This is a genomic window from Streptomyces sp. NPDC046197, from assembly GCF_040646295.1.
Lineage (GTDB): Bacteria > Actinomycetota > Actinomycetes > Streptomycetales > Streptomycetaceae > Streptomyces.
The window spans coordinates 166,746-223,317 of sequence record NZ_JBEYZY010000010.1 but is presented as its reverse complement, the minus strand read 5'-3'; the positions used below and the strand labels follow the sequence as shown (position 1 = coordinate 223,317).

The 56,572-nt window shown below is 72.1% G+C and carries 49 protein-coding genes (1 of these 49 running past the window's edge); 18 read left to right on the top strand and 31 right to left on the bottom strand.

The features are described 5' to 3' along the window. Positions 1–891: the 5' portion of an oxidoreductase gene (locus AB0A61_RS16985; RefSeq protein WP_361292360.1), read on the bottom strand. It extends 255 nt beyond the left edge of the window; 891 of the gene's 1,146 nt are visible here — the first part of the coding sequence; it begins with the start codon at positions 889–891; its stop codon lies beyond the left edge, outside the window. Between the two features lie 304 nt (positions 892–1,195). On the opposite strand from AB0A61_RS16985, the gene AB0A61_RS16980 reads away from it, so the two are divergent. After that, positions 1,196–1,612 (top strand): SsgA family sporulation/cell division regulator, encoded by a 417-nt coding sequence (locus tag AB0A61_RS16980; protein WP_361292358.1) that lies wholly within the window; start codon positions 1,196–1,198, stop codon positions 1,610–1,612. Between the two features lie 524 nt (positions 1,613–2,136). Here the strand turns inward: AB0A61_RS16980 and AB0A61_RS16975 are convergent. Beyond that, a complete protein-coding gene (locus AB0A61_RS16975; RefSeq protein ID WP_361292356.1) occupies positions 2,137–2,805 on the bottom strand; it encodes a GPP34 family phosphoprotein in 669 nt (222 codons plus the stop codon). A gap of 314 nt (positions 2,806–3,119) precedes the next feature. Here AB0A61_RS16975 and AB0A61_RS16970 point away from each other — a divergent pair, with 314 nt between their 5' ends. The 3 genes from AB0A61_RS16970 (at position 3,120) to AB0A61_RS16960 (ending at position 6,921) form a co-directional block, all read left to right on the top strand. Next, positions 3,120–4,757, top strand: a complete 1,638-nt coding sequence (locus AB0A61_RS16970; RefSeq protein ID WP_361292354.1) for an ABC-F family ATP-binding cassette domain-containing protein — start codon at positions 3,120–3,122, stop codon at positions 4,755–4,757. A gap of 181 nt (positions 4,758–4,938) precedes the next feature. Continuing rightward, positions 4,939–5,715: a dimethylargininase gene (gene ddaH / locus AB0A61_RS16965; RefSeq protein WP_361292352.1), complete on the top strand. Its 777-nt coding sequence runs from the start codon at positions 4,939–4,941 to the stop codon at positions 5,713–5,715. A 231-nt stretch (positions 5,716–5,946) separates the two neighbouring features. Beyond that, positions 5,947–6,921 (top strand): acyl-ACP desaturase, encoded by a 975-nt coding sequence (locus AB0A61_RS16960; RefSeq protein ID WP_361292350.1) that lies wholly within the window; start codon positions 5,947–5,949, stop codon positions 6,919–6,921. Positions 6,922–7,040: 119 nt separating this feature from the next. On the opposite strand, the gene AB0A61_RS16955 is transcribed toward AB0A61_RS16960, so the two are convergent. After that, complete coding sequence (locus AB0A61_RS16955; RefSeq protein ID WP_361292348.1) at positions 7,041–7,286, bottom strand: WhiB family transcriptional regulator; 246 nt, start codon at positions 7,284–7,286, stop codon at positions 7,041–7,043. A 267-nt stretch (positions 7,287–7,553) separates the two neighbouring features. Between AB0A61_RS16955 and AB0A61_RS16950 the strand changes: the two genes are divergently transcribed. Continuing rightward, positions 7,554–8,345 carry a VOC family protein gene (locus AB0A61_RS16950; protein ID WP_361292346.1) on the top strand — a complete coding sequence of 264 codons (792 nt, stop codon included), beginning with the start codon at positions 7,554–7,556 and terminating at the stop codon, positions 8,343–8,345. Positions 8,346–8,427: 82 nt separating this feature from the next. Here AB0A61_RS16950 and AB0A61_RS16945 read toward each other — a convergent pair whose 3' ends face one another. Next, the gene (locus AB0A61_RS16945; protein ID WP_361292344.1) at positions 8,428–9,465 is read right to left on the bottom strand and encodes a LacI family DNA-binding transcriptional regulator; all 1,038 of its coding nucleotides are present in this window, start codon (positions 9,463–9,465) and stop codon (positions 8,428–8,430) included. Positions 9,466–9,566: 101 nt separating this feature from the next. Then, the gene (gene ligD / locus AB0A61_RS16940; protein WP_361292342.1) at positions 9,567–10,592 is read right to left on the bottom strand and encodes a non-homologous end-joining DNA ligase; all 1,026 of its coding nucleotides are present in this window, start codon (positions 10,590–10,592) and stop codon (positions 9,567–9,569) included. A gap of 75 nt (positions 10,593–10,667) precedes the next feature. On the opposite strand from ligD, the gene AB0A61_RS16935 reads away from it, so the two are divergent. Continuing rightward, positions 10,668–11,738 (top strand): ATP-dependent DNA ligase, encoded by a 1,071-nt coding sequence (locus AB0A61_RS16935; protein WP_361292340.1) that lies wholly within the window; start codon positions 10,668–10,670, stop codon positions 11,736–11,738. A gap of 103 nt (positions 11,739–11,841) precedes the next feature. Here AB0A61_RS16935 and AB0A61_RS16930 read toward each other — a convergent pair whose 3' ends face one another. Continuing rightward, entirely contained in the window at positions 11,842–13,032 is a 1,191-nt protein-coding gene (locus AB0A61_RS16930) for a zinc-dependent alcohol dehydrogenase (protein ID WP_361292338.1), read from the bottom strand. Between the two features lie 209 nt (positions 13,033–13,241). Beyond that, positions 13,242–15,920 carry an AAA family ATPase gene (locus tag AB0A61_RS16925; RefSeq protein WP_361292336.1) on the bottom strand — a complete coding sequence of 893 codons (2,679 nt, stop codon included), beginning with the start codon at positions 15,918–15,920 and terminating at the stop codon, positions 13,242–13,244. A 241-nt stretch (positions 15,921–16,161) separates the two neighbouring features. Between AB0A61_RS16925 and AB0A61_RS16920 the strand changes: the two genes are divergently transcribed. The 3 genes from AB0A61_RS16920 to AB0A61_RS16910 all read left to right on the top strand — a co-directional run bounded on the left by AB0A61_RS16920 (position 16,162) and on the right by AB0A61_RS16910 (position 19,757). Then, positions 16,162–17,406, top strand: a complete 1,245-nt coding sequence (locus tag AB0A61_RS16920) for an MFS transporter (RefSeq protein WP_361292440.1) — start codon at positions 16,162–16,164, stop codon at positions 17,404–17,406. Next, complete coding sequence (locus AB0A61_RS16915; RefSeq protein ID WP_361292334.1) at positions 17,397–18,551, top strand: anhydro-N-acetylmuramic acid kinase; 1,155 nt, start codon at positions 17,397–17,399, stop codon at positions 18,549–18,551. Before AB0A61_RS16920 ends, AB0A61_RS16915 begins: the two co-directional genes overlap by 10 nt. Positions 18,552–18,713: 162 nt before the next feature. Then, a complete protein-coding gene (locus AB0A61_RS16910) occupies positions 18,714–19,757 on the top strand; it encodes a DUF2510 domain-containing protein (protein WP_361292332.1) in 1,044 nt (347 codons plus the stop codon). Between the two features lie 216 nt (positions 19,758–19,973). Here the strand turns inward: AB0A61_RS16910 and AB0A61_RS16905 are convergent, their stop codons facing one another. Beyond that, entirely contained in the window at positions 19,974–20,588 is a 615-nt protein-coding gene (locus AB0A61_RS16905) for a TetR/AcrR family transcriptional regulator C-terminal ligand-binding domain-containing protein (RefSeq protein WP_361292330.1), read from the bottom strand. A gap of 232 nt (positions 20,589–20,820) precedes the next feature. Here AB0A61_RS16905 and AB0A61_RS16900 point away from each other — a divergent pair, with 232 nt between their 5' ends. Together AB0A61_RS16900 and AB0A61_RS16895 are read left to right on the top strand one after the other, a co-directional pair. After that, positions 20,821–21,618 carry a phosphatase PAP2 family protein gene (locus AB0A61_RS16900; protein ID WP_361292328.1) on the top strand — a complete coding sequence of 266 codons (798 nt, stop codon included), beginning with the start codon at positions 20,821–20,823 and terminating at the stop codon, positions 21,616–21,618. Then, positions 21,615–22,589 (top strand): hypothetical protein, encoded by a 975-nt coding sequence (locus AB0A61_RS16895; protein WP_361292326.1) that lies wholly within the window; start codon positions 21,615–21,617, stop codon positions 22,587–22,589. Before AB0A61_RS16900 ends, AB0A61_RS16895 begins: the two co-directional genes overlap by 4 nt. 7 nt (positions 22,590–22,596) lie before the next feature. Here AB0A61_RS16895 and AB0A61_RS16890 read toward each other — a convergent pair whose 3' ends face one another. From AB0A61_RS16890 to AB0A61_RS16805, 18 genes are all read right to left on the bottom strand, one after another. Beyond that, on the bottom strand, positions 22,597–23,418 hold the full coding sequence (locus AB0A61_RS16890; RefSeq protein WP_361292324.1) for a phospholipid scramblase-related protein: 822 nt from the start codon (positions 23,416–23,418) through the stop codon (positions 22,597–22,599). Positions 23,419–23,470: 52 nt separating this feature from the next. Further along, entirely contained in the window at positions 23,471–25,522 is a 2,052-nt protein-coding gene (locus AB0A61_RS16885) for a phosphocholine-specific phospholipase C (RefSeq protein WP_361292322.1), read from the bottom strand. Between the two features lie 296 nt (positions 25,523–25,818). After that, positions 25,819–27,966, bottom strand: coding sequence for a discoidin domain-containing protein (locus AB0A61_RS16880; RefSeq protein ID WP_361292321.1), 2,148 nt, complete (start codon positions 27,964–27,966; stop codon positions 25,819–25,821). Between the two features lie 104 nt (positions 27,967–28,070). Beyond that, positions 28,071–29,645, bottom strand: coding sequence for an alpha-amylase family glycosyl hydrolase (locus AB0A61_RS16875; RefSeq protein ID WP_361292320.1), 1,575 nt, complete (start codon positions 29,643–29,645; stop codon positions 28,071–28,073). 29 nt (positions 29,646–29,674) lie between these two features. Next, entirely contained in the window at positions 29,675–30,553 is an 879-nt protein-coding gene (locus AB0A61_RS16870) for a carbohydrate ABC transporter permease (RefSeq protein WP_361292318.1), read from the bottom strand. Further along, the gene (locus AB0A61_RS16865) at positions 30,550–31,506 is read right to left on the bottom strand and encodes a sugar ABC transporter permease (protein ID WP_361292316.1); all 957 of its coding nucleotides are present in this window, start codon (positions 31,504–31,506) and stop codon (positions 30,550–30,552) included. The genes AB0A61_RS16870 and AB0A61_RS16865 overlap by 4 nt, the downstream gene beginning before the upstream one ends. Then, on the bottom strand, positions 31,506–32,858 hold the full coding sequence (locus AB0A61_RS16860) for an extracellular solute-binding protein (RefSeq protein WP_361292314.1): 1,353 nt from the start codon (positions 32,856–32,858) through the stop codon (positions 31,506–31,508). The genes AB0A61_RS16865 and AB0A61_RS16860 overlap by 1 nt, the downstream gene beginning before the upstream one ends. A 110-nt stretch (positions 32,859–32,968) precedes the next feature. After that, positions 32,969–33,967, bottom strand: coding sequence for a LacI family DNA-binding transcriptional regulator (locus AB0A61_RS16855; RefSeq protein WP_361292312.1), 999 nt, complete (start codon positions 33,965–33,967; stop codon positions 32,969–32,971). A 99-nt stretch (positions 33,968–34,066) separates the two neighbouring features. After that, positions 34,067–34,738 carry a GntR family transcriptional regulator gene (locus tag AB0A61_RS16850; protein WP_361292310.1) on the bottom strand — a complete coding sequence of 224 codons (672 nt, stop codon included), beginning with the start codon at positions 34,736–34,738 and terminating at the stop codon, positions 34,067–34,069. 56 nt (positions 34,739–34,794) lie between these two features. Next, the gene (locus AB0A61_RS16845; protein ID WP_361292308.1) at positions 34,795–35,796 is read right to left on the bottom strand and encodes a proline racemase family protein; all 1,002 of its coding nucleotides are present in this window, start codon (positions 35,794–35,796) and stop codon (positions 34,795–34,797) included. Positions 35,797–35,858: 62 nt separating this feature from the next. Beyond that, positions 35,859–36,770 carry a dihydrodipicolinate synthase family protein gene (locus tag AB0A61_RS16840; protein WP_361292306.1) on the bottom strand — a complete coding sequence of 304 codons (912 nt, stop codon included), beginning with the start codon at positions 36,768–36,770 and terminating at the stop codon, positions 35,859–35,861. After that, entirely contained in the window at positions 36,767–38,140 is a 1,374-nt protein-coding gene (locus AB0A61_RS16835) for an NAD(P)/FAD-dependent oxidoreductase (RefSeq protein ID WP_361292304.1), read from the bottom strand. The genes AB0A61_RS16840 and AB0A61_RS16835 overlap by 4 nt, the downstream gene beginning before the upstream one ends. Continuing rightward, entirely contained in the window at positions 38,130–38,429 is a 300-nt protein-coding gene (locus tag AB0A61_RS16830; protein WP_361292302.1) for a (2Fe-2S)-binding protein, read from the bottom strand. The genes AB0A61_RS16835 and AB0A61_RS16830 overlap by 11 nt, the downstream gene beginning before the upstream one ends. Then, on the bottom strand, positions 38,426–39,613 hold the full coding sequence (locus AB0A61_RS16825) for an FAD-binding oxidoreductase (RefSeq protein ID WP_361292300.1): 1,188 nt from the start codon (positions 39,611–39,613) through the stop codon (positions 38,426–38,428). The genes AB0A61_RS16830 and AB0A61_RS16825 overlap by 4 nt, the downstream gene beginning before the upstream one ends. 175 nt (positions 39,614–39,788) lie before the next feature. Then, positions 39,789–40,604 (bottom strand): ABC transporter permease, encoded by an 816-nt coding sequence (locus AB0A61_RS16820; RefSeq protein WP_361292298.1) that lies wholly within the window; start codon positions 40,602–40,604, stop codon positions 39,789–39,791. A 92-nt stretch (positions 40,605–40,696) separates the two neighbouring features. Next, positions 40,697–41,605, bottom strand: coding sequence for an ABC transporter permease (locus tag AB0A61_RS16815; RefSeq protein ID WP_361292296.1), 909 nt, complete (start codon positions 41,603–41,605; stop codon positions 40,697–40,699). 3 nt (positions 41,606–41,608) lie between these two features. Further along, positions 41,609–42,808, bottom strand: coding sequence for an ABC transporter substrate-binding protein (locus tag AB0A61_RS16810; RefSeq protein WP_361292294.1), 1,200 nt, complete (start codon positions 42,806–42,808; stop codon positions 41,609–41,611). Positions 42,809–42,835: 27 nt separating this feature from the next. Next, complete coding sequence (locus tag AB0A61_RS16805) at positions 42,836–43,873, bottom strand: ABC transporter ATP-binding protein (protein ID WP_361292292.1); 1,038 nt, start codon at positions 43,871–43,873, stop codon at positions 42,836–42,838. Positions 43,874–44,037: 164 nt separating this feature from the next. On the opposite strand from AB0A61_RS16805, the gene AB0A61_RS16800 reads away from it, so the two are divergent. Further along, on the top strand, positions 44,038–44,784 hold the full coding sequence (locus AB0A61_RS16800; RefSeq protein WP_361292438.1) for a GntR family transcriptional regulator: 747 nt from the start codon (positions 44,038–44,040) through the stop codon (positions 44,782–44,784). Positions 44,785–44,825: 41 nt separating this feature from the next. Further along, a complete protein-coding gene (locus AB0A61_RS16795) occupies positions 44,826–45,608 on the top strand; it encodes a hypothetical protein (protein WP_361292290.1) in 783 nt (260 codons plus the stop codon). Positions 45,609–45,814: 206 nt separating this feature from the next. Here the strand turns inward: AB0A61_RS16795 and AB0A61_RS16790 are convergent, their stop codons facing one another. Then, the gene (locus AB0A61_RS16790; protein WP_361292288.1) at positions 45,815–46,486 is read right to left on the bottom strand and encodes a hypothetical protein; all 672 of its coding nucleotides are present in this window, start codon (positions 46,484–46,486) and stop codon (positions 45,815–45,817) included. A 236-nt stretch (positions 46,487–46,722) separates the two neighbouring features. Between AB0A61_RS16790 and AB0A61_RS16785 the strand changes: the two genes are divergently transcribed. From AB0A61_RS16785 to AB0A61_RS16775, 3 genes are all read left to right on the top strand, one after another. Next, positions 46,723–47,379 carry a helix-turn-helix transcriptional regulator gene (locus AB0A61_RS16785; protein ID WP_361292286.1) on the top strand — a complete coding sequence of 219 codons (657 nt, stop codon included), beginning with the start codon at positions 46,723–46,725 and terminating at the stop codon, positions 47,377–47,379. A gap of 33 nt (positions 47,380–47,412) precedes the next feature. Then, positions 47,413–47,979, top strand: a complete 567-nt coding sequence (locus AB0A61_RS16780; RefSeq protein ID WP_361292436.1) for a toxin-antitoxin system, toxin component — start codon at positions 47,413–47,415, stop codon at positions 47,977–47,979. Between the two features lie 304 nt (positions 47,980–48,283). Further along, positions 48,284–48,511 carry a hypothetical protein gene (locus tag AB0A61_RS16775; protein WP_361292284.1) on the top strand — a complete coding sequence of 76 codons (228 nt, stop codon included), beginning with the start codon at positions 48,284–48,286 and terminating at the stop codon, positions 48,509–48,511. A 371-nt stretch (positions 48,512–48,882) separates the two neighbouring features. Here the strand turns inward: AB0A61_RS16775 and AB0A61_RS16770 are convergent, their stop codons facing one another. Both AB0A61_RS16770 and AB0A61_RS16765 read right to left on the bottom strand, forming a co-directional pair. Beyond that, positions 48,883–49,563 (bottom strand): 4'-phosphopantetheinyl transferase superfamily protein, encoded by a 681-nt coding sequence (locus AB0A61_RS16770; RefSeq protein WP_361292282.1) that lies wholly within the window; start codon positions 49,561–49,563, stop codon positions 48,883–48,885. Beyond that, positions 49,560–50,420 (bottom strand): metallophosphoesterase, encoded by an 861-nt coding sequence (locus AB0A61_RS16765; RefSeq protein WP_361292280.1) that lies wholly within the window; start codon positions 50,418–50,420, stop codon positions 49,560–49,562. Before AB0A61_RS16765 ends, AB0A61_RS16770 begins: the two co-directional genes overlap by 4 nt. A gap of 358 nt (positions 50,421–50,778) precedes the next feature. On the opposite strand from AB0A61_RS16765, the gene AB0A61_RS16760 reads away from it, so the two are divergent. Then, on the top strand, positions 50,779–51,903 hold the full coding sequence (locus tag AB0A61_RS16760) for an ATP-grasp domain-containing protein (RefSeq protein WP_361292278.1): 1,125 nt from the start codon (positions 50,779–50,781) through the stop codon (positions 51,901–51,903). On the opposite strand, the gene AB0A61_RS16755 is transcribed toward AB0A61_RS16760, so the two are convergent. Further along, positions 51,900–52,697: a hypothetical protein gene (locus AB0A61_RS16755; RefSeq protein WP_361292276.1), complete on the bottom strand. Its 798-nt coding sequence runs from the start codon at positions 52,695–52,697 to the stop codon at positions 51,900–51,902. The genes AB0A61_RS16760 and AB0A61_RS16755 overlap by 4 nt on opposite strands. Positions 52,698–52,966: 269 nt before the next feature. On the opposite strand from AB0A61_RS16755, the gene AB0A61_RS16750 reads away from it, so the two are divergent. Beyond that, positions 52,967–54,646 (top strand): carbohydrate binding domain-containing protein, encoded by a 1,680-nt coding sequence (locus AB0A61_RS16750; RefSeq protein ID WP_361292274.1) that lies wholly within the window; start codon positions 52,967–52,969, stop codon positions 54,644–54,646. A 280-nt stretch (positions 54,647–54,926) separates the two neighbouring features. On the opposite strand, the gene AB0A61_RS16745 is transcribed toward AB0A61_RS16750, so the two are convergent. After that, entirely contained in the window at positions 54,927–56,264 is a 1,338-nt protein-coding gene (locus AB0A61_RS16745; protein ID WP_361292272.1) for a 6-phospho-beta-glucosidase, read from the bottom strand. Positions 56,265–56,572: the final 308 nt, after the last annotated feature.

Sequence of the window (56,572 nt, the reverse complement as noted above, 5' to 3'; positions counted from 1 at the left end):
GACGGCCGCCTCGGGGGAGGCCTGCCCGGCGCGGTAGTCGCCGCCGACCGCGAGCCCGTGCGTGCGGTCCCGGAAGGCGAGCGCGAACACGCCCTTGGCCGGGTCTCCGGCGGGGATCGGCGTGCCGGTGGCCGTCCAGGTCAGTCCGCGGTCCGCGGAGTGCAGCACGCGCGTGTGTGCGCCTCCGCCGGTGGCGAGCCAGACGTCGCGCGGTCCGGAGGCGACCAGGCACTGCCCGCCGGCGGCGAAGCCCGCCTCGCCGTCCAGTGCGGGCGGCATGCCGGCGCTCGGCAGCACCGTCCAGGAGCGGCCGCCGTCGCTGGTGCTCAGGATGCGGAACCTGCCGTCCACGGGGTCGCTCACCGCCAGGCCGTGGCGATGGTCGAAGAAGGCCAGGCAGTCGTAGAAGGCCCGGGCGTCGGTGTTGCGGAAGGATTCCGTCCAGGTCGCTCCGCCGTCCTCGGTGCGGTAGACCCGGGACGCCTCGCCCTCGCCGACCGCCAGCGCCACGGCCCGCCGTGCGTCGGAGGCCTCGACGTCCCGGAACTGCAACTCCCCGGCGCCGGGCGGCGAGACGTTCCGCCAGGTCGCGCCGCCGTCGGTGGTGCGCAGTACGGTGCCCCCGGTGCCGGCCGCCCAGGCCGTGCGGCGGCTCACGGCGGACAGTCCGCGGAAGCGGACGTCGGGCGTGCCGGTGGCCGTGAGCTGCCAGTGCGGCTGCCGGCGCTCCTGCGCCCGTGACTGGTCCTGAGCCTGGGCCCGTGACTGGTCCTGAGGCTGTGCCCATGGCTGGTCCTGAGCCTGTGTCCGTGCCTGAGCCTGTGTCCGTGCCTGTGCAGGGAGGGCAGCCGCGGCGGCCAGCACCGCGGCGCCCACCGCCGCGACCACCATCCGGCTCGTTCGCGTCGTCGCCCTCGTCCGTCGCGTGTTCCCCAAGCGCCTCATGGCGGGGGAAGCTAACCCACTCCCCCGGCGCCGTCCAGACGGCCGACCGGCGTTCAACTGCCTTGTTTCCCACGGCGGAAGGGCACACTGCCCTTCGACGGCCAGGTGAACCGAGGCGCTCGTATGCATGAACGCGGTGACAGAGGTCACTCGCAGTTCGTGTGCACGGATTGGCTGATTCCGTCGTCTCTTCCAGTGCCCGGCCTCATCCGCCCGGACGTCCGTCCAGCCGTCACAAGGGAGCAAGGCGTTGTCCACCGTCATCGAGCAGCCCGTGGAGGCCCGCCTCGTCGCCGCCGCGCCGCGGATGCTCAGCATTCCCGCCACGCTGCACTACGACCGGCGCGACCCGTTCGCCGTCCGCATGACCTTCCCGGCCCCGGCCACCCTGGAGGGCGTGGAGGTCTGCTGGACCTTCGCCCGCGAACTGCTGACGGCCGGTCTGGAGGAACCCGAGGGCCACGGGGACGTCCGGGTGCGGCCGTACGGCTACGACCGCACGGTGCTGGAGTTCCATGCGCCGGAGGGCACGGCCGTGGTCCACGTGCGCACCGGTGAGATCCAGCGCTTCCTGCGGGCCTCGAGCGACCTGGTGCCCGTCGGCCTGGAACATCTGCAGCTCGACCTGGACCACGACCTGGCGGAGCTGATGCGGGACGCCTGCTGACGGCTCCCCGCCGAAAGCGTCTCGAGCTCACCGTGGTCGAGCCCGCCCGCCGCCGCCCCGTACGTCCCCGCGCCCCGCAGCTCCCGCGCCGCGCGGCGGACCGGAGCGTGCGGCCTGGGCGACACCGGTCCCGTACCGACACACGCCACGCCGAGTTCGGCCGGCTCGGCGACCGGCTGGGCACCCCGACGGCCATGAGGCCGAGCGGCACGGCGACACCGCCGGCGAACTCCTTGCACAGCCTCCGGGAGGCGCGGCGACACCGCCGACGAACTCCTTCACGGTCCCCTGGAGGCGGGGCAACTCCGCCCGCGAGCGCCTTCACAGCCCCCGGGTCGACGGCCCCGGGGGACGAAAACGCGTCGGCACCCGCCGTACGGAAATATCGGCGCTGACCGGCCGGCGACGACGGCTCCGATCCGCGCGACGGCGGCGAGGGTCACCGGCACGCATTGGGTGCACGACCGCCTCGGTGACGAACCGTCTGCGCCTCGACGGGCCGTCACGTCGGTGCCGGATTCGGCTCAGCCGCCCGCCGGGGCGGAGGCGGCCGCCGCCGCGATCACCGCCGTGCGCACCTCGCGTACCACCCTGCGCAGGGCCGGGGCCGCGGCCCCGCTGCGTTCTGTCAGCTCCTCGATGCGGTCCTTGCGGCGTCTGCGGTCCCGGCCGGACAGCAGGGTGCGCAGCTCCGCCGCGGCCGCCAGGGCGACGACGGCCGCGTCCCGGTCGGAGACCTCCGCGGCCGGGACACTTCCGTCGAGGACCTGGCGGGCCTCCTCGCGCAGGGCGTCCGCGACGGCGACGCGCCGCAGGGTGTAGTCCACGGACGGGAAGATGCCGAGCGCGCGCCGCTTCTCCGCGCGCAGATACCCTTCGGCCGCCAGCTGCTCCCGCACGGCCACGAGAGTGAAGCGGGCCCGCAGCGTCACCCAGGTCTTCCAGCGGCGGGGCCGGGACTCCCGTACCAGGTCCAGGAGGCCGTCGAGCACGGGGTCCCCGGTGCGGGCGTCGAGGTCGACGGGCGTGGCGATGCCCTCGTCGTCGACGAGCAACCCGCGCTGGGCCAGCTCCGTGAGCGCGCCGGCCCGGACCAGGTGGTGCAGGTGCGCGGTGCCGGTGATCTTCCGCCGTGTCGTGTCCCAGGCCAGCAGGTAGAGCCGGGCCGGCAGCGAGAGCGAACCGTCGGGCACGAGGCCTCCTTCGCACGGTGGGCCCGGGGCCCACGTTAATTCGTTGACAGCCGTCCCGGCTCCTCATACGGTGTACAGTGGTCCTGTTGCCGTCGATTGGAGAAGGACGTTGCTCGTCTGAGGTCCTGAGACACCGCGTCACACCGATCAGGTGTGCACGTCGCGTGCGACCTCGGCGTCCGAGCCGTCCTGAAGGACATCCGGCCCAGGGCTCTTCTCCTGCCCGTGGCCCTGCTTCCCCACGCCGGCCCATCGCCTCGCGGTGTCTCGACACGCGTTTGCCCCTGACCGCACCCAGCATTCGCGAGGCGCCCATGTCTTCATCCATCACCTGCACCGCCCTGTCCTTCACCTGGTCCGACGGCACGCCCGTGTTCGACGGCCTCGACGTCGCCTTCGGCCCCGGCCGGACCGGCCTCGTCGGCGTCAACGGCTCGGGAAAGTCGACGCTGCTGAGGCTGATCGCGGGCGAGCTCACCCCGTCCGGCGGCACCGTCCGCAGCACGGGCGAGGTGGGCCATCTCCCGCAGAACGTCACGCTCGACACCGCACTGAGGGTCGACGAGGCGCTCGGCATCGCCGCCCGGCGGGCCGCGCTGCACGCCATCGAGGCGGGCGACGTCGCCGAGAAGCACTTCGAGACCGTCGGTGACGACTGGGACGTAGAGGAGCGGGCCCTGGCCACACTCGGCGAACTCGGCCTCGGGCACGTCGGGTTGGACCGCACGGTCGGCGAGATCTCCGGTGGCGAGTCCGTGTTGCTGCGCCTGGCCGCGCTGCTGCTGCGCCGCCCGGACGTGCTGCTCCTCGACGAGCCCACCAACAACCTCGACCTGTACGCACGCCGGCGGCTGTACGCGGCCGTCGCGTCCTGGCCGGGCGTGCTGGTCGTGGTCAGCCACGACCGCGACCTGCTGGAACTGGCCGACCAGATCGCCGATCTGCACTCGGGGGAGGTCACCTGGTACGGCGGGAACTACTCCGCCTACGAGCAGGCTCGGGCCACCGAGCAGGAGGCGGCCGAGCGCATGGTGCGGGTCGCCGGGGCAGACCTGCGCAGGCAGAAGCGCGAACTGGCCGACGCCCAGGTCAAGCTGGCCCGCCGCAAGAGGTACGGCCAGAAGATGTGGGACAGCAAGCGCGAGCCGAAGATCGTCATGAGCGCCCGCAAGCGCGCCGCGCAGGAGTCCGCGGGCAAGCACCGCATCATGCACGAGGAGAAGCTCGCCGAGGCCAGGGAGCGGCTGGACGAGGCGGTGGAGGCGGTACGGGACGACGACGAGATCCGCGTCGACCTGCCGTACACGGCCGTACCGCCGGGCCGTACCGTCCTGACGCTGACGGACCTGAAGCCGGTGTACGGAGCACGTGTCGAGGGCCGACTCGAGCTTCGCGGCCCGGAGCGGGTGGCGCTGATCGGACGCAACGGGGCGGGCAAGACGACCCTGCTGCGGACCATCGCCGGGGAACTCGCACCGGTGGCCGGCGAGGCCACGGCGCACGTCCCGCTGCGGTTCCTGCCACAGCGGCTCGACGTCCTCGACGGCGAGCGGACCGTCGCCGAGAACGTGGCCCGTTTCGCACCGGGCGCCACCAACAACCGGATCCGGGCCCGCCTCGCGCGGTTCCTGTTCCGGGGCGCCCGGGCCGACCAGAAGGCGGCGACACTGTCCGGCGGCGAACGCTTCCGGGCGGCGCTGGCCGCGCTGATGCTGGCCGAGCCCGCCCCGCAGCTGCTGATGCTCGACGAGCCGACGAACAACCTCGACATGGCGAGCGTCCGGCAGCTGACCACGGCCCTGGAGTCCTACGAGGGGGCGCTGCTGGTGGCCAGCCACGACCTGCCGTTCCTGGACTCGCTCGGCATCACGCGCTGGCTGCTGCTGGAGGAGGGAGAACTGAGGGAAGTGGACCCGGAAGCGGTCGGGCATCGCGCCCGGCAGGCCGGGTGAATCCCCGAACGCGCCGCCACCGGTGCCCGGACACACCCGGCTCGTACCCGGCGGCGCGTCTCAGGAGGGCCACAGGCTGACAACGAGGGGTTTTGTCCGCGCCGACCGGTGACGCATGATGGCGAACCGGTGCCGTGCCCTGACGGCACCGGGAAGCAGCCCGCCGATACGGAGACCCCTCGTGCCCAGCAAGAAGGCCCTCGTCCGCCGCCCCAGCCCGCGCCTCGCCGAAGGCCTGGTCACTCATATCGAGCGGGAGAAGGTCGACGTCGAGCTCGCGGTGCGGCAGTGGGAGGCCTACGTCGAGGCGCTGCGCACCCACGGCTGGGAGACGATCGAGGTCGAACCGGCCGACGACTGCCCCGACTCCGTGTTCGTCGAGGACACGGTCGTGATGTACCGGAACGTCGCGCTGATCACCCGGCCCGGCGCCGAGTCCCGGCGCGCGGAGACCGGTGGGGTCGAGGAGGCCGTGGCCCGTCTGGGCTGCTCGGTGAACTGGGTCTGGGAGCCGGGCACCCTGGACGGCGGTGACGTCCTGAAGGTGCGTGACACGATCTACGTGGGCCGCGGCGGGCGCACCAACGCGGCGGGCGTGCAGCAGATGCGGGCCGCCTTCGAGCCGCTCGGGGCGCGGGTCGTCGCCGTCCCGGTGAGCAAGGTGCTGCATCTGAAGTCGGCCGTGACGGCGCTGCCCGACGGCACCGTCATCGGCCACATCCCGAAGGTGGACACGCCGTCGCTGTACCCGAGCTTCCTGCCGGTGCCGGAGGAGTCCGGCGGGCATGTGGTGCTGCTCGGTGGCGGCAAGCTGCTGATGGCGGCGAGCGCGCCGAAGACGGCCGAGCTGCTGACCGGCCTCGGCCACGAGGTGGTCGTGGTGGACATCAGCGAGTTCGAGAAGCTGGAGGGGTGTGTGACCTGCCTCTCGGTGCGGATGCGCGAGCTGTACTCCTGACCGGACGCGACGCACCACTGCGGCAGCCCCGGGACCTGCGGGTCTCGGGGCCGGTTCGGGCCGCCCGCCAACTGCTCGGAGCGGGTGGCCTGATCAGCGATTTTTTACGACGTGCTTAACCTACGGCTTCGTAACCTACGGCTTCGTAGCCTACGATCCCGTAGGTTCCCGGCTCCGCTCGCCGGCCGGATCCCCGTCATTCCGCTTTTCCGCACGTCCCCTGGAGTTCCCGTGACGATCACTTCCCCTCATCTCGGCAGCCCGTCCGTCTGGTCCGACGCGCGGCTTCTGTACGCGCTGGAGGAAGTGGTCGAGAACGAGCTGAACCGGCATCTGAAGGTCGCCAAGGACTGGATGCCGCACGAGTACGTGCCCTGGGGCGAGGGCCGCAACTTCCCCCGCTTCTTCGAGGACGGCGAGGCCTGGGACAAGGAACAGTCCAAGGTCACCGAGGTCGGCCGGATCGCCCTCGTGGTCAATCTGCTGACCGAGGACAACCTCCCCAGCTACCACCACGAGATCGCCACGCTCTTCGGCCGTGACGGCGCCTGGGGCACCTGGGTGCACCGCTGGACGGCCGAGGAGGGCCGGCACGGCATCGTGATGCGCGACTACCTGCTCGCCTCGCGCGCGGTCGACCCGGACCGGCTCGAACAGTTCCGCATGGCGCACATGAGTGAGGGTTTCGAGTCCGACAACCGCCACTCGATGCTGCACTCGGTGGCCTACGTCGCCTTCCAGGAGCTCGCCACCCGCATCTCGCACCGCAACACCGGCCATCAGTCCGGCGATCCGGTCTGCGACCGCATGCTGACGCGCATCGCGACCGACGAGAACCTGCACATGATCTTTTACCGCAACCTGCTCAAGGCGGCGTTCGACATCGCCCCCGACCTCACCATGCAGGCGGTGCGGGACGTGGTGGTGAACTTCCGCATGCCGGGTCACAGCATCCCGGGCTTCGAGCGGGCCGCTGCCCAGATGGCCATCGGTGAGGTGTACAACCTGCGCATCCACCACGACGACGTGCTCCAGCCGGTGCTCCGCTTCCTGAAGGTCATGGAGATCGACGGGCTCGGCCCGCAGGGGTGCCAGGCACAGGAGGAACTCGGCCTGTTCATGGGCGGCCTGGACGCGGAGGCGGCGAAGTTCGACGAGAAGCTGGCGGCCCGCAAGGCGCGGATGGCGACCCGGTCCGGCGCCTGACGGCGGCGGCCGGTGCGGGCCGGTCGGGTGCGTCAGCGGTTCGCGGCGGGGCGGAGCCTCGGGGCGTCGTGCCTCGGGGCATCGTGGCCCCGGGACGTCGTGCCTCGGGCGTCGTGCCCTCAGGGCGCCGCCCGCCGCAGGGCCAGCCGTTCCTTCTCGGACAGACCGCCCCACACGCCGAACCGCTCGTCGTTCTGCAGCGCGTACTCCAGGCAGGCCGAGCGCATCTCGCACATGCCGCAGATACGCTTCGCCTCGCGCACCGAACTGCCCGGCTCGGGAAAGAAGAAGTCCGCCCCCGTCTGCGCGCACAGGGCCCGGGCCTGCCAGGCGGTGTCGTCCGGAGTGATCGTCTCGAAGTGCATGAGCCAGATCGTGCCGGGGTGCGAAAAACGTTCGATCAACGCCGCATCAACGCGGCGCGCCGGAGCTCCGCCACCCCGATGATCGCCCCGGACACACCGCCCGCGCACGGCGGCGCGCGGAGAGGAGAACGGCAAGTCGACCGGGGCGGTCGGCAGGGTTGACGGGCGCCGGAGCGCCACGCCGCGGGCTCGCTCCGGCAGCGATTGTCAGTGGGCGGTGCCAGACTCGGCAGTGCAGACAACGGGCCCCTTCGAAGGAGGGCAAGTATGCTCACCACCCGTTTCGTCAACGGCGCTCCGAACTGGATCGATGTCGGCACCTCCGACATCGACGGCGCCCGCTCCTTCTACGGCGGTCTGTTCGGCTGGCAGTTCCAGTCGGCGGGCCCGCAGGCCGGCGGTTACGGCTTCTTCCAGCTGGACGGCAGGACCGTGGCCGGCGGTATGCAGACGTCCGCGGAACAGGGACCGCCGTCCTGGAACGTGTACTTCCAGAGCGCCGACGCGGAGGCCACCGCCAAGGCCGCCGAGCAGGCGCACGGCCGGGTGCTCGCCCCGCCCATGGACGTGATGGGCGAGGGTCACATGGCGGTCCTCGCCGACCCGGCCGGCGTGCCGTTCGGCATCTGGCAGCCGGGACGGACCAAGGGCGTGGACATGGCCGGCGACCCCGGCTCGCTGTGCTGGGTGGAGCTGTACACGCCGGACATCGCGGCGGCGGCCGCGTTCTACCACAAGGTGCTGAGCCTGGAGACCTCGGCGGTGCCCTTCCCGGGCGGCACGTACACCTGCATCAACCCCGCCGAGGGCGGCGAGGACGCGATGTTCGGCGGTGTGGTCCCGCTCGCCGACGACCCGGTCGAGGCGGAGGCCGGCCCTTACTGGCTGCCGTACTTCGAGGTCACGGACGCGGACACGACCGTAGCCAGGGCCCAGGAGCTCGGCGGCACGGTCCGGATGCCCGCGACCGACATCGAGGGCGTCGGCCGCATCGCCAAACTCGCCGACCCCTACGGGGCCCGCTTCGCGATCATCAAGAGCGCGCCGCAGCAGACCTGAGGGAAGAACGACGGGGCGGGCGGCCAACGCACGGCCGGTACGGGACGGCGTGGCGCGGCGTCGGGCTGACCCCGGACACGCCTTAGGCGGAGGCGCGCCGGACCAGTGTCGTCGGCAGGACGACGCTGGACGGCACGCTTGCGACCCTCTCCTGGGCACCGCGCCGGTCTATGCCGCGCAGCAGGAGGCAGGCCATCAGCCGCCCCATCTCCTCGATGTCCTGACGGACCGTCGTCAGCGGCGGGTCGGTCTGCTCGGCGACGGGCAGCATGTCGTCGAAGCCGACCACGGCCACGTCGTCGGGCACCCGCAGCCCGCGCTCGCGCAGCACGCGCAGGGCACCCGAGGCGGTGAGATCGTTGGCGGCGAACACGGCGTCGAGGTCGGGGCACCGGTCGAGGAGTTCCCGCATGGCGCGTTCCCCGCCGCCGGGAGTGAAGTCGCCCTCCATGATCAGCCGGGGATCGGCGTCCTCCATGACGTCCCGGAATCCGTCGAGCCGGTCCACCGCCGACGTCTGGTCCAGGGCGCCGGTGATGTGCGCGATCCGGGTCCGGCCGAGGCCGACGAGGTGCCGTACGGCCGCGCGGGCGCCACCCCGGTTGTCGCTGTCGACGTACACGGTACGGCTGCTGCCGTCGCTCCAGCCGGGCCGCCCGCCGAACACGGTCGGAATCCCGGCCCGCTGGATCAGGCCGGGCAGCGGGTCGTCGAGGTGCAGCGAGAAGACGAGGGCGCCGTCGACGTGACCGCCGGCGAGGTAGCGCCCGACCCGCGCGTGGTCGTCACGCCCTTCGTTCAGCAGCAGCACGAGCTGTGAGTCGTGCGCCGTCAACTCCTTGCTGATGCCGCGCAGTTGCAGCGCGAAGAAGGGGTCGGCGAAGACGCGGGTCTCCGGTTCGGCGATGACGACGGCCACGGCGTCGTGCCGCTTCGTCACCAGGCTGCGGGCCGCCTGATTGGGCACGTACCCGAGTTCCTCCACGGCCCGCCTGACCCGCTCGACGAGGGGCCCCGTGACCCCGTGCGCGCCGTTGACCACGCGGGACACCGTGGCCCGGGACACTCCCGCCAGCGCGGCCACGGCCTCCAGCGTGGGACGCGACGCTGTCTCGGTCAATTCGGCGCTCCTCACCGGCGGTTGGGGATCAGGATAGCCCCGGGCCGGACACGGCCGTGAGAGCGCTGCCGGGCATCGCGGGCGTCTGCGGGAGCCGGCGGTCAGGTGGCGGCCGGACCCCCCTTCCTGGCCCGGCTCGGCTGCACCCGCTTCGGCTCGCCCGGCATCTTCGGATACTCGGGCGGATAGGGCAGATCGCCGAGGCCGTGATCGCGTTCGTCCTTCGCGGCCAGCTCCAGCAGGGCTTCGAGGGAGAAGGCGTGCCGGTCCATGTCGGCGTGCACGTCGCCGAGTTCGGCAAATCGTTCCGGCATGGTCGCCAGGTCGAAGTCCCGCGGATGGGCGTCACCGACCTCGTCCCAGCGCAGAGGGGCCGAAACGGGCGCGTGCGGGCGGGCACGGAGGGAGTAGGCGGAGGCGATGGTCCGGTCCCGGGCGGTCTGGTTGTAGTCGATGAAGATGCGCGCGCCCCGCTCCTCCTTCCACCACTTGATGGTCACCTGCTCCGGCATCCGGCGCTCCATCTCCCGCCCCACCGCGATGGCCGCGCGCCGTACCTGGGTGAAGGTCCAGTGCGGCAGTACGGGCACGAAGACGTGCAGTCCGCGGCCGCCGGAGGTCTTGGGCCAGCCCCGCAGACCACCGAACTCCTCGAGCACGGCACGCAGTTCGTGGGCGGCACGGACGGCGTCCCGGTAGTCGGTGCCGGGCTGCGGGTCGAGGTCGATGCGGAGCTCGTCGGGGTGGTCGACGTCGTCGCGGCGCACCGGCCAGGGATGGAAGGTGAGCGTGCCGTACTGGGCGGCCCACACCGCGGCCGCCTCCTCGGAGGGGCACATCTCGTCGGCGCTGCGGCCGCTGGGGAACGTGATGTGCGCCGTGGGGATCCAGTCGGGCATGCCCTTGGGCGCCCGCTTCTGGTAGAACCACTCGCCGGTGATGCCGTCCGGGTAGCGCTCCAGGGTGGTGGGGCGGTTGTGCAGGGCGCGCAGGATGCCGGGGGCGACCGCCTGGTAGTAGCGGGCGACGTCCAGCTTGGTGAAGCCGCGTTCCGGGAAGAACACCTTGTCCGGGCTGGACAGCCGTACGGTCCGGCCGCCCACCTCCAGTTCCACCGCATCGCCCATGCGAGCCACGGTAGGCGCCCGGCGCATGCCTCGCACACCGGGCGAAAGGTGGCATGTGCGAGCAGAATCTTGTGCATGGATCTGCCGGTGATGCCGCCCGTGAAGCCGATGCTCGCCAAGTCCGTGGCGAAGATCCCGCCGGACATGCAGTACGAGGCGAAGTGGGACGGGTTCCGGGCGATCGTGTTCCGCGACGGGGCCGAGGTGGAACTCGGCAGCCGCACCGGCAAGCCGCTGACCAGGTATTTCCCGGAGCTGGTGGGGGCACTGAAGGAGCGGTTGCCCGAGCGCTGCGTACTGGACGGGGAGATCGTGATCGCGCGGGAGGGGCGGCTGGACTTCGACGCGCTGACCGAGCGCATCCACCCGGCGGACTCCCGGGTGCGCATGCTCGCGGAGAGGACACCGTCCTCCTTCGTGGCCTTCGACCTGCTTGCACTGGACGCTCAGTCGCTGCTGGACGTGCCGCTGGCCGACCGCAGGGCGCTCATGGTGCGGGCGCTGGAGGGGGTCACGGCCCCGGTTCACGTGGCCCCGGCGACAACCGACATCGACGTGGCACAGCAGTGGTTCGAGCACTACGAGGGGGCGGGTCTGGACGGGGTGATCGCCAAGCCGCTCGGTCTGCGCTACCTCCAGGACGAGCGCGCCATGTTCAAGATCAAGCACGAGCGCACGGCGGACGTGGTCGTCGCCGGCTACCGCCATCACAAGAGCGGCCCGGTGGTCGGCTCGCTGCTGCTCGGTCTGTACGACGACCGGGGCCGCCTGCAGCACGTGGGCGTGTCGGCCGCCTTCCCGATGAAGCGACGAACCGAGCTGGTGGCGGAGCTGGAACCGCTGCGCATGGATGATGTCGCAGGTCACCCGTGGGCGGCCTGGTCGGACGAGGCCGCCCACGAGACGGCCCGGCTGCCGGGCGCGCCCAGCCGCTGGTCGGGCAAGAAGGACCTGTCCTGGGTGCCGCTGCGGCCCGAGCGGGTGGCCGAGGTGGCATACGACCACATGGAGAACGGGGCCCGCTTCCGACACACGGCCCGCTTCCGCCGCTGGCGCCCGGACCGGACCCCGGAGAGCTGCACCTACGCCCAGCTGGAGGAGCCGGTGCGCTACGACCTTGCGGAGATCCTCGGCTCCAGCCCCTGACACCTTGCCCCGCCCGGGCGCCCGGCCCACACGCCGCAGGTCACCCGGTCCCGCTTCGGGTCCTCACGTCGTCATGTCGTTACGGCGCTACGGCGTCACGGCGTCACGGCGACATCAGGATCTTGATCGCCCCGTCCTGCTTGTGCTGGAACATGTCGTAGGCGTGCGGCGCCTCCGACAGCGGCAGCCGGTGCGTGGCGAAGTCGTCGACGCCGAGCGGGTCCTCGTCCGTCAGATACGGCAGGATCTCGTCGCTCCAGTGGCGGACGTTGGCCTGGCCCATGCGCATCTGGATCTGCTTGTCGAAGAGGGTGAGCATCGGCATCGGGTCCGCGGTGCCGCCGTAGACACCGACGAGGGAGAGCGTGCCGCCGCGGCGCACCAGCTCGATCGCGGTGTGGAGGGCGGCGAGCCGGTCGACGCTGAAGCGTTCCGCGAGCGGCCCGCTCAGGGCGCGCGGCAGCATCGCGGAGGCCTGCTGGGCGAGGCGGGCGACCACGCTGCCGTGCGCCTCGGTACCGACCGCGTCGATCACGGCGTCGGGGCCGCGCCCCTCCGTCTCGTCGTGGATCGTGGCGACCAGTTCCTTCTCGTTGTCGAAGCCACGCAGGTCGTAGGTCTCCACGCCGCGCCGGCGCGCCCGGGCCAGCCGCTCCGGGACCAGGTCCACACCGAACACGCGCTCGGCACCGCGCGCCAGGGCGATCCGGCAGGCCATGTCGCCGATGGGCCCGAGGCCCAGCACGGCCACGGTGCCGCCACGCGGAACGTCGGCGTAGGCCACCGCCTGCCAGGCGGTGGGCAGCACGTCGGAGAGGTAGACGAAGCGGTCGTCGGAAGGCCCCTCGGGCACCTTGATCGGGCCGTAGTGCGCCTGCGGAACACGCAGGTACTCGGCCTGGGCGCCGGGTACCGCGCCGTACAGGCGGGTGTAGCCGAACAGGGCGGCGCCCATGCCCTCACTGGTGACCTGGGTGGTCTCGCACTGGGTCTGCAGGCCGGCCGAGCACATGAAGCAGTGCCCGCAGGAGATCTGGAAGGGCACCACCACCCGGTCTCCCGGGCTCAGGTTCCGCACCTCCGGGCCGACCTCCTCGACGACGCCGATCGGCTCGTGGCCGAGGATGTCGCCGGGGGTCATGAACGGGGTGAGGACCTCGTACAGGTGCAGATCGGAACCGCACAGGCCGGTGGAGGTGATCCGGATGACGGCGTCCGTCGGCTCCTGGATCTTTGGATCGGGCACGTCGTCCACGCGCACGTCACGCTTGCCCTGCCACGTCACTGCCTTCATCGCCCTGCGCTCCCTCCGTCGTACGGCGTCGGACTCCGTCCCGTACTACGGCCGCCGGGTACCCGGGCCCCGGCCGCCGAACCGCATACCCGGCGCGAGGTCCTCGGGGCAGCACATGCGGAGCAGCACATGCGCTGGACCGCGTACGGTCCACCGCAACGCCGTCGGGCCCACCGCATACAGCGAGCCGTATGCCTATGCCCCAGGTCCTACCGCAGCCCGCTCCCCGTCTCCAGCACGTCCCGCGCCTGTGCCACCAGCCCGTCCGCACCGCACGAACGGGCCAGCGCCAGTCCCCGGTTGAGCTCGGCGACGGAGCGGGCGGCGATGCCGAACTCGACGCGGGCGGCCGCGTGTTCGTACTGGCAGGGTGAGGCCTCCAGGTAGGCGACGGCCCGCGCGGCCAGGCGGACCGCGCGCCGGCCGGTCTCCAGGGCGGCGGCGCAGCGCAGGGCCTCCCCGATGGCGGTGTCCGTGCCGAAGCGCCCGGCCCGGCGGCGGACCTCCGAGGCGAGTTGGGCCGCCCGCGCCGGGTCCTCGGTGGCGAGGGCGCGGGCGAGGTCGACCGCCCAGGGCACCATCACCGGGTTGTGATGGCCGCGGGCGGCCGCCGCCTTCTCGGCGGCCTCCAGTTCGTTGACGCCTTCCTTGGTGCGGCCGACGGCCAGCAGCAGCCTGCCGCGCACGGAGCGGGGATCGGGAATCACGATGGTGGACGGGTAGGGCGGGGCGAACCCGTACTGCTCGGCGACCGCCCAGGCCTCCTCGACGTGCCCGCGGGCGAGCAGGGTGTCGACGAGGTTGCAGGTGGCGGTCCAGTACAGGGGCAGTCCGCGGCCGACGCGCTCGGCGAGCCGGAGCGACTCGCGCAGGGCCGTCTCGGCCTCCCTGAGCCGGCCGCGCCTGCGGTGGCCGAGACCGACGTAGGCATGGGCGAGGGCGAGGTGGCCGCCGCTCCAGCCGGCGCTCTCGTAGGCGCGCAGGGCCTCGGTGTAGAGGGCCTCGGCGCGGTCGAGGCGGTCGCTGTAGGCGTAGGTGCCGGCCAGCATCAGCAGCAGTTCGATGCCCCACTCCGGGTCGGTCCAGCCGAGTCCGGGGGCGAGGCGGCCGTTGACGAGGGCCCGGTCGGACACTTCGACGACCGCCTCGGCGTTCTCCCCGCGGGCCATGGCGTCGAAGCCGCGCAGGATCAGCAGGGCGCGCTCGGAGTTGTCGCGTCCGGTGCAGTGCCGGGCGAGTTCGGCGAGCCGCTCGGAGCGGTCCGGCGAGCCGGTCTCGCCCGCGTGGATGCCCTCCCACATGTACTGCACGGCCTGCAGCCGCATTCGGGTGGGCCCGGGTTCGTGGCGGGCGGCCTCCGCCTCGACGGTGCGGACGGCCTCCTCCAGCTGGTCGTTGTGGAGCAGTGCCTGCGACAGGCGCCAGACGGCGTCCACGCGCGTGTCGCCGTCGAGACCGGGCATGCTCAGCGCTTTTCCGAGGTGCTCGATGGTGGTGGCGGGCGCTGTCAGGAGGGTGGCGCAGCCCAGTTCGTAGAGCACGCGCGCGTGGACCGCGGGGGTGGGCGGTTCCAGCAGGGCCCGTTCCAGGCAGCGGCGGGCGGCGTCGGGGGCGCCGACGGCGAGGTGTTCGCGGGCGGCCTGGCGCAGTTGTCCGACGAGTTCCTCGTCGTCGTCCGGATGCACCTGGAGCAGGTGCCGGGAGGCCGCGGCGGCGCCGAACCCGCAGTCGGTGACGACCTGGGCGGCGATGCCGTGCATGGCGGTGCGCAGGGCGTCCGGGATGGAGTTGTAGACGGCGGTGGCGATCAGCGGGTGCACGAACTCCAGCTCCCCGGGGCCGGACCGCGTGGTCGCCGGGTCGGCTTCGGTGAGGATGCGGGCGCCGCGCAGGAGTTCGGCGCAGCGCTCGGCCTCGTCGCGGCCCATGGTGGCCAGACGCGCGACCAGGTCCACGGAGATGCCGGTTCCGAGGATGGCGGCGGCCCAGGCGAACCGGGTGGCGTCGATGCCGAGGCCCTCCAGCCGGGTGACGAGGCCGCCGCCGCGGGCCGAGCGGTTCAGGGCGCGCAGTTCGCCGGCCCGGGCCTCGACGGGTTCGAGCTCGCTGTCCTGCACCTTGGCGATGAGCTCCACGGTCTCGTACGGGTTGCCACCGGTGACCGCCCACACCTCCCGGCAGAAGGGGGCGTCGGCGTGCGGGCCGAGCGTGGCGCGGGTGAGCCCGGCGGTGGCGGCCGGGGTGAGGGCGTCCAGCGTGCTCACGCCCGCGGCGGCGGCGACCGTGTCGAGGTGGCGGGCGTCTTCGCCGCCGGCCTCGCCGGGCCTGCGGGTCACCACGACCAGTACGGGCAGGTCGTCGAGGCGTTCGGCGAACGCGGCGAGCCAGCGCAGGGTCTCCTGGTCGGCCCAGTGGGCGTCGTCGACGAGCAGCACCAGCGGCCACTGGCGTCGGGCCAGTCGGCGCACCGCGGCCACCAGGCCGTCGCACACCCCCTGGGGGTCCGCCTGGCGGTTGCCGGGGTCCGCGATGCCGAGGGCGGGCCCGGCGATGTCGTACCAGTCGCCCAGGTACTCGCGGGCCTCCTCCGGCATCAGCGCCATCAGCGCGGGCTGCAGCAACTGCCGTACGACGTTGAAGGGGACGGACCTGAGGGTCTCGGCGCCGCGCGCCGACCACACCGTGGCGCCGTGCCGTTCGGCGATGCGGCGCGTCTGAGCCAGCAGCGCGGTCTTGCCGAGTCCCGCGTCGCCCTGGAAGAGGAGCAGGCTGCCCGAGGACGAGCGGTCGGTGCACAGGACGTCCACCGCCCGTACGACGGCGTCGAGTTCCTCGTCGCGCTCCCACAGGGAAGCCGACGCGGCCCCGTCCGGCCGTCCCTGCGTCATCCCGCTACCTCCCCAAGTCGCCCGAACGACGTACAGACCTTGAGCGTAGTCGTCGGGCTGCCGATGTGGAGGGCGGTCCCGGCACCTGTTGCCATGACGGGTGACGGTTGGTGCGGGCGGACGCCGCCGGGGGGCCGTGACAGGCGCTGTGACCTGCGTGGGCAAAGGATGTGACGTGTCAACAGATCTCGAAGGGGAGCCGGCTCTTCCGCGGCCGCGGACGGCACCGGAGGCGTCGTCCGTGCGGGCCCTGCTCGCGGGCTCGGTGGGCAACTTCGCCGAGTGGTACGAGTTCGGGGTGTACGGCTTCCTCGCGACCGTGATCGCGGCGCGGTTCTTCACCCCGCAGGGCGGTGGCGCGGCGGAGGGCCTGGCACGCACGTACGCGGCTTTCGCGCTGGCGTTCTTCTTCCGGCCGGTCGGCGCCGCACTGTTCGGCCGGCTCGGCGACCGGATCGGGCGGCGCCCGGTACTGGTCCTGGTGATCACGCTGATGACGGGCGCGACGACGCTGATCGGGGCGCTGCCCACGTACGACACGGCGGGCGCCGCGGCCCCGTGGCTGCTGACCGCGCTCAGGATCGTCCAAGGCCTGTCCGCGGGCGGCGAGTTCGGTGGTGCGGTGGCGCTGATGACCGAGTTCGCGCCCCCGGGCCGACGGGGGCTGTACGGCTCGTGGCAGTCGTTCACGGTGGCGCTGGGGCTGCTGGGTGGCGCGGGTGCGGCGGCCCTGCTCGCCTCGCTGCTGACCGAGGATCAGCTGTATGCGTGGGGCTGGCGGTTGCCGTTCCTGCCGGCGCTGCCGCTGGGGTTCGTGGCGCTGTGGCTGAGGCTGCGGCTGGACGAGACGCCGCCGTTCCGCCGGGCGCGGGCGCTGCCGAGGCCGCCCGCGCCGGCCCTGGTGCGGGCCGTCGTGCACGGTGCCGCGCGCGTCATGGGCTGGTCGGCGGCCGGGTACACCTTCCTGGTCGTGCTGCCGTCGTATCTGCAGAGCACCCTGCACACGGGTTTCCGGCAGGCGCTGATCGCCACGGTGCTCGCCAACCTTGGGTTCGCCGTCACCGTCGTCCCGGCGGGAGCGCTCAGCGACCGCGTCGGACGGCGACCGGTGATGCTGGCGGGAGCGGCGCTGGTGGTGGTGCTGGCGGTGCCGCTGCTCAACCTTCTGCGGGACACCGGCGTTTCCCCGGCTGTGAAGGGGAGCGCGCTGTGGGCCGCCGGTGCCGTCGTGGGCCTGATGGCCGGGCCCGGTCCGGCGATGCTCTCGGAAATGTTCCCCACAGGTGTGCGCCACACCGGGCTGGGACTTGCCTACGCCCTGTCCAATGCGGTGTTCTCGGGCTGCGCCGGGGTTGTCATCACGAAGACGGTCGAGCGGACCGGGAACGTGGACGTGCCCGGGTACTACGCGGCGGCCACGTGCGCGGTGAGCCTGCTCGCCCTGGCCCGGGCCCCGCGCGGAAGGAGTGGTGAGCGGTGCGCGTGATCGGCCTGATGTCCGGGACGTCGTACGACGCGGTCGACGCGGCGGCGGCCGACCTGAGCCTCGTCGACGACGGACTGGTGCTCAAGCCGCTCGGGATGGTCGGTGAGCGGTACGACGAGGAGTTGCGGCAGGCGCTGGCGGCGGCGCTGCCCCCGGCGGCGACCTCGCTGGCCGAGGTGTGCCGACTGGACACCCGGATCGGGCAGGCCTTCGCGCGCGTCGCCGGGCGGGCCAACCGGGAACTGTGCGGCGGGCGGGCGGAGTTGGTCGCCTCGCACGGGCAGACGGTGTTCCACTGGGTGGTCGGCGGCCGGGCACACGGGACGCTTCAGCTGGGGCAGCCCGCGTGGATCGCCGAGGAGACCGGCCTGCCCGTCGTCGCCGACTTCCGCCCGCGGGACATCGCCGCCGGTGGCCAGGGCGCACCGCTGGTCAGCCTGGTCGACCTGCTGTGGCTGCGCGGCCGGCCGGGCACCCCGGTCGCGCTCAACCTCGGCGGCATCGGCAACCTCACGGCGCCCGACGGCACGGCCTTCGACACCGGTCCGGCCTGCGCGCTGATCGACGCGGCGGCCCGCGGCTTCAGCGGCGGGCGCCTGTCCTGCGACACCGACGGCGCCCTGGCCGCCGCGGGCAGCGTGCACGAGCCGCTGCTGCGCCGGCTGCTCGACGAGCCGTACTACGCGCTGCCCGCGCCGAAGACCACCGGCAAGGAGATGTTCCACCTCGGCTATCTGCAGGACGCGCTGGCCGGATTCGGGCGGCTCACCGCCGAGGACGTCATCGCCACGCTCACCCGGCTGACGGCCCGTACGGTCGCGGACGCCATACGGTCGGTGGGCGCCACCGAGGTGATCGCCTCGGGCGGCGGCACGCGCAATCCGACGCTCATGGGGATGCTCGCCGCCGAGTTGCCGGGCGTGCCCCTGCGCACCTCGGACGAGCTCGGACTGCCCTCGGACGCCAAGGAGGCCTACGCGTTCGCCGTGCTCGGCTTCCTGACGGTGCACGGCCTGGCGGCCACCGAGCCGGCGAGCACCGGCGCCCGCCGTCCCAGCGTGCTCGGCTCCCTGACCCCCGGCCGTGACGGCCTGCGGCTGCCCGCGCCCGCGACGCGGCCGCCCGTGCGGCTCGTACTGGAGTGACCTGGCGCTCACGGAGTGCCCCGCCGCTCGGGGAGGACGCGACACTGCGTCAGGGCGGACGGTGCGTCACGGTGGGAGCTTTCGGGTACGGCGCGGGCTTGCGGGTACGGCGGAACGGGGCCCTCTCATCGGGCTTTCACCGACGCCTCATACGGTGGGGGCATGACGCAGGTGACTCCTCCCGGGTGGTACCCCGACCCGGGGCAGACAAGTGACGGCCCCGCCACCGAGCGCTGGTGGGACGGCAGGGCATGGACGGACCAGACCCGCCCCGCCGGGACGGCCGCCGTATGGGGTCCCCCGGTGCAGCCGCCGGCCGCCGGGGGCTACCCGGCGTACCCGGCCCATCCCGGCTATCCGGGGTATCCCGCCCAGCCGCCGGTGGCGCCGCGCCGCGGTCTGCGCACGGGTGTCGCGGTCGCCGCCGCCGTGGCGGTGCTGGCGAGCATCGGTGTCGGGGTGTACGCGCTGACCAACGGTGACGGGGGCGGCGGCAACCGCGCCGGATCCCAGCAGGGACCGGGCGGGCACGGCGGATCCGGCGGTCGGGGCGGCCCGTTCGGGGGTCCCGGCGGGAACGGCGGCCCCGGCGGTTCGGGGGGGTCGGGAGGCTCCGGCGGTTCGGGCGGCTCCGACGGCCAGTCGCCGGCGCCCGGACAGTCCGAGGCACCGAAGATCAGGAGCGGGTCGGTGACCGACGGGCTGAGCGGTATCAGCCTGCCCATCCCGGACGGCTGGTACGGCCAGGAACTGTCCGTGGGTGCCCAGATCACCTCGAACGACTCCTACAAGTGCCCCGGGGACACCTCCCAGAGCTGCACGAAGGGTGGCGCGTACGCGGCGCCGGCGCAGGCCTTCGGCACCCGGGGCGGCACGGCCGAGGAGGTCGCGAAGGCGGACATCGCGGCGAACGCGCAGCGGTCCTACGGCGGCAAAACCTACGGCGGGATCACCTCGCACCAGGTGCTGGCCTCCCGGGAAGTGACCGTGGCCGGGCAGAAGGGCTATCTGGTGCGCTGGAAGGCGGTCACCAGCAAGGGGGCCGACGGCTATGTCGAGTCGCTGGCCTTCCCCTCCCCCGCCGACCCCGGGCGGATGGTCCTCGTCCGCTTCGGCGTGGACGTCGGTCAGCCGCAGTCCGTCATCGACGACGTCACCAAGGGCATCAAGGTGTCCTCGGGCGGCGGCAACGGCCAGAACGTGTGACCCGGCCGCTTTCGCAACGGCGCCCGGCATTCCGGCCACCGGTCGGCCGGGGCTTTCGCGAAGGCGCCGGTGGCCCGGACACCGGCCCGGCCGGGTGGGGTTCCTCTCCGCTCCAGAGGTACCCCACCCGGCCGGGTGGTGCGCGCCGCCCCCGTCCCCACGGTGCGGCGCGGGCAGGTCACCGTCCAGTCATCCCGTGGACGGCGGCCTGGGTCTTCAGGTGAGGCCGAGGGCCGGCAGCACGGCGGCCTCCACGAACCGGACCAGGTAGTCCGGGTCGGCGTACTCCCCCTCCAGGACGGGGCGTACGCGCAGCACTCCGAACATCTGCGCAGGCACGTACTCCAGCGCGGGATGGCCCGCGGGAACCTCGCCGCGCTCGACGCCCCGCCGCAGGATCTCCTTCAGCTCGGCGATCTCCGGCTCCACGAGGGTCTCGCGCAGCGCCTGCTTCAGCTCCGGGTCATGCATGATCGCGTGCCCGAGCGCCTGCAGGAGCTTGGTGTCCTTGCCGGACCACTCGCCCGCGGCCCGCGCCGCCAGGCGCAGATCCTCGGCCAGTGAACCGGTGTCGATGCCGGCGAAGCGCGACTGGCCGCTGGAGCGCAGCGCGGCCGCCACGAACTGCGGCTTGGTCCGCCACTGCCGGTAGAGCGTGGACTTGCTGCACCGCGTGGTGGCGGCGACGCCCTCCATGGTGACGGCGTCGTAACCACACTCGCGGATCTGGTCCAGCACGGCGTCGAAGAACTCCCGCTCACGCTCGGGCGTGATCTTGGAGCGGCGCGAGGCGACGACCGGATCCGGTCGGTCCGCGGCCTGCGACGTCATCGCTCTTCCCCTCGCTCGTGTTCCCTGCGGCCCGAGGGCCGCACTCCAGTGTGGCGCACTTCCATCGATACGCGAGTGTACCGGTACACAACCGTATCGGTACTTTCGCGTATCGGTACACTACCGTATCGGTACGCTCTAGTATCGGTACACCACCGTATCGATGGCTGCCACGACGGGCCCGGCTCGTCGGCACCACCACCCGCACCACCGTCAGCGAAAGGGCCGGGGGATGAATGCCCGAACCGAGGCCGCGAAAGGGGAGCCCGGCGCCATAGCCCGGCCCCCGATCGTCCGCGAACTCCTGCTCGTCGTGGGGCTCTTCCTCGTCTACAAACTCGGCCGGCAGCTGGCAACGGGCCACACCGGCGAGGCCTTCCGCAACGCGCACCGCGTGTGGGACCTGGAACGAGCGGTCCACCTGCCCGGTGAGGGCGCGGTGCAGTCCCTGCTGCTGCACGGCGGCACCCCGGCGCACCTGGCGAACGCCTACTACGCGGCTGTCCACTTCCCGGCGACCGTGGCCTTCCTGGTCTGGCTGTACCTGCGCCGCCCGGCGCACTACGTGTGGGCCCGCCGCGTCCTCGCCGCGGTCACGGCCGCGGCCCTGGTACTGCACCTGGCGTTCCCGCTCGCGCCGCCGCGGATGCTCGCCGCGGCGCACCTGGTGGACACCGCCCGCCGGTACGGCCCCTCGGTGTACGGGCCGCCGAAGAGCGACCACCTGTCGAACCAGTTCGCGGCGATGCCCTCGCTGCACTTCGGCTGGGCGCTGATGGTCGCGATCGGGTTGCTCGTCGCCACCCGGTCGCGGGGGCGATGGCTATGGCTGCTGCATCCACTGCTGACCCTGGTGGTGATCGTGGGCACGGCCAACCACTACTGGCTGGACGCGCTCGTGGCGGCGGCGCTGCTCGCCCTCGCCCTCGCCGTCGTGCCGCTGCCGCACCGCGCGGCGGCCACGGCCGGCCGCGGCCGGGACGGACTCGTGCCCACCGAGGACGGCACGCTGGTCGGGGCGGCCCGATGAACGCCGCCCTGCTCGCCGTGGTCCTCTCGCTGTTCTCGGCCGTCGCCTACGCGGCCGCCGCCGTCGCCCAGGAGCGGCTCGCCCGGCGCGAGCCCCAGGCGGGCGGCATCCTGCGGCTGCTGCGCGACGGCGCCTGGTGGGGAGCCGTCGGGCTGAACGGCGCGGGGGCACTGCTGCACGTGGTGGCCCTGAAGTACGGGCCGCTCACCGTGGTGCAGCCGCTCGGCGCGCTGACGCTGGTGGCCGCCGTGCCGCTGGGGGCGCGCACGGCCGGGCGCGGGGTGAGCCTGGCCGAGTGGCGGGGCACGGGGTGCACGCTCCTCGGGCTGGGGGCGCTGCTCGCCGCCGCGTCCGGGCCCGCGCCCGAGCAGGTGCTGAGTCCGGCCGAGGCGCTGGCCGTGGCGGGCGGCACGGCCGTTCTGATCGGCGCGCTGTCCCGGCCGGGGGCACGGCCGGGCCTGCGGCACGCGACGGCGTCCGGCGTCGCCTCGGGGGTGGCGTCGGCGCTGACCCAGACGGTGACAGTGGCCGCCACCGACCACTCGGGGCCGTTGCTCAGCGCGCGGGTGATCCTGCTGGCGCTGCTGGTCGCGGGCTTCGCGACGGGCGGGCTGCTGCTGTCGCAGACCGCCTACCGGGGCGGCCTGGGCGCACCGCTCGCGGTGGTGACGCTGGCCAATCCGGTGGCGGCGGCGCTGATCGGGCTGACGCTGCTCGACCAGGGGCTGCGGGGCGGCGTGGCGGGCGCACTGCTCGCCCTGGCGGGAGCGGGGTTCGCGGCCCGGGGTGTGGTGCTGCTCTCACGGGCGGCCCCGCGGCCCGTGCCCGGCGAACCCGCCGAAGCCGCACAGCACGACGGCCACGGGGCGCACCCCGTGGCCGCGGTCCTGGCCCTGGAGCCGGAATCGGCCTCCCAGGAACCGGCGTTGCTGCCCCGGCAGAGCGGACCGGGGCACCTCACTGCGCTGTGACCGTCGCTCAGCCCAGCCCGCGCGAGTCCTGCTTGAGCGCCGTGTCGACGGTCAGTGCCGTGGCGACCACGAGGCTCAGCAGCGGCTCGGGCAGCTGGTAGTGGATCTGCAGGACGTAGTTGTCGGCGGTCGTGAACATCGTCTTGGCCAGGCCCTCCCAGGTCTTGGTGATCCGGGCGACCTCGTTGTCGGCGTGGTCGACGATCGCGAAGTTCCAGGCGCGCCAGTTCTCCGCCTTGATCGCGCCGACCTGCTGGCCGTTGACGTTCATCGCGAAGTTGATCTTTCCGAAGACGTTCTTCTGGACGATCTCGCCCACCACCGAGCCGTCCGGACGCCCCACGACGACGCGCGACTTGAAGATCTTCGCGGGCCGCGTGAGGGTCAACTGCGGCTGGCCGTAGGCGTCTCGGATCTCCAGCTTGTGCGTCAGGAACTGGTCGATGCTGGAGACGAACCGCAGGATCTTCTTCAGCGCGCTCTGCCCGACCTCGGTGACCGCGCCGATCTGGTTGCCGTTCTGGTCGAAGACCTTGTACTCGTTGGTCACCTCGATCAGCTTGGCCTTCTGGTTCACCACCAGCACCGGTTCGCTGAACAGCGTGCCGCCGCCGGGGCCGCTGGGGGCGACCCCGGCCTGCTGCTGCACCTGGCGCTGCACCCGCGGGTCGGGACCCGCCGCCTGGGCGGGCACCTGCGGTGCGGCGGGGGCCTGCTGGCCGGCCTGCGTGTGCTCGGTCCACTGGGTTCCGTCCCAGTAGCGCAGAGTCTGGGGCGCTCCGTGCGGATCGGGATACCAGCCTGCAGGTGTGTTCGAATGCGTGGTCACCGGGGCACACTACCGTGAGTTGGCCGGAACGCAACTGCCGTCCGGACGCGTATCAGTGGGTGACGATCGCCGGGTCGCTGACGCCGGGACGCCCGTTCTCAACATGTCCGGCGAACCGCCGCAGGAAGGTCGCGTCGGCCCCGGAGGTCACCGTGAGGTCGTACCAACGCCTGCTCGCCGCGAGGTCGAAGAGGTGCTTCACGGTGGCGCCGGGCCGCACCCTGACGGCCTTGGCGTGACCGCCGTAGCCGTTCGTCACCTTCAACTGGACCGTTCCGGAGCCCTTGTTGGTGAAGGTGAGCTCGACGTCGTCGCCGACGTGCCGGGCGGTGACCTCCGGTCCCGCGGCCGAGCCGGGGCCCTTGAAGACGCGCAGGAAGCCGTTCGGGCCGTGCACGGTCAGGTCGTGCGAGCCGCCCGAGTACGCCGAGTTCCAGGTGTCGGAGACGGTCCGGCCGGCCTCCGTGGTGTACGCCCAGGGACCGTCGGTGCGGTTGCCGGAGGTGACGAGGAAGGCGGCGCCGGCATGTGCGCCGGAGGCGAAGGTGAGGGTCAGCTTCCCGGCCGCCGGGTCCGCGCTGCCGTCCACGCACGGGGCGTACTTGAGCGGGCGGGTGGGCTTGTGGCCGCGCTCCTGCCTGGGCAGCGACCCGGTGGCCGGCGGGGTCGGCACGTAGTCGGGGTGACGGTTGCGGTCCGGCGGCTGGTAGCTCACGGTGTCGGGCAGGGACACCGGCCTGGCGTCCCGGCGGGAGAAGTCGAACGCGGCGGTCAGGTCGCCGCAGATCGCGCGCCGCCAGGGCGAGATGTTCGGCTCGTGCACGCCGAAGCGGCGCTCCATGAACCGGATGACGGAGGTGTGGTCGAGCGTCTCCGAGCAGACGAACCCGCCCTTGCTCCAGGGCGAGACGACCAGCATCGGCACGCGCTGGCCGAGCCCGTACGGGCCGGCGACGTGGCCGGCGTCACCCTTGAACAGGTCCGGGCCGACGTCGACGGTGGACCTGCCCTGGGCGGCGGAGGCCGGCGGGAACGGCGGTACGACGTGGTCGAAGAAGCCGTCGTTCTCGTCGTAGGTGATGAACAGGGCCGTCTTCGCCCACACCTTCGGGTCGGAGGTGAGCGCGTCCAGGACCTGGGCGACGTACCAGGCGCCGTAGTTGGCCGGCCAGTTGGGGTGTTCGGTGAACGCCTCGGGGGCGACGATCCAGGAGACCTGCGGCAGCTTGCCGCCCTTGACGTCCGCCTTCAGCTGGTCGAAGAGGCCCTCGCCCTTGCGGGCGTCGGTGCCGGTGCGGGCCTTGTCGTAGAGCGGGTCGCCGGGCGCGGCGTTCTGGTACTGCTTGAAGTACAGCAGCGAGTTGTCGCCGTAGTTGCCGCGGTAGGCGTCCTGGATCCAGCCCCAGCTGCCGTGCGCGTCCAGCCCGTCGCCGACGTCCTGGTAGATCTTCCAGGAGACCCCGGCCTTCTCCAGGCGCTCGGGGTACGTGGTCCAGCTGTAGCCCGCCTCGTCGTTGCCGAGGACCGGGCCGCCGCCCTGCCCGTCGTTGCCGGTGTAACCCGTCCACAGGTAGTAGCGGTTCGGGTCGGTGGAGCCGATGAACGAGCAGTGGTAGGCGTCGCAGATGGTGAACGCGTCGGCGAGCGCATAGTGGAAGGGGATGTCGTCGCGGTTCAGGTACGCCATCGTGGTCGACGACTTGGCGGGCACCCACTTGTCGTACTTGCCCTGGTCGAAGGCGGTGTGACCGTCGTTCCAGCCGTGCGGGAGGTCCTGGATGAAGGCGAGGCCCAGGTCGTCGGCGTCGGGGTGGAAGGGCAGGATCTCCTTGGTGCCGTCGGACTGGTGCCAGACGGACTTGCCGTTCTGCAGCGTGACCGGGCGCGGGTCGCCGAAGCCGCGGACACCTCTGAGGGTCCCGAAGTAGTGGTCGAAGGAACGGTTCTCCTGCATGAGGACGACGATGTGCTCCACGTCCTCGATCGAGCCCGTGCGGTGGTTGGCGGGCAGCGCGGCGGCGCGCTCGATGCTGTTGGACAGCGCGGTGAAGGCCGAGGTGGCGCCCGCGAGTTGGAGGAATCGTCGCCGGTTGACTTCGGGCATGAGTGAGGGACCTCTCGTCCGGACGGGTTTTGCCGACCACTTCGCGGCGGAATGCGCGCGCAAGGAGTGTTGCAAGAGCACCGAACGGGAGGGAAGGGTCCGATGGCGCCAACGTGAAGGTCGACGGTACGCGGGATGGCGGCGGGGCAGACCGTCGCCCGGGGGACGCGGGGCACCGGGCGGCCGGAAACGCGCCCCGGACCTGGGGGTGTGGCGCAAGCCCTACTGAAGCGAGGGCGGCCGGTGCACGGCCGTGTGATCGTCCACCGCTGGTGGACGATCACACGGCCGCGGGCTCAGGGCGTCGGATAGGCCTCCACCTCGCTTAACTGACCGGCGGGCCAACCCGTGTTGGCCGACACGGTCAGCCGCAGGTGGCGCAGGCTGGTGCCGCTGGACAGGGGCACGGTGACGGTGTTGCCGGTCGCCGGGTCGAAGCGGTAGCCCTGCGCGCCGAGCACCGTCGAGTAGGCCGAACCGTCGGTGCTGCCCAGCACGGTGATCGTCTGGGTGCGCGCGCCCCAGGCCGCGGACGGCGGCAGCTTCAGCACCAGCCGGCGCACCGCCTGAGCCGAGCCGAGGTCGACCGTCCAGGACTGCGGGAAGGCGTTGTTGGCCGACTCCCAGTAGCTGTTCGCGTCGCCGTCGACCGCCTTGCCGGGCATGTAGACGTCCTGCGATCCGGTGGCGGTGGCCGGACGGCCTTTGGCGAGGTTGCGGTTCGGGTCGGGGTCCGGGTTGCCCTGCCCCGGCTGCGGCCAGGTCGAGCAGTCCGCCCAGGTGCTGCTCCAGCCGGAGTTGCCGCCGCCGTCGGTGAGTGTGAAGCTGCCGGAGCCGGCCGGGTAGGGGCAGTTGTAGACGCCCGCCGCGCCGACGCCGGTGGCGGCGACGTTGCGGAAGGTGGCGGCGCCCTGCGCCTCGGCCTGCACGACGACGGTACCGGTGTCGCGGACGGTCGCGCCGTCCACGGTGACGCTGCGGACGGGGTGGCCCTGCCCGCCGCCGGAGACGAACTCGAAGGCGCTGTACGGGCTGTCGGTGATGGTGGTGTGGGTGATGTTCACGGTGGCGTTGACGGCGCTGTCGTAGGAGTCGACGCGCAGCGCGCCCATGGGGTGGTTCCAGTTGGGGTTGATCGCGCCGGTGCGTACCAGCGTGTTGCCGTCGACCGTGATGGTGCCGGCCAGCGGATAAAAGGGGTCCGCGAACTTCTGGTTGGAGATGGCGATCCCGCTGCCCAGGGCGTTGGTGTCGGAGACCAGGTTGTTCTTCACCGCGAGGTCCGTGCCGCCGTAGATCGCGATGCCGTTGGCGAGGTTCGGCTGCGAGATGGTGTTGTTCTCGAAGCTGGAGTCGGTGTCCGGGGAGTACAGCGACCACATGGCGAGCGAGTCGTCGCCCTGGTTGCGCAGGAAGTTGTTGCGGACCCGGACGCCCTTGGCCGTGCCGTTGAGGTTGAGGCCGTCGGCAGTGGTGTCGAGGATGCGGTTGTTCTCCACGACCAGGTTGTCGTTGTTGCCGGTCAGCCACAGGCCGACCTTCAGGTGCTGGATCCACATGCCGGAGACGGAGGAGTCCGGGCCCAACGAACCGTTGACGAAGTTGTCCGGGCTGGAGTCGACGCGCTCGGTGACCTCGCCGATGACCGCGAAGTCCTTGATGTGGACGTTGCCGGAGGAACCCGACTGGTCGACGAACCGGGAGGTGTGCACCGCGGAGTACCAGCCGCCGGCGCCCTGGAGGGTGACGTTCTGGACGCCGTTGAGGGAGGAGGTCAGCCGGTAGTCGCCCGGCGGAATCCACACCACACCGCCCTGCGCGGCGACGATGGCGTCCCGGAAGGCCTGCGTGGAGTCGCCCTGGCCGCTGGGGTCGGCCCCCTTGGACGTGACCGACACCGAACCGGCGGGCTGGGAGGCCGCCGCGGGCACCTGTTCGAAGTCGGCGACGTCGACGGTGACCTGGACGTCCGCGGCCTCGACGGCGACCTTGTCGCCCGCCTGCACGTTCCGGCCGAGCAGCAACCGGGTGTTGTCGAAGAAGTGGTGGGTCCTGGCGCCGGGGATCCAGCCGGTGTCGATGTAGGAGTACTTGGACGTGACCGCGAGCGTCTTCGCGAGTTTCTGGCCGTTGACGTACACATTGAGCGTGCCGGACCGGCCGTCGGGCACGCTGTAGGCGACGTTCACGGCGTTGGCGGCGCGCGGCACGGTGAACTCGACGCGCTGACCGGCGCCGAGGCGCACCGCCTGCCGTCCGGAGGCCTCGGAGGCGAGGGTGCCCTGGGTGTAGTCGGGGCCGATCCTGGTGCCGGTGGTGGTGGCGGACTCCGCCTCGACCGAGGCGAAGGGGAGGGTGGCGCCCGCTGCCGCGTGGGCGGCGGGCGCGCCGAGGGTGACGAGCAGGCCGGCCGTGAGGGCGACGGCCGCTCCTGAGGCCGGCATGCGCCCGACGGTTCTGACGGTGGTGTCGCGGTACATGTGCTGATCCCTTCATGGTGGGGGTCACGGTGGGGGTACGGAGATGGCGCGGTGCGGGGTCGGCGGTCTCAGGCGCGCAGCCAGACCGCCGTGTCCTGCGGAAGGCGGCCGCGGTCGTCGAGCGGGCCGCTGGTCAGCAGGACCCGGCTGTGGGAGGGCAGTTCGGCGGCTGCCGAGGCGAGGTTCACCATGCATGTCGCGCCGCCGGCGCGGGTGAAGGCCAGGACGCCGTCGGGGGCGGGCAGCCAGGAGAGGGGGGCGTCGCCGAACGCCGGCCGGAGGCGGATCGCCTGCCGGTAGAGGGTGAGCATGGAGGATGCGTCGTTGTGCTGAACGTCCACTGCGTAGGACGTCCAGCCGACCGGCTGCGGCAGCCAGGGTTCCTCCCGCGAGCCGAATCCCGCGTACGGCGCCCCGGCCACCCATGGCAGTGGCACCCGGCAACCGTCGCGACCCGGATCCGTGCCGCCCGAGCGGGCGTACATCGGATCCTGTATGCGGTCGGCCGGAATGCCGGCCTCGGGCAGCCCGAGCTCCTCCCCCTGGTAGACGTACACCGCGCCCGGCAGCGCCAGCGACAGCAGAGCGGCCGCGCGGGCGCGCCGGGTGCCGAGGGTGAGATCGGTGGGGGTGTTGAAGGCCTTCGTGGCGAAGTCGAAGCCGGTGTCCTCGCGGCCGTACCGGGTGACCGTGCGGGTCACGTCGTGGTTGCACAGCACCCAGGTGGCGGAGGCGCCCACGGGGGCGTGCACGGCGAGCGTCTCGTCGATCGCCCGGCGCAGCCGGGCCGCGTCCCAGGGACAGGACAGGAAGGAGAAGTTGAACGCGGTGTGCAGCTCGTCGGGGCGCAGGTAGCGGGCGAACCGCTCGGTGTCCGGCAGCCACACCTCGCCGACGAAGATGCCCCCGTACTCGTCGGCGATCCGGCGCCAGGAGCGGTAGATCCCGTGCAGTTCGTCCCGGTCGACGTAGGGGTGCGGGTCGCGGCCGTCGACGAAGTCGGGCAGGCGGGGGTCCTTGGCGAGCAGCGCGGCCGAGTCGATGCGCACTCCCGCGACCCCCCGCTCGAACCAGAAGCGCAGGATGTCCTCGTGTTCCCGGCGGACCGCCGGGTGGGCCCAGTTGAGGTCGGGCTGCTCGGGGGCGAACAGGTGCAGGTACCAGGCGCCGTCGGGCAGGCGGGTCCAGGCCGGGCCGCCGAACTGTGACGTCCAGTCGTTGGGCGGGAGTTCTCCGCCCGGGCCGCGGCCGGGGCGGAGGTGGAACAGCGCGCGCTCGGCGCCGCCGGCCAGCGCGGCCCGGAACCAGGGGTGCTGGTCGGAGACGTGGTTCGGCACGATGTCGACGATCGTGCGGATGCCCACTTGCCGGGCCTCGGCGATGAGTTTCTCCGCCTCGGCCAGGGTGCCGAAGGCGGGGTCGACGACGCGGTAGTCGGCGACGTCGTAGCCGCCGTCCTTCATCGGTGACAGGTACCAGGGGTTGAACCACAGGGCGTCCACGCCGAGTTCGGCGAGGTACGGCAGCCGGGAGCGGACTCCTGCGAGGTCGCCGGTGCCGTCCCCGTCGCCGTCGGCGAAGCTGCGGACGTACACCTGGTAGATGACCGCGGAGCGCCACCAGGCATGGCCGGGCTGTCCCACTGTGCTTGCCTTTCTGTCTCGGGGCGGTGTCAGCCCTTGGAGCTGCCCGCGCTGATCCCGGCGATGATGTGCCGCTGGAAGACGAGGAACAGGGCGACCATCGGAACGCTGGCGATCACCATCGCGGCGACGAGGACGGTCAGCCGGATGTTCTGCGACAGCTGGACCAGGGCCACGCTGATCGGTTGCCGGTCGGTGTCGGAGAAGACCATCAGCGGCCACAGGAAGTCCTGCCAGACGGCCACCAGCGCGAAGATCGACACCACGCCCAGCACCGGCCGTGACATGGGCAGAACGATCGACCACAGGGTACGCAGCCTCCCGGCGCCGTCGATCTCGGCGGCCTCCAGGACGTCCCGTGGGATCTGGTCGAAGAACCGCTTGAGCAGATACAGGTTGAAGGCGTTGGCGACCGCCGGCAGCCAGATCGCGAGGGGGTCGTTGAGCAGGCTGATGTGCAGCAGCGGCAGGTCGGCGACGGTGAGGTACTTCGGTACGACGAGGGCCTGCGCCGGGACCATCAGGGTGGCCAGGATGCCGCCGAGGATCACCCCGCCGAAGACGGGCCTGAGCCTGGACAGGGCGTAGGCGGCGGCCGTGCAGAACACCAGCTGGCACAGCCACGCACCGGCGGCCTGCACCACCGTGTTCCACAGGTGCTGCGGAAGCTGCATCAGCTCCCATGCGTCGGTGTAGCCGCCGAGCCGCCAGTGCCGCGGGAGGAGTGCGGGCGGGGTGCGGGCGACCTCGTCCGGCGACTTCATCGCGCCGGTCACCATCCAGTAGACGGGGAAGAGGAAGGCCAGCGTGAACAGTGCCAGGACGCCGGTGAAGACGGTCCAGTAGACCGCCCTTCCGCGCGGGCGGGCCAGGGTGGCCGGGGAGACCAGGGTCCGTGTGCCGCTCATGCGTCCTCCTCGCCGGAGCGGGTGAGCCGCAGATAGGCGGCGGAGAAGACGCCGAGGAGCACCAGCAGCATGACGCTGAGTGCGCAGGCGCCGCCGAAGTCGTTGTAGAGGAAGGCGTACTTGTAGATGAGGTAGAGCACGGTCACCGTGGCGTTCTCCGGGCCGCCTCCGGTGATCACGAACGGCTCGGTGAAGACCTGCATCGTGGCGACGATCTGCAGCAGCATCAGCATGAGGACGACGAAGCGGGTCTGCGGGAGGGTCACGTGCCGGATGCGCTGCAGGAGGTTCGCGCCGTCCAGCTCGGCGGCCTCGTACAGCTCGCCGGGGATGGACTGCAGCGCGGCGAGGTAGATCAGGACGGTGCCGCCCATGTTGGCCCAGGTCGCCACGAGCACCAGGGAGACCAGGGCGGTGTCGGCGCCGTTGGTCCAGTTCGAGGTGGGCAGGTGCAGGAAGCGCAGGACCTCGTTGGCGAGCCCGGCCCCGGGGTCGTAGAACCACTTCCACAGCAGTGCGCTGACCACCGGCGGGATCATCACCGGCAGATAGACCACGACCCGGAAGAAGGCCCTGGCGTGCCGGAGTTCGTTGAGGACGAGGGCGAGGACGAACGGAACGGCGAAGCCGATGAGCAGGGCGAGCAGGGTGAAGGTGAGGGTGTTGCGCCAGGCCGCGCCGAACTCGGGGTCGTGCAGGACGCGGGTGAAGTTGGCCGTGCCGGCCCACCGGGGCGGAGAACCGGGCGTGTACTTCTGGAAGGCGATGACGACCGCGCGGATCGCCGGGTACCAGGAGAAGAGGGCGAAGCAGACGAGGCCACCGAGCAGGAAGGCGTAGGCGCGGGCCTGGTCGGCGAGGCGGCGCCGTCCCCGGCCCCCTACCGGGGGCGGCGCCTGCACCGGGCGGACCGGGATCGTCCCGGCCCTGCGCCGCTCGGCCGTCCTGGTCATCACGGCCGGCTCCGGGCCAGGATGCCGTCGATCTTGCCGGAGGCGTCCTTGAGGAGCTGGTCGATGTCTGCGTCCTGCTTCGTCAGTACGGCGGAGACGACGCCGTCGAGGACCGAGTAGATCTGCTGGGCGTTCGGCGGCTCGACCTTCGGCCGGAGGGTGTGGTTGCCGTCCACGAACGACTGGTAGTTCCCCACGGGGACGTTGGCGTTGGCCTTCTTGACCTGCTGGTCCCTGGCGTCGGCGGCGCCGGTGAACAGCCGCGGCTCGGGCAGGCCGACGGGGGCGTTTTTCTTCCGCGCGCGGGCGTAGTCGCCGAGGAAGCCCCTGCCGGGGGTGAGGAACATGTGGTCGAGCCATTGCAGGCCGGCGCGGATCTGGGCGGGCGTGTCCTTCTTGCTGAACATGTAGCCGTCGCCGCCGACGAGGGTGCCCCTGCCGCCGGGCATGGGGGCGAGGGCGAGGTCGTGGTAGTTCCCGCCCTTCTCCTTCACCAGGACGGGGATGTTGTCGGGGGCGGAGAGGTACATGCCGAGTCCGCCCGCACCCATCATCTGCTGGACGTCGTTGATGACCAGGAGCTGCTTGCTGCCCATGGAGTTGTCGGTCCACCGCATGTCGTGCAGGTTCCGCAGGACGGCGTGGCCCTCGGGGGTGTCGACGGTGGCCTTCCTGCCGTCCGGGGCGACGACGTCGCCGCCCTGCGAGTACAGCTCGGCGGTGAAGTGCCAACCGCCCTGGTTCTGGGCGCTGTAGTCGGCGTATCCGACGGTGCCGTTGCCGAGCGCCGCGATCCGCTTCGCGTCGGCGCGCACCTCCGGCCAGGTCGTCGGCGGCTTGTCGGGGTCGAGGCCGGCCCTGGCGAAGAGCTTCTTGTTGTAGATCAGCCCCATGGAGTAGCCGGTACGCGGTATGCCGTAGACCTTGCCGTCGACGGTGTAGATGTCCCGGAGCTGCTTCTGCAGGGTGGCGTAGCTCTTCAACTCCTTGACATACGGGGTGAGATCGGCCGCCCGGCCGGTCTCGACGACATGCCTGACGTCGGTGAAGTACGTGTAGAAGACGTCCTCCATCTGTCCGCCGGCGAGTTTGGCGTCGAACGTCTTGGGGTCCTCGCAGGGGAACGCGTCGTGCGTGACGACGTCGACGTCCGGGTGCTGCTTCTCGAAGGAGGCGACGTCCTGCTCGAAGAAGGACCGGTCGGCCTTGGCGCTGCGGGGCGGCTCGCAGTTGACCGTGATGCGCGTCCTGCCGCCGGCCGAGCCGTCGTCCGAGCCGCAGGAGGTCAGGCCGAGGGCAAGGGAGCAGGCGCTGAGCGCGAGGAAGGTGCGGCGGAACCCGGTGCTTGTCATCGGTGGACCCCTCTGGACAGGAGCGGTGGGCGCCGCACACTCAAGCACCGGCCGCGACTCTTCGCAAGATGTCGCGCACGATCTGAAATTATTTGACAGCAGAACGGATCTCAGGGACGAGGCGCTTGCGCGGTCGAGCCACGGACCACCAACTCCGGCTCGAACAGCAGCTCGTCGGCCGGTACGGACGTGCCGCCGATCTGGGCGTTGAGCAGTTCCACCGCGGCCTTCCCCATGGACTCGATGGGCTGCCGCACGGTGGTCAGCGGGGGTTCGGTGCAGTTCATCAGCGCGGAGTCGTCGTAGCCCACGACCGAGATCTGTGACGGGACGTCAAGTCCGCGGCGCCTGGCCGCCCTGACCGCTCCCAGCGCGAGCGGGTCGCTGGCGCAGATGAAGCCGGTGACGCCCCGGTCGATCAGTTTGGCCGCCGCCGCGTGCCCGCCCTCGATGGAGAAGATCGCCCGCGCGACGAACTCGTCCGGCAGGTCCTGGGCGATCGCCCGCGCCGCGGCCAGCTTGCGCGCCGACGGCACGTGGTCGCCCGGTCCGAGGACCAGCCCGATCCGCTCGTGGCCCAGCGAGGCCAGGTGGCGCCAGGACTGCTGCACGGCCACGGCGTCGTCGCAGGAAACGCCCGGGAAGCCGAGGTGTTCGATGGCCGCGTTGACCAGCACCACCGGGATGTTGCGCTCGGCGAGCAGCCGGTAGTGGTCGTGCGGCGCGTCGGCCTGGGCGTACAGGCCGCCGGCGAAGACGACTCCGGACACCTGCTGTTGCAGCAGCAGGTTCACGTAGTCGGCCTCGGAGACGCCGCCCTTGGTCTGCGTGCACAGCACGGGCGTCAGACCGAGCTGTGCCAGCGCCCCGCCGATGACCTCGGCGAACGCGGGGAAGATGGGGTTCTGCAGCTCGGGCAGGACCAGGCCGACCAGCCGGGCGCGCTCGCCGCGCAGCTGGGTGGGCCGCTCGTAGCCGAGGACGTCAAGCGCGGACAGCACCGCCTGGCGGGTGGCCTCGGAGACACCGGGCTTGCCGTTGAGCACCCGGCTGACCGTGGCCTCACTGACCCCGACCTTCTTCGCCACTTCCGCAAGTCGACGCGTCATGTGCGCAAGAATAACGCAAGGAATGCAAGCCGTCTGCAAGTCCCTTGCAACCGACCGACTCCTCGTGTCCTGCTCCAGGCGCGCCCCTCGTGTCCGGTTCTACGGCGCGGCCCACAGCCCGCGGACGTGTCCCAGATGCCGGGTCATCACCGCCCGCGCGGCTTCCTCGTCCCGTGCCAGCAACGTGCCGAGGAGTTCCAGGTGTTCTTCGGCCGAGGCCTGCAGCTTCCCCTGCTCGACCAGCGCCGTCAGGCCGTACAGCCGTGAACGCCGCCGCAGGTCCCGTACGACCTCCACCAGATGGTCGTTGCCCGCCAGAGCCAGCAGCCCGAGGTGGAAGCGCAGGTCGGCCTCGACGTACGCGATGAGGTCGCCCGCCGCGGCGGAGGTGACGATCTGCTGCGCGACGGGGCGCAGGGCCTCCAGATCCCCGGGGTCGGCCGTGGCCGCCAAGGCGGCCGTGGTCGGGATCTCTATCAGGGACCGGATGTGGGTGTACTCGTCGAGCTGTTTCTCCGAGACGGCGGTGACCCGGAAGCCCTTGTTGGGCACGGTGTCGACCAGCCCCTCCTTGGCGAGGTCGAGCATCGCCTCGCGCACCGGTGTCGCGGAGACACCGAAGCGGACGGCGAGCCCGGGCGCGGAGTGGACCTCGCCGGGCCGCAGCTCCCCGGCGATCAGCGCGGCCCGCAGGGCGTCCGCCACCCGCTCCCGGTAGCTGGGCTTCTTGCCGCCGAGCGTGGGCAGGGCGGGGTTGTGCTGCGGGGGCATGACGGTCGTCCTTCTCCTCGGTCGCCGGACACTGTCCACTGGGTGCACGGGTACGGCTACAGTACGAACCCCGCCGGGAAGGGGTCGTCGGGATCCAGCAGATACTGGGCGGTGCCGGTGATCCAGGCGCGGCCGGTGAAGGCGGGCAGCACGGCCGGGCGGCCGGCGACCTCGGTCGTCCCGAGCAGCCGCCCGGTGAACCGGGTGCCGATGAATGACTCGTTCACGAAGTCTGTGTGCAACGGCAGTTCACCTCGCGCATACAGTTGCGCCATCCGCGCGCTCGTGCCGGTGCCGCAGGGGGAGCGGTCGAACCAGCCGGGGTGGATCACCATCGCATGCCGTGCCTTCCGGGCGGTGGCGCCCGGCGCGTACAGGTGGACGTGGTGGCAGCCGCGGATGGACGGGTCCTCCGGGTGGACCGGCTCGTTCACGGCGTTGATGGCGTCCATCAGGGCGAGGCCGGCCTCGAGGATGTCGTCCTTGCGGGAGCGGTCGAAAGGCAGGCCGAACTCCTCCAGCGGCAGGATGGCGTAGAAGTTGCCGCCGTAGGCGAGGTCGTACGTCACCGTCCGCCCGTCGGCGAGGGTGGCCTTGCGGTCCAGGACGTGGCAGAAGGAGGGGACGTTGTGCAGGGTGACGGCCTTGGCCACGCCGCCCTCCACCGCGACCTCGGCGACGACGGGACCGGCCGGGGTGTCCAGCCGGAGGGTGGTCACCGGCTCGACGACCTCGACCATCCCGGTCTCGACGAGTACGGTGGCCACCCCGATGGTGCCGTGCCCGCACATGGGCAGGTAGCCGGAGACCTCGAGGTAGACCACGCCCCAGTCGCAGTCGGGACGGGTCGGCGGCTGCAGGATCGCGCCGCTCATGGCGGAGTGCCCGCGCGGCTCGTTCATCAGCAACTGCTTGATGTCGTCGTGGTGCTCCCGGAAGTACAGCCGCCGTTCGTTCATGGTCGCGCCGGGGATGGTGCCGATGCCACCCGTGACGACCCGGGTGGGCATGCCCTCGGTGTGCGAGTCGACCGCGTGCAGGACGAGTTTGCTGCGCACGACCGGCCTCCTTCCTGACTCCTGTTGGCTGCGTCCTGTTGCCGATTCCCAGGGGACACCCCCTAGTTCCTGACGCCTGCTTCCTGTGCGAGCCCTGCCGCGGCCGCCTTCTCGGTGGCGGCGCGGACGGCGCTGTGCTGCTCCGGCAGCAGGGGCATGCGCGGTGGGCGGACCGGACCGCCATGCCGTCCGACGACGTCCATGGACAGCTTGATCGCCTGCACGAACTCGGTCCGCGAGTCCCAGCGCAGCAGCGGATGCAGCCGCCGGTACAGCTCCCGGGCCGTGCCCAGGTCTCCGTCGACGGCCGCGTGGTACAGCCGCACGGTCGCGGCGGGCAGGGCGTTCGGGTAACCGGCCACCCAGCCCTTGGCACCCGCGAGCGCGAGTTCCAGCAGGACGTCGTCCGCACCGGCCAACAGGTCCAGTCCGGGGGCGAGTTCGGCGAGCCGGTAGGCGCGGCGGACGTCGCCGGAGAACTCCTTGACGGCCTGCACATGGCCCTCGCCGTGCAGCCGCGCCAGCAGTTCGGGCACGAGGTCGACCTTGGTGTCGATCGGGTTGTTGTAGGCCACGACCGGCAGGCCCGCCTTCGCGACCTCGGCGTAGTGGGCGAGGACGGAACGCTCGTCGGCGCGGTAGGCGTTGGGCGGCAGCAGCATCACGGCGTGACAACCCGCCTCGCGCGCCTGCTCGGCCCAGCGGCGGGCCTCCGCGGAGCCGTAGGCCGCCACGCCGGGCATGACGCGGTACCCGCCGACCGCGGCGACGGCCGTCTCGACGACCCTGGTGCGCTCCTTTGGGGTCAGCACCTGGTACTCGCCGAGGGAGCCGTTCGGGACGACGCCGTCACAGCCGTTGTCGACCAGCCAGGCACAGTGCTCGGCGTAGCCGTCGAAGTCCACGCGCAGGTCGTCGTGCAGCGGCAGCGCGGTGGCGACGAGGACGCCGCGCCAGGGTCGGTGGTCGGTCATGAAGGTCCTTCCTCGGTGGCGTCGTCGTGTCGGCAGGCGAGTACGCCGAGCGGTACCGGGCGGGCGAACGGCCGTCTGGAGACGGTGGTTTCACAGCCGGCGACACCCGCCACCGCCGGTGCGCAGATCCGGCCCTGGCACCAGCCCATCCCGGCCCGGGTGAGCAGCTTCACGGTGCGCAGGTCGCCCGCGCCGAGAGCGGCGACGGCTTCGCGGACGGCGCCGGCGGTGACCTCCTCGCAGCGGCAGACCACGGTGTCGTCGGTGACCTGCTCGGTCCAGTGCGGCGGAGGCGGGTACGCGCTGTCCAGTCCGCGGGCGGCCCTCCGCAGTCGCCCGCGGGACCGGGCGGCCGCCGACCACTGCCGCGGGTCGGGCTCGGTCCCCCTGAGCCGCGCCGCGATCGAACACCCGGCGAGGTGCCCTTCGGCGAGCGCGAGGCCGGCGCCGCCGATGCCGGTGGCCTCACCGGCCGCCCACACCCCGGGCACGTCGGTGCGCTGCTCGCCGTCGACCCGCACGGCCGGCCCGTCGAGGCGGCAGCCCAGGCTCTCGGCGAGGTCGGTGTGCGGGAGCATGCCGTGGCCGACGGCGAGCGTGTCGCAGACGATGAGCCGCTCGGTGCCGGTCCGGACGCGACCACCGGCGTCCAGGGCGGCGACGGTGACCGCGGTCAGTGTGTCGTCGCCGTTTGCGCGCACGACCATGTGGCGAGGAAGGAAGCGGATGCGGTGGCGCAGGAGCCGGGCCGCGTATCCGGCACCCTCGGGGACCTTCACGGCGAGGACTCCCGCATGTCGCAGGAAACCCCTGGGGTCCGCGGATTCGACGAGCGCGGCGACATCGACCCCGGCCGCCGCGAGCCCGGTCGCCACCGGTAGCAGCAGGGGGCCGGTCCCGGCCACGACCGCCCTTCGCCCCGGCACCACCAGCGTGCCCTTGAGCATGGCCTGCGCCCCGCCGGCGGTGACGACACCGGGGAGGGTCCAGCCGGGGAACGGGAACACCCTCTCGTAGCCGCCGGTGGCCAGCAGCACGGCGTCGGCCCGGACGGCGACGGGCTCGCGCTGCTCGGGCCCGTGCAGGGCGTGCACGGTGAAACCGTGTTCCAGCGCCCAGACGTGGTGGTCCGTCAGCACGGTGACCTCACTGGCCGCCAGGCCGTCCCGCAACCGCTCCCAGGTGCGCCACTGGTGGTGCAGCGCCTCGGGACGCCGGGCCCCGAGTCCGGCGGCGGGCTGCCGGTAGTACTGCCCGCCCGGTGCCGGCGCCGCGTCGAGGACAGTGACGCGTACGCCCCTCGCGGCCGCCGCCAGCGCCGCGGCGAGCCCCGCCGGACCGGCGCCGATCACCGCGAGGTCAGTCCTCATGCCCGGTTCCCTGCTGCGTGCGGATCGTGTCGCCGGGACGCACCGGCGCCAGGCAGGCCCGTTGGCCGGGGCGGCCGTTGACGGTCACCAGGCAGTCGAAGCAGACGCCGATCCCGCAGAAGATCCCGCGCGGCGCGCCTTCGCTCCGGGTGGTGCGCCAGGCGGTGATCCCGGCCGCCCAGAGCGCGGCGGCCACCGTCTGGCCGGGCAGCGCCTCGATCTCCCGGCCGTCGAAGGTGACGGTGAAGGCGGGTCCGGGGCGGGCCCCCGCCAGTTCGAGTGGATTCATCGGACCTCCCGGGCGACGGTGGGAGAAGGTGCCGCTGAGGTGTCCCGTGGGAAGCGGTCGGGCCGGAACGGGTGAAGGTCGAGTCCGGGCGTGCGGCCGCTGAGCACCTGTGCGATCAGCAGCCCCGTTCCGGTGGACAGTCCGATGCCCGCCCCCTCGTGCCCGCACGCCTGGTGGAGGCCGGGCGCCCGTGGGTCGGGGCCGATCGCGGGCAGGTGGTCGGGGAGGTACGGCCGGAAGCCGGCGTACGTCCGCAGCGCCCGCGCCTCGGCCAGGAACGGGAACAGCCGGATCGCGCCCGCCGCCAGCGCCCGCACCGCGGGCAGGGACAACGACCGGTCGAAGCCGACCCGTTCGCGGCTGGCGCCGATCAGGACGGGTCCGGCGGCCGTGCCCTCGACCACGGGGGACGTCTGCAGGGCGGCGGAGTCGCTGGCGACGTCGGCGACGTAGTCCGCGGCGTAGACCTTGTGCCGGACGCGGCGCGGCAGGGGTTCGGTGACGAGGACGAAGCCGCGTCGGGGCTGGACGGGCAGCGGGGCTCCGGCGAGCGCGGCCAGTTCGCCGCCCCAGCACCCGGCCGCGTTGACGACCGCCGGGGCGTGGACGGCGCCCCGGTCGGTGCGCACCCCGCGCACCGCGCCCTGCGTGTCGCGCAGCACCTGGGTCACCGTCCGGCCGGTCAGCAGCCGCGCCCCCGACGTCCGCAGCACGTGTGCCGCGGCCAGGGCGGGCATCACCTGGGCATCCTGCGGGTAGTGCACGGCTCCGGCGAACCCGTCCGCCAAGTGCGGTTCGAGCTCCCCGAGTTGATCACCGCGGACACTCACCGCGCCGACTCCCGCGGCTCGCTGGCCCGCCGCCAGGGACTCCAGTGCGCTCAGGGACTCGGAGGTGGTGGCGACGACGAGGCCGCCCTTGGCCTCGTACTCCACCGGGCCGCCCAGCTCCTCGGCCAGTTCGCGCCACAGGCGCAGGGAGAGCAGGGCGAGACCGAGCTCGGGTCCGGGTTCCTTGTCGGAGACCAGGAGGTTGCCCTCCCCCGCGCCGGTGGTGCCGCCGGCGACCGGGCCGCGGTCCACCACGACGACGTCCAGGCCCGCCCGGGAGGCGTACAGCGCACACGCGGCGCCCACCATCCCGGCGCCGACTACCACGACATCGCAGGTCAGCGACTCGCTCACATCAGTACTATGTCACACAGCACCTGTCTGGGGAACAGCGCGGACTCGTGCCGCAGTTCGGGGACCGGGGCCGCGCCACCGAGGGGGTCCGCCGGGAGCCGGACCGGCTCCTGCCATGGGCCGGACCGGCTCCTGTCGGGGGCCGCACCCGCTCCTGCCGGGCGCCGGAACGCGGCTACACCCGGCTCGCGGTCGCCGTGTCCGACGACAGCCGCTGGGCGAGGTAGATCGGCGCGACGGAGAGCAGGACGAGGACGGCCGCCACCACGTTCACCACCGGCGCCTGCCGTGGCCGGGTCATGTTGCCGAAGATCCAGATGGGCAGGGTCTCGACGCCCGGCCCGGCGGTGAAGGTGGTCACCACGATCTCGTCGAAGGACAGCGCGAAGGCCAGCAGTCCGCCCGCGAGCAGCGCCGAGCGCACCAGCGGGAAGGTGACGTCGGCGAAGGCGCGGAAGGTGTGCGCACCGAGATCCATCGCCGCCTCCTCGTCTGCGCCGGAGGTGCGGCGCAGCCGGGCTACGACGTTGTTGAAGACGATGACGATGCAGAACGTGGCGTGGCCGACGACCACGGTGAACAGGCCGAGCCCGACGCCGAGGGGCTGCAGCACCGTCCCGAAGGCGGAGTTGAGGGCGATGCCCGTGACGATGCCGGGCAGCGCGATCGGCAGGACGACCACGAAGGAGAGGGCGTCGCGGCCGAAGAACCGGTGCCGGGCCACCGCGAAGGCGATGAATGTGCCGAGCACCAGCGCGATGGCGGTGGCGCCGACGCCCGCCTTCACCGAGACCCACAGCGCGCTGCGGGCGCCGGAGTTGTCCCAGGCCACCGACCACCAGTGCAGGGTCAGACCGGGCGGCGGCCAGCTCGCGCTGCGGTCCGGGTTGAGGGAGTTGACGAGGACCAGCAGGAGGGGCACGTAGATCACCGCGAAGCCGAAGGCGGCGGCGAGGCGCAGCGCGATGCGCGCAAAGCGGGAGAGCCGCATGACGAGGAACCCCTCTGGAAGGTGGCCGGAGACTGGAGGCGGGCGCGGACCGGGGCGCTCGGGAAACCGGGGCGCTCAGGCGAGCGGAGCGGTCAGAGACTGCTGAGGGCACCCGTGCGGCGCATCGCCAGCAGATACAGCACGATGACGACGACGGGGACCGTGCCGAGGGCCGCGGCCATGGGCAGGTTGAGCTCGATGTTGGAGTAGACGAGGTTGCCGATCAGCTGTGTCCTGCCGCCGACGATCTGGACGGTGATGTAGTCGCCGAGGCTGAGGGAGAAGGTGAAGACCGATCCGGCGGCGACGGAGGGCAGCACCATCGGCAGCACCACCGACCGGAAGGTGCGCCAGGTTCTGGCGCCCAGGTCGGCGGAGGCGTCGAGCAGGCCGGCGGGCAGCTGTTCCAGCGCGGTGTGGATGGGCAGGATCATGTACGGCAGCCACAGGTACGTCAGGGTGAGGACGGCCGCCGGCAGTCCGAAGCCCGGTCCGGCGAGCCCGAACGGCTTGAGCATCCAGTCGGCGAGCCCGCCCTGGGACAGGATCAGCCGCCAGGCGTACACCTTCACCAGGTAACTCGCCCACAGCGGAGTGAGGATGGCGACCACGAGCAGCGGGCGCCGGCGGGGCCGGGCGACGCGGGCCGTGTAGCAGGCGAGCGGGAAGGCGATCACCGCGCACAGGGCGGTGACCGCCAGCGCCACCACGACGCTGCGCACGATCACCTGGCGGTAGACGGGCGTGGTGAACAACGTGTGGAAGTTGTCCGCCGACCAGACCTTCACGACCTCGGAGGTGAAGGAGTTCGTCGTCCAGAACGCGGAGACGAACAGCACGGTCAGCGAGCCCAGGTACAGCACGGCAAGCCACAGCAACGGTGCGGTCAGCAGCAGGGAGAGCCTCAGCCGGGGACGGCGGTGCAGCGTTCCGGCCAGCCGCCGGACGGCGCCCCGCGAGCTCTGCCCGGCGGCCTGCGCTGCCTGCGCGGTCACCGTCATCGGTCAGCCCTTGATCTCGGTCCAGGCCTGGACCCATTTCGCGTACGGCACGCACTTGACGTCGGTACGGCCGTCCAGGCACTGCTCGATGGGCGTGTTCCAGAAGGCGATCCGCTTCCAGTAGGCGGCGTCACCGGCGTGGTACAGGGTGCAGAAGTTCCGGTCGCTGGTCTGTGCGCAGGCCTTGGCGTTGGCGGGCGCCTCACCGAAGTACTCGGCGACCCGGGCGTTGGCCTTCGGGGAGACGATCCAGTCCAGCCACTTGTAGGCGCAGTTGGGGTGCTTGGCCTTGGCGTAGATCATCCAGGTGTCGGACCAGCCGGTCGAACCCTCCTTCGGTACGAGGGCCTTGACCTTGGCGCCCTCGGAGGCGGCGAGGTTCGCGATGACCTGCCAGGTGGTACCGACCACCGAGTCGCCGCTCTTGAATGCGGAGACCTCCTTGAGGTAGTCGCCCCAGTACTCGCCCACGTCGGCGTTCTGCTTCTTCAGCAGCGCGACCGATGCGTCGAACTGCTTCTGGTCGAGCGCGTAGGGGTCCTTGATCTTCAACTCGGGCCTGGTGGCCTTGAGATACAGGGCGGCGTCGGCGATGTAGATGGGCGAGTCGTAGGCGGTGACGTGTCCTTTGTGGGCGGGTGCGTCGTCGAAGACGGCGGACCAGGAGGTGGGCGCGGGCTTCACCTGCTCGGTGTTGTACATCAGCAGGTTGGCGCCGCGGCCGTGCGGGATGCCGTAGGCCTTGCCCTTGACGGAGTTCCAGGACTGCATCTTCAGGTCGCCGAAGATGTCCTTGTAGTTGGGTACGAGAGCGGTGTTGACGGGGGCCGCGTCTCCGGAGGCGATCAGGCGCAGGGAGGCGTCGCCGGAGGCGGAGACGGCGTCGTACTCCCCCGTCTTCATCAGTTTGACCATTTCGTCGGAGCTGGCCGCCACTTTCGAGTGCACCTGACAGCCCGTCTGTTTCTCGAAGCCGCTGACCCAGTCGGCCTTGGGGTCGTTGGACCCGTCCTCGACGTAGCCGGCCCAGGCGATCAGGTCGACCTGGCCCTCGGTCCTGCCGAGCTTCGACTGCGCCTTGAGGTCGGGTGGATTGAAGCCGGTGGACGCGGAGTCGCCACCGGAGCCGGAGGATCCGCAGGCGGTGGCGGCGAGCAGGAGCGCTGAGGCGGCCATGGCCTGGACGGTTCGGGTGAGGCGCACGTCGTTCTCCCTGTGTGAAGCGGTGGTTCAGCGGGCGTCGGGGATCCGGACCGTGTGACGGCGGTGCCACGTCAGGCGGACCCGGGTGCCGCGGTAGGCGGCCACGTCCTCGGCGGAGGTCTCCAGGTTCTGCTGCAGCGCGGTGAGGCGGCCGCCGGCGTCGAGGTCGACCAGGAAGCGGGTGGTGTCCCCCAGGTAGACGACGTCGGCGACGGTGCCCGTGGCGGTGGCCTGCCCGGGCTCGTCCGCGGCGGCGGACTCCTTCAGGACGCGGATCTTCTCCGGGCGGACGCTGTGGGTGCCCTGGGTGCCGAGGACCCGCTGGGCGGACTCGCCGCGGAGCAGGTTGGAGGTGCCCACGAAGGACGCGACGAACGGGGTCGCGGGGCGCTCGTAGATCTCGGCCGGGGTGCCGACCTGTTCGACGCGGCCCTGGTGGAAGACGGCGATGCGGTCGCTCATCGCCAGGGCCTCCTCCTGGTCGTGGGTGACGAGGACGAAGGTGATGCCGACCTCCCGCTGGAGCGCCTTCAGTTCCCCCTGCATCTGCTCGCGCAGCTTGAGGTCGAGGGCGCCGAGCGGCTCGTCCAGCAGCAGCACGCGCGGACGGCCGACGAGGGCGCGGGCGAGGGCGACCCGCTGGCGCTGGCCGCCGGAGAGCTCGGCGGGGCGCCGCTTGCCGTAACCGTCCAGGCGCACCTCGGCCAGCGCCTTGCGGGCCCTGACCAGCCTCTCGGCCTTGGGCACCTTACGGACCCGGAGGCTGTAGGCGACGTTCTGCTCGACGGTCATGTGCGGGAAGAGGGCGTAGTCCTGGAAGACCGTGTGGACGTCCCGCTCGAAGGGGGCGAGGCCGGTGACCTCCTGCCCGGCGAGTTCGATCCGGCCCTCGGCCGGGGCCTCGAAACCGGCGATCAGACGCAGGACCGTGGTCTTGCCCGAGCCGGACGGGCCGAGCATGGAGAAGAACTCGCCGTCCTGGATCTCCAGGTCCACCCCGGCCACCGCGGTCGTCTCCCCGAACGTCTTGCGCAGACCCTGCAGCCGGATCGCAATTCCCTGCATGCGGGAACCTTTCTGGCGCTCATGAACGTTGAACGGAAACATATGAAGCCATAGTTCAAAGCTCAAGACCGCCTCAGGGCAAAGCTTGGGTCAACAGGCAGGTGGTGGCCGTGAAACAACGACACGTCGATGCCGGGCCCGGCGAGGTCGTCGGGGTCGGCGGGATCGCAGGCCCCGGCGCGACCGGTGAAGTCGGGGCGCGCCGAGCCGTGTTCGCGCCGGTGGAGAGCCGGGCGCGGGTGGACGCGGTCGTCCGCAGGATCGGCGACGCCATAGAGCTCGGGCTGCTCGCCGACGGGGAGCAGCTGCCCGGTGAGAGCGAACTGGCCGGGCAGCTGGGCGTGTCCACGGTGACCCTGCGGGAGGCGCTGATGGCGCTGCGGCAGCAGGGGCTGGTCACCACCCGGCGCGGGCGCGGCGGCGGCAGCTTCGTCTCGCTGCCCGAACTCCCGGGCGAGGAACGGCTGAAGATCCGGCTGAGCGGCTGGAGTACCGAGGAGCTGCGCGACCTCGGCGACCACTGGGCCGCGCTGTCGGGGGCTGCGGCCCGGCTCGCGGCGCAGCGCACCGAGCCGCACGACCTCGGGCATCTGCGCCGTACGAACGAGGAGTTGACGCGGGCGCCGGAGGCGGCAGTGCGCAGCCGCATGTACGGGCGCTTCCACGTGGAGCTGGCGGCGGCCGCGCAGTCCGCCCGGCTCACCCGGGAGCAGGTGGCGCTGCAGACGGAGGTCGGGGCGCTGCTGTGTCTCGTGCTCGGGGACGACGAATACCGTGAAGAAGTCGCAGAACGCCATCGCGCCGTCATCTCGGCCGTGCAGGATGGGGCGCGTGATTCGGCCCGTACGCTGGCCGAGCGGTGCGTCGAGGAGTCGGCGGCACGGCTCATCGCCGTGCGCCTGAACCTGTAGCCGCGCCCTGTACCGTCCCGTCCTGTCCGCTGGAGGGCGCCATGAGCCAGAGTCCCGCCTTCGCCGGGGCGGGGTCCGCGGTGCGCGGCGGGCACGCGCAGAAGGAGGTCGCCGCGCGGGTGGGCGGTGCTCTGGAGGCGGTGTTCGAGGCGGTCGCGGAGACCCGCGACGACACCGCGGCGCTGCTGGCCCGGGTGGCCGCCGAGGGGCGGCACCCGGCGACCGTGGACCTCGCCGCGCTCAGGCCGGGGCTCCATCTGCGGCTGGCCCGGCAGGAGTTGGTCTCGGGGGTCGGCTTCGTCGCCGCGCCGGGGCTGCTGACGGACGTACCGGCATGGCTGGAGTGGTGGCAGAGCACCGCCGAGCGGGACGTACGGCCACTGCTGCTCGATCTCGATCCGCGGCACTCGGCGTATGCGGACTACACGCACTGGGACTGGTTCGCGCTGCCCCGCGACACCGGGCTGCGGGCCGTGGCCGGTCCCTACGTGGACTATCTGTGCTCCGACGAGTACAGCCTCACGCTGTCCGCTCCGGTCGAGGTGGCGGGCCGCTTCGCGGGGGTGGCCGCGGCCGACGTGTACCTCAGGCACTTCGAGGCGGGGGTGCTGCCCCTGCTGCGGGAGCTGTCCGGGCCCGCCCATCTGGTGAACGCCCGGGGGCGGGTGGCCGCCTCCGCGGACCCGGCGCACCTGGCCGGATCACTCACCAAGGGGCCGGACTTCGCGTCCGTACTGGAGCGGGCCGAGGCCGACCGCTCCCACGGGATGCGACTGGTGCCGTGCGAGGGTGTGCCGCTCGTCCTGGTGGTCACGGAGAGGTGAGGCGCACGGGACACGCCCGGTCGTCGCCGCGGCCGCGGAGAGGGGAACCCCACCCGCCCCGCCCGTCGCCGCGGCTGCGGGAAGGCGAGCCGGCCGAGCCCGCACTACCCCGGGGCCCCGTGAGAGCCGAGCCCGCCACGGCCGTCCGCCGCCCGGGCGGCGGAGAACCCGGCGCCGTCGGCGACCTGAACGCCGACGGTGCCGGGTCAGGCCTCGGGGGACGGCACCACGCTGAGGTGACCCGCCGAGCGCCGGGTGCGGTGCCGTCCGCGCGGGGACGCCACGGTACGGCGCGGCTCCCGCAGGACGAGGGTGAGACGCGTGCAGCCCAGGCCCTGCAGGGTTCTCGGCGTCTCCTCGACGATGCGGCACTCGGTGGCGCCCCAGCGCGGATCGGGGTGCAGCAGCGGGCGGACCGCGCCGTCGAACTCGGCGGCCCCCTCGCCGACCGCGCGGATCCAGTGCGGCAGCCCCTGCCGGAAGGCGGCCTCCATGATGGGGTCCTGAGCGATGTCCCGGCGGACGGCCTGCAACCCGTGGTCGTGACCGCGGCGCTCCAGGGCGGCCGCGAGGTGCGCCAGCATCGGCAGGCACCAGCCTGCCTCGTGGTCGCCCAGGACGGTGCCCGCGTCCGGGTGGAACAGCACGAAGCGCAGGAAGTTGTCGCTCGGCATGGCCGTCGGATACGGGCCGACGCCGCCGAAGAGTGACGCGAACGCGCTGTTGGTCAAGGCCACGTCCCAGCCGTGGCCGACTACGAAGGAAGGGAAGGGGACGGCCTCCAGAAGCGTGGCGTAGTCCTGCAGATAGGCCTGCGCCTCGGGACTGACGGGAACGGACCGCGACGCCGGCCGCTGCCCTCCTGCCTGATATGCCATCGGGAGGTCACCCCTCTTGCCTCTGCGGCCTTCACGCGGCGCCCCGATCCTGCTGCTCAGAGACTAGGCGTGTCAACTATCGTGGCATTTCATGTCGGTTGACGGCTGAAATTGGACACAGTTGTGGCGAGACCTGGATGTGAGTTCGAACCAACCGCTACTCTCCCGGGAGTTCACGGCAACCGCTTGTGAGAAGCACTTGTGAGAAGCCTGTGAGAGACCTAGGAGATCTGTCGGTGGCGGAGGGCTTCGAGGATCCGGGCACCACGGCGTCGGCTGTGCTGCCGGCGGTCGTCGCACGCGTCACCGCACTCGCCGACCGGCTCGGCGTGCCCCACGCAGAGGTCTTCGACGTCGGCCGTCTGTCCGTTTCGTGCGGCGTGCCGGAGCCCGTGGTCAGAGCACTGCTCAGCGGGCGGCCCGCGGGCGAGCCGGACGTGCAGGCACGGTTCCTGCAGCGGCTGGACCTGCTGCGCCGCACCCGGCTCAAGCCCAACGGGCGCCGGTACACCCAGCAGGAGATCGCCGACGGCGCGGGCATGTCCCGCCAGCAGGCGGGTGCCCTCATCAACGGCGACCGGCGCCCCACCATGGAGCACTGCGACGCCATCCAGCGCTTCTTCCGCGTGCACGCCGGCTTCCTGACGGCCGAGGACGCCGAGGCCCTCGCGGGCGCGCTCCAGCGCGCCGAGCAGGAACTGCTCCAGCGGCTCGCCGACCGCGAGCGGCAGGCGGCCGAGGCCGCCGAGGACCCACTGGAGCGGCTGCTACAGGACCACGGCGTGCGCGGGATCGCCTGGCGCGCCGCGCAGCTGCCCACCGACCAGCACCGCGACAAGGTCGCCGAGTGGCTGGACATGCTCCTGGAGAGCGTCAAGCGGCCCGAGTCGTGATGCAGGGGAGAACCGGTGGGCATCGGTAAGGACATGCGGCGTCTGTGCGGCGAGCTGGTCGCCGGGCTGGCGCTGCCGGCACCGGCGCGCCCCGCCGACCTGTACGCGGCGCTGTGCGACGCGATGAGCAGGCGCCGCGGCCGGCCCGTCCACTTCCGTACGGCCGCGTTTCCGTCCGGGACCGCCAGTGGGCTGTGGCTCGACATGGCCGACCAGGACCTGGTCCTGGTCGAGGAACGCACCGCTCCCGACCACCAGTTGGTGATTCTCGGCCACGAGCTGTGGCACATGCAGGCCGGGCACAGCAGCCATCACGTCGACGGTGCCGCGGTCGCCGCGCGGCTGCTCAGCGAGGGCGCCGACCTGCAGGCGACGGTCCACAAGGTGGCCGCGCGCACCCGTTTCGACATGGCGGAAGAGGAGGAAGCCGAGGCCTTCGGCCTGCTGCTGGCCAGCAAGTGCCGGACCTGGCTGGCCGGTTCGTCGCTGCGCGGACCGGTGCAACGGGACCATCTGGCCGGGCGCATCGAGGCGTCGCTGGGCTACCTGGGCCGCCGGGCCGAGGGCGACGGTCACAGCACGGGCCGCCAGCAGGGCTAGAGGATGTCGTTCGGATCACCCCGGGTCCGCCCGTCCGCGGCGCACGCCGAGGCAGGGCTTCCGGCAGCCGCCCCGGCCGCCACCACAACGGTTCACCGACGAAACCGTGGGTTTCGCCTCCGCTGAGCGGGCGAAACGACGCGTAGCGCGGGGGCATTGTCAGTGCTGGACGGCAAGCTGGGGGGTGCGCCGCCACTGTGCGACGGGGGCAGCCCACCCGAGCGGGGCCCAGTGCTCGGGACGGGACGTGCCGTACGGGTGGCCGGCGCCTGACCGTGTGACGCCGACCGGGGAGAGAGCGACCATGCCGACCGCCGTACTGACCGACCGCGAGAGGACCGCCGTCCAGGCCTATCTGCGTCTGCTGCACACGGTGCGCGCAGCGTTCGACAGCCCGCCGGACGGCGGCCGACCACCCGTCGTCCCGCCCGCCGTGCTCGCCGAGGCGGAGCGGGCTCTGGCGCAGGCGGGCCTGACGGGCAACGAGGAGGAGTTCTTCCGGCTGCTGCGGAGCTGGTGCCCACGTCCCTGAGCGGCGCGGGAAGGGGGACGCCCGGCCTCGCGGCCCGGAGGGCCGGACCTCCCGCGCGCGTGCACCGGGCGCGGGAGCGCCCTTGAGCCGGCTACTCGGCGGCGCGCGGCAGGTCCCAGCGGGCGAGGTCTCTCAGCCAGGTCTCCGCCGTGCTGTCGGCCGGTGCGCGTCAGTCGCCGCGCGGCGAGAGCGAACCACCGGCCAGGACCTTCGGCCGCTTCGGCAAATACGGCGACGGCGACCCCCTCCTGTGCGCAGCGGCGCCCCTGTCGGAGGACCGCCTCGGCGTCGGCGCACGGCTCGGCGATGGCCGCATGGCCGGTGCACGCGGCGACCCGCGCCAGGCCACCGCAGTCGCGGCTGAGGACGGTTCAGGCGTGCGGGACGGTCACGCTGGTGGCCACCAGTCCGTGCCGGACGATCCAACGGCCCTCGAAGTGGCCGAGCCGCCGGCCGTCCACGAGCGGTCCGGGGACGAGCAGTTCGGCGCGGAAGCAGCCGTGCGCGCAGGTGCCGGGCATCGTCTCGACCTCGATGTCCGCCTCCATGAAGTCCAGCCACTTCCCGGTCAGCGGGAACCACGCCTTGTAGACGGACTCCTTGGCGCTGAACAGCAGCCGGTCCCAGTGCACGCCGGGCTGCCGTGCGGCCAGATCCCGCAGGCGCCGCTGCTCGCCGGGAAGGGACACGCTGGGCAGGATGCCGTCCGGGAGCGGGCCGTGGGGCTCGGCGTCGATGCCGAGGGAGACCAGATCGGCGGCACGGACCAGGGCGGCGGCGCGGTAGCCGTCGCAGTGGGTCATGCTGCCGGCCAGCCCCCGGGGCCAGAGGGGGGCGCCGCGGTCACCGGACAGCACGGGCTGCGGCGGCACGCCGAGCTTCTCCATGGCCCGGCGGGCGCAGGCCCGCACGGCGGCGAACTCGCGGCGGCGCTTGTCGACGGCCTGCGCCACGAGGGCCTGCTCCTCGGGGTACAGCCATGCGGAGTCGGCCTCGTCGTCCCCGTGTGTCTCCACGACGACCACCGAGTCCGGGAGCAGCTCCTCGATCACCGGGTCCCGACCTCCATCGGCAGAATGCGGCGCAGCCTGCCCGGTGGTTCCGGGCGCTTGCGCCACTCGCGGGGGTATCCCACCGACACCTCTTCGAAGCGGACGCCCTGGTGCCAGGTGGTCCGCGGAATGTGCAGATGACCGTAGACCATGGCGGCCACGCGGAACCTGCGGTGCCAGTCGGCGGTCAGTCCGGTGCCGCACCACATGGCGAACTCGGGATACCACAGGACGTCCGTCGGGTGCCGGTCGAGCGGGTAGTGGTTGACGAGGACGGTGGGCAGGTCGCCGGGGAGTTCGGCGAGCCTGCGCTCGGTGTCGGCGACCCGGGCCCGGCACCATGCCTCGCGGGTCGGGTAGGGGTCGGGGTGCAGCAGGTACTCGTCGTTGCAGACGATGCCGGTGCCGTGCGCGTAGGCCAGTCCCTCGTCCTTGGTGGTGCAGCCGGCCGGCAGGAAGGAGTAGTCGTACAGCAGGAACAGCGGCGCCACGGCCACCGGGCCGCCCGGGCCGTCCCAGACCGGGTAGGGGTCCTCGGGCGTCGTGACGCCCAGTTCACGGCACAGCTCGACCAGGTGCTCGTACCGGGCGACACCGCGCAGGGTGAGGGTGTCCCTGGGATGGGTCCACAGCTCGTGGTTGCCCGGTGCCCACACGACCCGGCGGAAGCGTCCCGCGAGCACCTTCAGGGCCCAGCGGATGTCCGCCACGGTCTCCGCCACGTCCCCGGCCACCAGCAGCCAGTCGTCGTCCGAGACGGGGGCCATCCGTTCGACCAGGGCGCGGTTCTCGGCGTAGCCGATGTGCAGGTCGCTGATGGCCAGCAGCTGTCCCGTACCGCCGACCGTCCTGGTCACCTCTCGCCCCCTTCAGCGCGCACGATGGTCACCACAAGAGCACATCCCGCGCCACCCGGACAAGGCCGTACCGGGCCACCGGCATGTGCGCGGCGGCCGAAAACCCTCCCTGTCCGGGCGCGCCCTGCGGCCCGCCGGCGCACGCGTCCGGCGGCGTTTCGTCACCCGTGGCAGGGGTGGGCGCCGTCGGCCGATCCGTAACATGCGCGTTGCACTCCGGGGCCCTTGAAAGCCGTATGATCGCCCCAACACCACCGCCGGAACTCCCCCTCACACAGGGCGGTTTGGTGTCCCTCCCTTCCCCCTGGCCGGGCACGGCCCGCTTCGCCCTGCCCGCACACCGTGAAAGGCGGCCTGCATGGCCTCTCGCGTACGCGTCTGGCTCAACCGCACGTACGCGGAGAACGTGTTCTTCATGGATCAGCTGCGGAGGAATCCCGGCGACCGGGCCGTGGAGATCCATGCCACGCACGGCGATCCGGACTCCCCCGTACTGGCCGCCGCCGACACCGCCGAACTGGAGCCGGAGGGCCTGTCCCCGGCGGCGTACGTCGAGTACGCGCTGGCCCAGTGTGCGCGGCGCGGCATCGACGTGTTCGTGCCGCGGCTGCACCAGGCCGCGATCGTCTCCCACCGGGCCGACTTCGAGGCGGTCGGGACGGCCCTGCTGGCACCGACGCCGCAGGCCGTGGCCGTCTTCGAGGACAAGGCGACGGCGTACGAGGCGGTCCGGTCGATCGGTGTGCCCGTGCCGCCGTGGTGGCGGGTGCGCACCGGGGAGGAACTCCGCACGGCGGTCGAGGAGTTGGAAGGTGCCGGGCAGCGGGCCTGCTTCAAGCCGGCGTCCGGCGCGGGCGGCGTGGGCTTCCGCATCGTCACCCGAGCTCCCTTCTCCCTCCTGCATCTGAGTGGTTTCCCCGGCCCCCATGTGCCACTGGACCTGGTGCTGCGGGCGCTGGAGCAGGCCGGGGAAGCGGTGGACTGGCTGGTGATGCCGGTGCTGGAGCAGCCCGAGGTCTCGGTCGACTGCCTGACCGGTCCGGACAACCGGATCCGCCTGGCCGTGGGCCGCACGAAGAACGGCCGCCGCCGTGGGTTCACGCTGCACGAGCAGTGGCTGGAGCCGGCCCGGCGGATCGTGGAGGGCTTCGGAGTGCACCACCTGTCCAACATCCAGTTCCGCATGTACGAGGGCCGGCCGGTGCTGCTCGACGTCAACACGCGCCCGGCCGGCGGACTGCACCAGCTGTCGCAGTGCGGGGTCAACGCGCCCTGGGCGGCGGTGCGGTTGGCACTCGGCGACGATCCGGGGGAGATCGTGCCGCCGTTCCTCGGACCGGACTACACGGTGGTGGCTGCGCCGCGGCCGCTGCGCCCGGTGCCGATTCCGCAACAGCGGACGGAGGAGCCGACGGTGCGTCCGGCCGCGCCGGCGGCTTCGACGGCTCGGGCGGTGGGTGCGGCCGAGGTACTGCCCCTCTAAGAGTCATCACGTAATGAGGTGATGCCCACCCGATGCCTGTACGGGACTGGGGTGCCTGTGTGGCGTGCCTTCTCCGTACGGCCGGCTGTTCCGACGTGGGCCTTGTGCCGCTTAGTTGCGGGTCGGGTCTCATTCGGGGTAGGTCCGATACCGGGTGATGGTGTTTTGCCGAGCAGAGGCCCGCGCCCGGAAGGATCCGGCGTGTGGGCTGCCGCGTGGGTGCGGCCCCGGGTGGGGCAGACACCGCGCTGCGGTTGACTCGACAGGGCTTCTTGCAGCCCTTCATGAAACAAGATCTGTGTGTGGCGGGCCTGGACTATGTCCAGGCCCGTAGTGCTGGGGTCGTCTGGGTCCGTAGGGTGGACGTGTGCGGCCAGGGCGGCGGAGACCTTGTCCCGGTCGCCGATGAGCCCGCAGGCGGTGCAGGCGTGTATGCGGTCGGCGAGCGTTTTGGCGACCTTTTCGCCGCAGAAGCATGTCTGGGACAGCTTGGTGGTGAAGGTGGAGGCCCGGAGCATCCGCCCACCGGTCTTCTCGCACTCCCGGCCGATGGCAGCGATGAGCCGCCCGGGTGTGGTGGCCTGCAGGGCTTTGCCCCACCTGCGGTACCAGGTGCGGATGTCGCAGTCCTCGACGGTCAGGTTCGCCCCGTGGCCCGCCACAATGTCTGCGGCGATGCGGCGGGCGCGGTGGTCTTTGGCCGCCGCGGCGGTGGCGGCGGCTTCGGAGAGGCGGGCCCGGTTGAAGCGGTAGCCGGCCGACAGGCTGTCGCGCCGGTATGCCTGCTTGGGCACCCCTGCCTTGTTCGCTGACCTCGCCCCGCCGGGCACGACGACGTCCCACGCCTGCATTACGTGATGGCTCTTAGGCCGCCTGCCGGGCGCGGGTCGCATGTGGCCTGTCGCGCATTCCCCGCGCCCCTTCTCAACTCACAGGTATGGACCAATCTGCCGTGGACTCTTGACACCCGGATTGGTCCATACCAACTTGGTTGCGCACCCTCTGCACACTCCCCCGCACACCTGTGCCCTCCCGAACACCCCACTTTCCTCAGGGAGATCGCGTGCGCAACACACTCCGGCGTCACAGACGAAAGCTCCTCGCCCTGCTCGGCTCCGCGGCCCTGGCCCTCGCCGGGACCATCGCCCTGCCCGGCACGGCCCAAGCGGCCAACGTCCTCACCAACCCCGGCTTCGAATCGGGCAGTCTCTCCCCCTGGACCTGCACCGGCGACCTCGGCTCGGTCGTCTCCTCACCCGTGCACGGCGGCTCCAGGGCTCTCGCGGGCGCGGTGACCGACAGCGACAACGCCCAGTGCAGTCAGACCGTTTCCGTGCGGCCGAACACGGCGTACACCCTCAGCGGCTGGATGCGCGGCAGTTACGTCTACCTCGGGGTGAGCGGCGGCGCCTCGACCTGGACCACGTCCCCCTCGGCCTACAGCCAACTGTCGGTGTCCTTCACCACCGGCGCCTCGCAGACCAGCGCCACCATCTACGTCCACGGCTGGTACGCGCAGGGCACGTACTACGCCGACGACATCAGCCTGGACGGTCCGGGCGGCGGGGGCGGCGGGGACACCCAGGCGCCGACCGCACCCACGGGTCTGACGTCCACGGGCAAGACGTCGACGAGCGTGTCACTGAAGTGGAACGCCTCCACGGACAACGTCGGCGTGACGGCGTACGACATCTACAGCGGCGCCGCCCAGGTGCTGAGCGTCTCCGGTACGACCGCCACGGTCGGCGGGCTGTCGCCGAGCACCGGTTACACGTTCACCGTGAAGGCGCGGGACGCGGCCGGGAACGTCTCGGCGGCCTCCAACGCGGTCTCCGTCACCACCGACGCGGGCAGCGGCGGCGGCTTCAAGCAGGCCGCGCCGTATCTGTACGAGGGCTGGGGCGACCCGCCGAACCCGGCCACGGTGATGAGCGCGACCGGCATCAAGTGGTTCACGATGGCCTTCGTACTGGACTCCGGTGGCTGCACACCCGCCTGGGACGGCAACCGGCCGCTGACCGGAGGCGCCGACCAGACCGCCATCAACCAGATACGCTCCGCGGGCGGTGACATGGTCCCCTCCTTCGGCGGCTGGCAGGGCAGCAAGCTCGGCGCCAACTGCTCCTCCGCGAGCGCGCTGGCCGGAGCACTGCAGAAGGTGATCGACGCCTACGGCCTGAAGGCGGTCGACATGGACATCGAGAACACGGACGAGTTCGAGAACGAGGCCGTGCAGGCGCGGATCCTCACCGCGCTGAAGACGGTCAAGGCGAACAACCCGGGCCTGCGCACGATCGTCACCTTCGGCACCTCCACCACCGGCCCGACGTACTACGGCAACCGGCTCATCGAGCAGGCGCAGTCGCTCGGCGCGAACATCGACGTGTTCACCATCATGCCGTTCGACTTCGGCGGCGGCTCCGACATGTACGGCAACACGGTGAACGCGGCGGAGGGCCTGAAGGCCAAGCTGAAGTCCACCTTCGGCTGGGACGACGCCACCGCCTACGCGCACATCGGCATCTCCGGCATGAACGGCCTGTCCGACCAGCAGGAGAACACCACCCCGGCGATCTGGACCCGGATCCGGGACTGGGCCAACTCCCGCCACATAGCCCGGCTCGCCTTCTGGGCGGTCAACCGCGACCGGCCCTGCCCGGGCGGCGGCGTGGTGAGCAACTGCTCCGGCATCAGCCAGAACGCCTGGCAGTTCACGTCCGTCACGGCCGGCTTCACCGGCTGATCCCGGATCCACCGCACGACCGCGCACCCCCGACGTCCCCCCGGATCCTGGGCCGGGGGGACGTCCTCCCGCCGCTCTCCCGTACGGCCGACACGGGGGCGGCGAAATTTCTTCCGGCCGGGGTGTATCAGGAGCCGGGCTGCCGGCTCTCAAGGGTGTGGGGGGAACGGGGGACCACGGGGAGACGGGGGATCACGGGGGGCCGGGCCGGCCGGTCGCTTTCACGGGGGAGCGACCGGCCCGGTCCGCCAGGAACGACTCGGGCAAACCCCCGGCACTTCTACTTGAGGTACGCGAGGCCGGGATGGACGGCGGTGTAGCCGTCGACGAGCCGCCGGGCGACGTTCACCGAGTCGACGAGCGGGTGCAACGCGAAGGCCTTCACCGCCGTCGCACGGGAGCCCGACTCGGCTGCGGACAGCACCTCGCGCTCGACCGCCTTGACCGCGCAGACCAGACCGGTGGCGTGGCCGGGCAGCGGATCCACGGCGAGCGGGTGCGCTCCGCTCGCGTCCACCAGGCACGGAACCTCGATGACCGCCTCGGAGTCGAGCACCGGCAGCGTGCTGCGGTTGCGCACGTTGAGGATCAGCGTGGTGCGCTCGTCACGGGAGATGGCCCGCATCAGGGCGAGGGCCACCTTCTCGTAGCCGCCGGACAGGTCGTCGGCGTCCCGCTCGCCCGCGCCCGCCGTGCGGCGGTTCTCGGCCATGTAGGTGGCCTCGCGCTCGGCGCGGGTGCGGTCCCAGACCGCGAGCGCCGGGGCCTGCGGGTTCCTCATCTCCTCGTAGAACCGGTCCTGCTGTTCGCGCAGGAACGCGCCCCGCGTCTTCCCGGCCTGCTGACAGGCCCGTACGGTCTCGCGGTTGAAGTAGTAGTAGTGCAGGTACTCGTTGGGGATCGCGCCGAGCGACTGCAGCCACGGGACGCCGAAGAGCCTGCCCTCCTCGAAGGAGCCGAGCAGACCGGGATCGGCCAGCAGGCGTGGCAGTTCGTCGCGGCCGGCGACGCGCAGGCCGCGTACCCAGCCGAGGTGGTTGAGGCCGACGTAGTCGATCCACGCCTCCCGCGGGTTCGCGCCGAGCACGCGCGCGATCCGGCGGCCGAGGCCGACCGGTGAGTCGCAGATGCCGATGACCCGGTCGCCGAGGTGACGGGACATGGCCTCGGTGACCAGACCGGCCGGATTGGTGAAGTTGATGACCCAGGCGTCGGGGGCCAAACGGGCCACCCGCCGGGCGATGTCGACGGCGACGGGAGTCGTCCGCAGGCCGTAGGCGATACCACCAGCGCCGACCGTCTCCTGGCCGAGGACGCCCTCCGCCAGGGCCACCCGCTCGTCGTCCGCCCGCCCCTCCAGGCCACCGACGCGGATCGCGCAGAAGACGAAGTCGGTGTCGCGCAGGGCCTCGTCCAGGTCGGTCGTCGCGGTCACCCGGGGTGCGTCCGGCACGCCCGCCGCCTGCTCGGCCAGCACCCGGGTCACCGCGGACAGCCGCGCGGCGTCGAGATCGTGCAGCACGACCTGTGTGACACGCCCCTCGCCGCGGTCGCCGAGCAGCGCCCCGTACACGAGCGGCACCCGGAATCCCCCGCCACCCACAATCGTCAGCCTCACGCCCGCTCCTCTCCGCCACACCCACCTCGACACCCGACACCCGCCGCCCGTGGCGGGGGCGCATCGCCACACCCACCTCGACACCTGTACCCGCCACCCGCAGCGGGGGCGCATCGCCACACCCACCTCGCCCCGCCACCCGCGGCGGGGGTTCGTCGCGCGCATCTCGACGCCCGCCACCCGCAGCGGGGACGCATCGCCGCACCCATCTCAACACGTCACCCAGCGCGGGCGCATCGCCACACCCACCTCAACACGTCACCCAGCGCGGGCGCATCGCCACACCCACCTCAACACGTCACCCAGCG

Excerpts from the sequence above, each read along its gene's own strand:
- AB0A61_RS16970 (WP_361292354.1), top strand. The coding sequence starts at position 3,120 with ATGTCTTCATCCATCACCTGCACCGCCCTGTCCTTCACCTGGTCCGAC.
- AB0A61_RS16955 (WP_361292348.1), bottom strand. The coding sequence starts at position 7,286 with ATGCACTTCGAGACGATCACTCCGGACGACACCGCCTGGCAGGCCCGG.
- AB0A61_RS16950 (WP_361292346.1), top strand. The coding sequence starts at position 7,554 with ATGCTCACCACCCGTTTCGTCAACGGCGCTCCGAACTGGATCGATGTC.
- ligD (WP_361292342.1), bottom strand. The coding sequence starts at position 10,592 with ATGGGCGATGCGGTGGAACTGGAGGTGGGCGGCCGGACCGTACGGCTG.
- AB0A61_RS16935 (WP_361292340.1), top strand. The coding sequence starts at position 10,668 with ATGGATCTGCCGGTGATGCCGCCCGTGAAGCCGATGCTCGCCAAGTCC.
- AB0A61_RS16930 (WP_361292338.1), bottom strand. The coding sequence starts at position 13,032 with ATGAAGGCAGTGACGTGGCAGGGCAAGCGTGACGTGCGCGTGGACGAC.
- AB0A61_RS16925 (WP_361292336.1), bottom strand. The coding sequence starts at position 15,920 with ATGACGCAGGGACGGCCGGACGGGGCCGCGTCGGCTTCCCTGTGGGAG.
- AB0A61_RS16910 (WP_361292332.1), top strand. The coding sequence starts at position 18,714 with ATGACGCAGGTGACTCCTCCCGGGTGGTACCCCGACCCGGGGCAGACA.
- AB0A61_RS16905 (WP_361292330.1), bottom strand. The coding sequence starts at position 20,588 with ATGACGTCGCAGGCCGCGGACCGACCGGATCCGGTCGTCGCCTCGCGC.
- AB0A61_RS16900 (WP_361292328.1), top strand. The coding sequence starts at position 20,821 with ATGAATGCCCGAACCGAGGCCGCGAAAGGGGAGCCCGGCGCCATAGCC.
- AB0A61_RS16895 (WP_361292326.1), top strand. The coding sequence starts at position 21,615 with ATGAACGCCGCCCTGCTCGCCGTGGTCCTCTCGCTGTTCTCGGCCGTC.
- AB0A61_RS16885 (WP_361292322.1), bottom strand. The coding sequence starts at position 25,522 with ATGCCCGAAGTCAACCGGCGACGATTCCTCCAACTCGCGGGCGCCACC.
- AB0A61_RS16880 (WP_361292321.1), bottom strand. The coding sequence starts at position 27,966 with ATGCCGGCCTCAGGAGCGGCCGTCGCCCTCACGGCCGGCCTGCTCGTC.
- AB0A61_RS16870 (WP_361292318.1), bottom strand. The coding sequence starts at position 30,553 with ATGAGCGGCACACGGACCCTGGTCTCCCCGGCCACCCTGGCCCGCCCG.
- AB0A61_RS16865 (WP_361292316.1), bottom strand. The coding sequence starts at position 31,506 with ATGACCAGGACGGCCGAGCGGCGCAGGGCCGGGACGATCCCGGTCCGC.
- AB0A61_RS16860 (WP_361292314.1), bottom strand. The coding sequence starts at position 32,858 with ATGACAAGCACCGGGTTCCGCCGCACCTTCCTCGCGCTCAGCGCCTGC.
- AB0A61_RS16855 (WP_361292312.1), bottom strand. The coding sequence starts at position 33,967 with ATGACGCGTCGACTTGCGGAAGTGGCGAAGAAGGTCGGGGTCAGTGAG.
- AB0A61_RS16850 (WP_361292310.1), bottom strand. The coding sequence starts at position 34,738 with ATGCCCCCGCAGCACAACCCCGCCCTGCCCACGCTCGGCGGCAAGAAG.
- AB0A61_RS16840 (WP_361292306.1), bottom strand. The coding sequence starts at position 36,770 with ATGACCGACCACCGACCCTGGCGCGGCGTCCTCGTCGCCACCGCGCTG.
- AB0A61_RS16835 (WP_361292304.1), bottom strand. The coding sequence starts at position 38,140 with ATGAGGACTGACCTCGCGGTGATCGGCGCCGGTCCGGCGGGGCTCGCC.
- AB0A61_RS16830 (WP_361292302.1), bottom strand. The coding sequence starts at position 38,429 with ATGAATCCACTCGAACTGGCGGGGGCCCGCCCCGGACCCGCCTTCACC.
- AB0A61_RS16820 (WP_361292298.1), bottom strand. The coding sequence starts at position 40,604 with ATGCGGCTCTCCCGCTTTGCGCGCATCGCGCTGCGCCTCGCCGCCGCC.
- AB0A61_RS16815 (WP_361292296.1), bottom strand. The coding sequence starts at position 41,605 with ATGACGGTGACCGCGCAGGCAGCGCAGGCCGCCGGGCAGAGCTCGCGG.
- AB0A61_RS16805 (WP_361292292.1), bottom strand. The coding sequence starts at position 43,873 with ATGCAGGGAATTGCGATCCGGCTGCAGGGTCTGCGCAAGACGTTCGGG.
- AB0A61_RS16795 (WP_361292290.1), top strand. The coding sequence starts at position 44,826 with ATGAGCCAGAGTCCCGCCTTCGCCGGGGCGGGGTCCGCGGTGCGCGGC.
- AB0A61_RS16790 (WP_361292288.1), bottom strand. The coding sequence starts at position 46,486 with ATGGCATATCAGGCAGGAGGGCAGCGGCCGGCGTCGCGGTCCGTTCCC.
- AB0A61_RS16780 (WP_361292436.1), top strand. The coding sequence starts at position 47,413 with ATGCGGCGTCTGTGCGGCGAGCTGGTCGCCGGGCTGGCGCTGCCGGCA.
- AB0A61_RS16775 (WP_361292284.1), top strand. The coding sequence starts at position 48,284 with ATGCCGACCGCCGTACTGACCGACCGCGAGAGGACCGCCGTCCAGGCC.
- AB0A61_RS16760 (WP_361292278.1), top strand. The coding sequence starts at position 50,779 with ATGGCCTCTCGCGTACGCGTCTGGCTCAACCGCACGTACGCGGAGAAC.